The 57671-nt window shown below is 75.0% G+C and carries 34 protein-coding genes (1 of these 34 running past the window's edge); 19 read left to right on the top strand and 15 right to left on the bottom strand.

Annotated features, from left to right (window positions below):
- Both pip and ACFU9E_RS23500 read left to right on the top strand, forming a co-directional pair.
- On the top strand, nucleotides 1-604 hold the 3' portion of the coding sequence (gene pip, locus ACFU9E_RS23505; protein ID WP_380686182.1) for a prolyl aminopeptidase. It extends 356 nt beyond the left edge of the window; the window shows 604 of its 960 coding nt (coding positions 357-960); the start codon falls outside the window, past its left edge; its stop codon occupies nucleotides 602-604.
- Nucleotides 601-1326, top strand: a complete 726-nt coding sequence (locus tag ACFU9E_RS23500; protein WP_380686184.1) for a hypothetical protein — start codon at nucleotides 601-603, stop codon at nucleotides 1324-1326. Before pip ends, ACFU9E_RS23500 begins: the two co-directional genes overlap by 4 nt.
- Nucleotides 1327-1367: 41 nt before the next feature.
- Here ACFU9E_RS23500 and ACFU9E_RS23495 read toward each other — a convergent pair whose 3' ends face one another.
- Nucleotides 1368-2252 carry a hypothetical protein gene (locus ACFU9E_RS23495; RefSeq protein WP_380715305.1) on the bottom strand — a complete coding sequence of 295 codons (885 nt, stop codon included), beginning with the start codon at nucleotides 2250-2252 and terminating at the stop codon, nucleotides 1368-1370.
- 157 nt (nucleotides 2253-2409) lie between these two features.
- Nucleotides 2410-3513 carry an NADH:flavin oxidoreductase/NADH oxidase gene (locus tag ACFU9E_RS23490; RefSeq protein WP_380690055.1) on the bottom strand — a complete coding sequence of 368 codons (1104 nt, stop codon included), beginning with the start codon at nucleotides 3511-3513 and terminating at the stop codon, nucleotides 2410-2412.
- Nucleotides 3514-3818: 305 nt separating this feature from the next.
- Here ACFU9E_RS23490 and ACFU9E_RS23485 point away from each other — a divergent pair, with 305 nt between their 5' ends.
- Nucleotides 3819-4565, top strand: coding sequence for an SAM-dependent methyltransferase (locus ACFU9E_RS23485; RefSeq protein WP_380690057.1), 747 nt, complete (start codon nucleotides 3819-3821; stop codon nucleotides 4563-4565).
- A gap of 85 nt (nucleotides 4566-4650) precedes the next feature.
- Here the strand turns inward: ACFU9E_RS23485 and ACFU9E_RS23480 are convergent, their stop codons facing one another.
- From ACFU9E_RS23480 to ACFU9E_RS23470, 3 genes are read right to left on the bottom strand one after another with little or no spacing between them, the layout of a single operon-like run.
- The gene (locus ACFU9E_RS23480) at nucleotides 4651-5505 is read right to left on the bottom strand and encodes a fumarylacetoacetate hydrolase family protein (protein ID WP_380688098.1); all 855 of its coding nucleotides are present in this window, start codon (nucleotides 5503-5505) and stop codon (nucleotides 4651-4653) included.
- Entirely contained in the window at nucleotides 5498-6472 is a 975-nt protein-coding gene (locus ACFU9E_RS23475) for a 3,4-dihydroxyphenylacetate 2,3-dioxygenase (RefSeq protein ID WP_380688100.1), read from the bottom strand. Before ACFU9E_RS23475 ends, ACFU9E_RS23480 begins: the two co-directional genes overlap by 8 nt.
- On the bottom strand, nucleotides 6465-7970 hold the full coding sequence (locus tag ACFU9E_RS23470) for an aldehyde dehydrogenase (protein ID WP_380688103.1): 1506 nt from the start codon (nucleotides 7968-7970) through the stop codon (nucleotides 6465-6467). The genes ACFU9E_RS23475 and ACFU9E_RS23470 overlap by 8 nt, the downstream gene beginning before the upstream one ends.
- Before the next feature lie 154 nt (nucleotides 7971-8124).
- On the opposite strand from ACFU9E_RS23470, the gene ACFU9E_RS23465 reads away from it, so the two are divergent.
- Nucleotides 8125-9630: an aldehyde dehydrogenase gene (locus tag ACFU9E_RS23465; RefSeq protein ID WP_380688105.1), complete on the top strand. Its 1506-nt coding sequence runs from the start codon at nucleotides 8125-8127 to the stop codon at nucleotides 9628-9630.
- Nucleotides 9627-10370 carry a gamma-glutamyl-gamma-aminobutyrate hydrolase family protein gene (locus ACFU9E_RS23460; protein WP_380688107.1) on the top strand — a complete coding sequence of 248 codons (744 nt, stop codon included), beginning with the start codon at nucleotides 9627-9629 and terminating at the stop codon, nucleotides 10368-10370. Before ACFU9E_RS23465 ends, ACFU9E_RS23460 begins: the two co-directional genes overlap by 4 nt.
- Nucleotides 10371-10428: 58 nt before the next feature.
- Here ACFU9E_RS23460 and ACFU9E_RS23455 read toward each other — a convergent pair whose 3' ends face one another.
- Nucleotides 10429-11001: a MarR family winged helix-turn-helix transcriptional regulator gene (locus ACFU9E_RS23455; RefSeq protein WP_380715302.1), complete on the bottom strand. Its 573-nt coding sequence runs from the start codon at nucleotides 10999-11001 to the stop codon at nucleotides 10429-10431.
- Nucleotides 11002-11146: 145 nt separating this feature from the next.
- Nucleotides 11147-11947, bottom strand: coding sequence for an acetoacetate decarboxylase family protein (locus tag ACFU9E_RS23450; RefSeq protein WP_380715300.1), 801 nt, complete (start codon nucleotides 11945-11947; stop codon nucleotides 11147-11149).
- A 392-nt stretch (nucleotides 11948-12339) separates the two neighbouring features.
- Here ACFU9E_RS23450 and ACFU9E_RS23445 point away from each other — a divergent pair, with 392 nt between their 5' ends.
- Complete coding sequence (locus ACFU9E_RS23445) at nucleotides 12340-13602, top strand: glutamine synthetase family protein (protein WP_380689972.1); 1263 nt, start codon at nucleotides 12340-12342, stop codon at nucleotides 13600-13602.
- A gap of 148 nt (nucleotides 13603-13750) precedes the next feature.
- Here the strand turns inward: ACFU9E_RS23445 and hpaD are convergent, their stop codons facing one another.
- From hpaD to ACFU9E_RS23425, 4 genes are read right to left on the bottom strand one after another with little or no spacing between them, the layout of a single operon-like run.
- The gene (gene hpaD / locus ACFU9E_RS23440; protein WP_380685631.1) at nucleotides 13751-14818 is read right to left on the bottom strand and encodes a 3,4-dihydroxyphenylacetate 2,3-dioxygenase; all 1068 of its coding nucleotides are present in this window, start codon (nucleotides 14816-14818) and stop codon (nucleotides 13751-13753) included.
- A gap of 8 nt (nucleotides 14819-14826) precedes the next feature.
- The gene (hpaE, locus tag ACFU9E_RS23435; protein ID WP_380685629.1) at nucleotides 14827-16371 is read right to left on the bottom strand and encodes a 5-carboxymethyl-2-hydroxymuconate semialdehyde dehydrogenase; all 1545 of its coding nucleotides are present in this window, start codon (nucleotides 16369-16371) and stop codon (nucleotides 14827-14829) included.
- Between the two features lie 44 nt (nucleotides 16372-16415).
- The gene (gene dapA / locus ACFU9E_RS23430) at nucleotides 16416-17336 is read right to left on the bottom strand and encodes a 4-hydroxy-tetrahydrodipicolinate synthase (protein ID WP_380685627.1); all 921 of its coding nucleotides are present in this window, start codon (nucleotides 17334-17336) and stop codon (nucleotides 16416-16418) included.
- 45 nt (nucleotides 17337-17381) lie between these two features.
- Nucleotides 17382-18821 (bottom strand): fumarylacetoacetate hydrolase family protein, encoded by a 1440-nt coding sequence (locus ACFU9E_RS23425; RefSeq protein ID WP_380685625.1) that lies wholly within the window; start codon nucleotides 18819-18821, stop codon nucleotides 17382-17384.
- Nucleotides 18822-19012: 191 nt separating this feature from the next.
- Between ACFU9E_RS23425 and ACFU9E_RS23420 the strand changes: the two genes are divergently transcribed.
- The gene (locus tag ACFU9E_RS23420; protein ID WP_380685623.1) at nucleotides 19013-19768 is read left to right on the top strand and encodes an alpha/beta fold hydrolase; all 756 of its coding nucleotides are present in this window, start codon (nucleotides 19013-19015) and stop codon (nucleotides 19766-19768) included.
- A 77-nt stretch (nucleotides 19769-19845) separates the two neighbouring features.
- Nucleotides 19846-20520 carry a GntR family transcriptional regulator gene (locus tag ACFU9E_RS23415; RefSeq protein WP_380685621.1) on the top strand — a complete coding sequence of 225 codons (675 nt, stop codon included), beginning with the start codon at nucleotides 19846-19848 and terminating at the stop codon, nucleotides 20518-20520.
- An 80-nt stretch (nucleotides 20521-20600) separates the two neighbouring features.
- Here ACFU9E_RS23415 and ACFU9E_RS23410 read toward each other — a convergent pair whose 3' ends face one another.
- Together ACFU9E_RS23410 and ACFU9E_RS23405 are read right to left on the bottom strand one after the other, a co-directional pair.
- Nucleotides 20601-21365: an SDR family NAD(P)-dependent oxidoreductase gene (locus ACFU9E_RS23410; RefSeq protein ID WP_380685619.1), complete on the bottom strand. Its 765-nt coding sequence runs from the start codon at nucleotides 21363-21365 to the stop codon at nucleotides 20601-20603.
- Entirely contained in the window at nucleotides 21362-22363 is a 1002-nt protein-coding gene (locus ACFU9E_RS23405) for a methyltransferase (RefSeq protein ID WP_380685617.1), read from the bottom strand. Before ACFU9E_RS23405 ends, ACFU9E_RS23410 begins: the two co-directional genes overlap by 4 nt.
- Before the next feature lie 95 nt (nucleotides 22364-22458).
- Here ACFU9E_RS23405 and ACFU9E_RS23400 point away from each other — a divergent pair, with 95 nt between their 5' ends.
- The gene (locus tag ACFU9E_RS23400; protein ID WP_380685615.1) at nucleotides 22459-23475 is read left to right on the top strand and encodes an aldo/keto reductase; all 1017 of its coding nucleotides are present in this window, start codon (nucleotides 22459-22461) and stop codon (nucleotides 23473-23475) included.
- Between the two features lie 47 nt (nucleotides 23476-23522).
- Here ACFU9E_RS23400 and ACFU9E_RS23395 read toward each other — a convergent pair whose 3' ends face one another.
- Nucleotides 23523-24944 (bottom strand): amidohydrolase, encoded by a 1422-nt coding sequence (locus tag ACFU9E_RS23395; protein WP_380715298.1) that lies wholly within the window; start codon nucleotides 24942-24944, stop codon nucleotides 23523-23525.
- 111 nt (nucleotides 24945-25055) lie between these two features.
- Here ACFU9E_RS23395 and ACFU9E_RS23390 point away from each other — a divergent pair, with 111 nt between their 5' ends.
- From ACFU9E_RS23390 to ACFU9E_RS23350, 9 genes are all read left to right on the top strand, one after another.
- Complete coding sequence (locus tag ACFU9E_RS23390) at nucleotides 25056-26003, top strand: alpha/beta hydrolase (protein WP_380686465.1); 948 nt, start codon at nucleotides 25056-25058, stop codon at nucleotides 26001-26003.
- Nucleotides 26000-26767: an ABC transporter ATP-binding protein gene (locus tag ACFU9E_RS23385; RefSeq protein ID WP_380686464.1), complete on the top strand. Its 768-nt coding sequence runs from the start codon at nucleotides 26000-26002 to the stop codon at nucleotides 26765-26767. The genes ACFU9E_RS23390 and ACFU9E_RS23385 overlap by 4 nt, the downstream gene beginning before the upstream one ends.
- On the top strand, nucleotides 26764-28518 hold the full coding sequence (locus tag ACFU9E_RS23380) for an ATP-binding cassette domain-containing protein (protein WP_380686462.1): 1755 nt from the start codon (nucleotides 26764-26766) through the stop codon (nucleotides 28516-28518). The genes ACFU9E_RS23385 and ACFU9E_RS23380 overlap by 4 nt, the downstream gene beginning before the upstream one ends.
- Nucleotides 28519-28627: 109 nt before the next feature.
- The gene (locus ACFU9E_RS23375) at nucleotides 28628-29791 is read left to right on the top strand and encodes an ABC transporter substrate-binding protein (protein ID WP_380686460.1); all 1164 of its coding nucleotides are present in this window, start codon (nucleotides 28628-28630) and stop codon (nucleotides 29789-29791) included.
- 43 nt (nucleotides 29792-29834) lie between these two features.
- Nucleotides 29835-30707 carry a branched-chain amino acid ABC transporter permease gene (locus ACFU9E_RS23370; RefSeq protein ID WP_355363347.1) on the top strand — a complete coding sequence of 291 codons (873 nt, stop codon included), beginning with the start codon at nucleotides 29835-29837 and terminating at the stop codon, nucleotides 30705-30707.
- A gap of 56 nt (nucleotides 30708-30763) precedes the next feature.
- Entirely contained in the window at nucleotides 30764-31873 is a 1110-nt protein-coding gene (locus ACFU9E_RS23365; protein WP_380686458.1) for a zinc-binding dehydrogenase, read from the top strand.
- 168 nt (nucleotides 31874-32041) lie between these two features.
- On the top strand, nucleotides 32042-32998 hold the full coding sequence (locus tag ACFU9E_RS23360; RefSeq protein ID WP_380689827.1) for an aldo/keto reductase: 957 nt from the start codon (nucleotides 32042-32044) through the stop codon (nucleotides 32996-32998).
- 26 nt (nucleotides 32999-33024) lie between these two features.
- Entirely contained in the window at nucleotides 33025-34752 is a 1728-nt protein-coding gene (locus ACFU9E_RS23355) for an amidohydrolase (protein WP_380715296.1), read from the top strand.
- A 140-nt stretch (nucleotides 34753-34892) separates the two neighbouring features.
- Entirely contained in the window at nucleotides 34893-35270 is a 378-nt protein-coding gene (locus ACFU9E_RS23350) for a hypothetical protein (RefSeq protein WP_380683959.1), read from the top strand.
- Between the two features lie 49 nt (nucleotides 35271-35319).
- On the opposite strand, the gene ACFU9E_RS23345 is transcribed toward ACFU9E_RS23350, so the two are convergent.
- Entirely contained in the window at nucleotides 35320-35631 is a 312-nt protein-coding gene (locus ACFU9E_RS23345; protein WP_380683958.1) for a hypothetical protein, read from the bottom strand.
- A gap of 400 nt (nucleotides 35632-36031) precedes the next feature.
- Here ACFU9E_RS23345 and ACFU9E_RS23340 point away from each other — a divergent pair.
- The coding region (locus ACFU9E_RS23340; protein WP_380715294.1) for an SDR family NAD(P)-dependent oxidoreductase at nucleotides 36032-57671 on the top strand (21640 nt) is incomplete at its 3' end.

Genomic DNA, 57671 nt, shown 5'->3' with positions numbered 1-57671 from the left:
GCTCTCCGTCGCCTACGCGCAGCAACACCCCGAGCGGGTGACCGAGGTGGTGATCGCGGCCGTGTTCACCGCCCGCCGCTCGGAAATCGACTGGCTCTACCGGGGCGCCGGGCAGTTCCACCCGGAGGCCTGGGACCGCTTCCGCGACGGCGTCCCCGAGGACGAGCGTGACGGCGACCTGCTCGCCGCCTACGCCCGGCTGATGGAGCATCCGGACCGGGCCGTCCGCGAACGCGCCGCCGCGCAGTGGCTGGCCTGGGAGGACGCCGTCGTCTCCGACGAGCCCAACGGCGTGCCCGGCATGTACAGCCGCCAGGAGACCGACGCCCGGATCGCCTTCGTGCGGATCTGCGCCCATGTCTTCGGCCACGGCGCGTGGCTGGAGGAAGGGCAGCTCATCCGCGATGCCCCCAAGCTGGCCGGCATCCCGGCGGTGCTGGTGCACGGCCGGCACGACATGGGCTGCCCGGTGCAGACGGCCTGGGAGCTGGCCAAGGCCTGGCCGGGAGCCCGCCTGCACATCATCGAGGACTCCGGCCACGCCGGCAGCGAACTCATGGGCCGCACCATTCGCGAGGCCATCGAGGAGTTCAAGACCCGGTGAACGCCACCCGTGCCACCGTGACCCGGACGGCGACCGTGCTCGCCACCCTGGCGCTCCTGGTCTCCGTCTCCGAGTGCTCGCTGCTCAAACGCGAGGGGGTGGAGCGGGCGGGCGGCCCCGTGGGTGCCGAGGGTCCGGCCGAACCGCCGCCGGCCCCCTCGCCGCCGGTGGTCGACACCCGAACGGTGGCGGACTGGCCGGACCGTCCGGTGACCGGGGAGTCCGCGCTGCCGCCGCTCAGGGCCCGGGTGATCGAGCCCGGCTACACCGGCGAGACCTTCCTGAAGCGTCTCGCCGCAGGCCGGGGCATCACGCTGAAGGAACGGGAGAAGGTCGACTTCCCGGGGCCGCCCGTCTGGCATGCGGCGGGGGAGAAGGCGGACGGCGGGGTGGTGGAGTGGATCGCCGCCGTGTGGTCCTTCGACGGCGAGTTGGAGAGGGTGACCTGCTCCGTGACGGCCACGGCGGTCGACCGCATCGCGTTCCTGCGGCAATGCGCGGGTGCGGACCGTCCGGCTGGGACCCCGGCGGAGGTCCGGGCCTGGCTGGACGGCATGGTGCCCCGGGTGGACGAGCTCTTCGCGACGGGACCGGGTCTCACCGTCACCAGTCCGCTGCTGCGGCGCGGCGCGACGGCGGCCTTCCTGCGGAAGTGGCACAGAGAGGACCGGGGCGGCGACACCTACGAACTGCACCTGTTCGGCACCGGGGCCGGCAACTGACCGGGCGGGCGGCCGCGTCGTTGGCGCGGCCGCCCACCCGCTCAGCGCGCCGGCGGCTGCTCCGGCAGTCGCACGACGGCGGTTCCGGCCTGGGACTCGCCGAAGCCCCAGCCCGCCACCAGGGAGCAGCCGACCGCCTCCAGGATGTCGCTCCACGGCCAGCCGTCGGCGCCGGAGTAGAAGCCGCCCTCGCTGCGCGCGTCGTTCGGGGAGAGGCAGAGCATCCGCAGGTGGTCACGGAGCGCGGGGTGGGTGAGCGTGCTGAGCCGCTCCTCCCAGGGCTCGGCGGCGGAGCGGGCGCGGCTCATGTCGCCGACCGACACCAGGTGTTCGGGGCCGCGCTCGGTGAACGTGGCGGCCCGCAGGGCGTCGGTGAGCGTGCCGTCGGTGGCGACGCGCAGCAGCACGGTCAGCCAGGTGTTCAGCTTCTCGGCGTTCCTGCCGGTCAGATCGACCTCGTGGCGGGCCAGGAGCGGGCCCAGGTCGGCGCCGTGCACCAGCGCCTCGTCGAACTCGTCGACGACGGCGACGGTCCGCAGGTCGGCGACGAAGGCGTCGTCGAACGGCCGGGGGCCCTTGTGGCCGTCCTCGCCCCACGGTCCCGTTCCCGCCAGGAGGTCGGCGTCGAAGCGGAACAGCGATCCGCCCAGGTCGAACCGCCAGGTCCAGGGGGAGAAGGGGTACTCGCCGTCCGGATCCGGCAGCTGCCTCGGTTCCCGGCCCGACAGTGCGTCAGAAGTCGTCCAGGGGCTCGGGAACAGGAACTCGTCGAGGGAGTCCGAGGCGTAGTAGACCCCGTACCCGGTGGCGGGTCCGACGGCCGGATCGACGGCCGGGCTTCCGTCGAGCAGGATCGCGAAGGCACTGGCCAGCGCGGCGTCCCACGCGCCGGGGTCGGTCGCCGGAGCCGTCTCGGGCGTCGTCATGGGCACTCCTTCATGTCGCGTCGCACGGGCGGACACAAGGTACCGGCCGCCGCTGACAGGACGGATGGCATGGGCGGCGGGCGGCGCCCGGGAACGCCGCAGCGCCCCGGCCGCCGTCCCTGTTCAGCGGGACGGCGGCCGGGGCGCTGCGGGCTCGTCAGGCCCGGTGGTACGGCGACGGGGTGGCGACCTCGCCGCCGAGCGCGGTGGCCGCGTGGCGGGCCCAGTACGGGTTGCGCAGCAGCTCGCGGCCGATCAGGACGGCGTCGGCGCGGCCGTCGGTGAGGATCTGCTGGGCCTGGGCCGGCTCGGTGATCAGGCCGACGGTCGCCACCGGCAGGTCGGTCTCCTGGCGGACCGCTTCGGCGAACGGGACCTGGAAGCCGGGGGCGGCCTCGATCCGGGCGTCGGGCACCAGGCCGCCGGTGGAGACGTCGAGCAGGTCGACGCCGTGCGAGAGCAGTTCCTTGGCGAGGCGGACGGTCTCCGCCGAGGTCCAGCCCTCGCGCCCGTCCTCGGGGTTCTCGGTGAGCCAGTCGGTCGCGGAGATGCGGAAGAAGACCGGCAGGTCCTCGGGCCACACCGCGCGGACGGCGTCCACGACCTCCAGCGCGAAGCGGGTCCGGCCCTCGAAGGAGCCGCCGTACGCGTCGGTGCGGCGGTTGCTGAACGGGGAGAGGAACTCGTGGACGAGGTAGCCGTGCGCGCCGTGGATCTCGACGACCTGGAAGCCGGCGTCGAGCGCGCGCCGGGCGGCGTCGGCGAACTGGCCGACGATCTCCGCGATCTGCTCGACGGTCAGCTCCTCCGGCGTGACCCGGGCGTCGTCGAACGGGAGGGCGCTGGGGGCGAGCGGCGTCCAGCCGTGCGCCTCGTCCGGGTGGATCGCGCGGCCGCGGTCGACCCAGGTCCGCTCGGTGGACGCCTTGCGCCCGGCATGGCCGAGCTGGATCGCGGGCACGGTGCCCTGCGCCTTGAGGAAGGCGGTGATCCGGCGGAAGGCCTCGGTCTGGGTGTCGTTCCACAGGCCGAGGTCGTAGGGCGAGATCCGGCCCTCGGGGCTGACGGCGGTGGCCTCGGTGATGATCAGCCCGGTGCCGCCGGCGGCGCGTGCGGCCTGGTGGGTGAAGTGCCAGTCGTGCGGAACGCCCGCCAGCTCGCCGTCCGGCGCGGCGCTGTACTGGCACATCGGCGGCATCCAGATCCGGTTCGGGATGGTGAGCGACCGCAGGGTGAAGGGGCTGAAGAGGCTGGTGCTCATGTCGGACTCTCCTGGTCAGGACGGAGGGCGGAGCGCAGACGGAACCCGCGAGTGATTGCAGCCGCAATCTCTGCTGGAACAATAATTGCATGCGCGCCCTAAATGCAAGCGGTGTCCGCCGCCCCCGGTAGGGCGCGCGCTCGGAAAACCGGTGGACAGTCGCAGGCCGTCGGCCTAGCTTGGCGACCATCGGCAACGGTGATGACTGCGGGGGTGTTGCGGGATGAGCGTTCGGACCGGCGCGGCGGACTGGCGGAAGCCGCGAACAGTTGCCATGACCTCATCCAGCCGAAGGGCCCCCCGAAGTGGATCTTCCACGTAGTTTCGTCATCCGCGAGAGCAGTCACCGCATCCACGACCCGTTCACCAGCGAGAAGCTGGCCATGCTCGGGCAGGCGCTCCGGCTGTCGCCCGGCGCGAGCGTGCTCGACCTGGCCTGCGGGTCGGGGGAGCTGTTGTGCACCTGGGCCCGGGACCACCGGATCACCGGGGCCGGAGTGGACATCAGTACGGCGTTCATCGACCGGGCGCGGACCCGCGCCGCCGAAGTCGGTGTCACCGATCGCGTGCGCTTCGTCCACGGGGACGCCTCCGGCCATGTGGCCGACGAGCCCGTGGACGTCGCCGCCTGCGTCGGTGCCACCTGGATCGGCGGTGGCGTCCCCGGCACGGTCCGGCTCCTGCGGCAGAGCCTCAAGCCGGACGGGATCATGCTCATCGGCGAGCCGTTCTGGCGGCGCCGGCCGGCTGACCAGGCCATCGTGACTGGCTGCCACGTCGAGCGCGTCGACGACTTGCTTCCGCTGCCCGGGCTCGTCGAACAGTTCGGCGCGCTCGGCTACGACGTCGTGGAGATGGTCCTCGCCGACCAGGACAGCTGGGACCGCTACCGGGCCGCGCAGTGGCTGAACGTCCGCCGCTGGCTCGACGCCCACCCCGAGGACGAACTCGCCGCCGAACTGCGTGCGGAGCTCCACGCCGGTCCGGCGCGTTACGTGCGCTACGAACGCGAGTACGTCGGCTGGGGCGTCTTCGCGCTCATGCGTCGCTGACCGACGGCCGAGGACGACGGCCGGGGCGGGGGTCCGGCCCGTACGGCGCGGGGCGGGCCGCCGTCCGCCCCGCGCCGGTCCGTGCTCAGGAGGCGGTCCGCACCGGGGGCCGGATGCCGCGGAACTCCCAGTCGCCGCCGAGGGCGGTGGAGAGGACCTCCTCGCTGGCCGTCACCTGGGCCCCGACGTCGGTGCGGATCGGGGTGGGGCCGGTGACCACGTGGTTGCGCAGCCGGCCGAGGCCCTCGGCCTCGACCTCGACGATGTCCCCGGGCCGGACCGGCCGGGAGTTGGCGGGGGTGCCGGAGAGCAGGACGTCGCCGGGGTGCAGGGTGATGGTGCGGGCGATGTCGGCGACCAGGTAGTGCATGTCCCACTCCATCTCGTCCGTGGAACCGTCCTGGACGAGCACGCCGTTGACGTAGGTGCGCAGGTACTTGCCGCGGAAGTCCCAGTCGGTGACCAGGCCCGGTCCGAGCGGGCCGAGGGTGTCGGAGCCCTTGACCCGGAGCATCGAGCCGGCGTCGGTGTCCCGGAAGTCGTGCAGGCCGAAGTCGTTGGCGACGGTGTAGCCGGCGATGTATGCGCCGGCCTCTGCGGGGGCGATGTTGCGGCAGGTGCGGCCGATCACGATCGCCACCTCGCCCTCGTAGTTGAGGTAGTGGCAGCCCTCGGGGCGCACGACCGCTCCGCCGTGGGCGTTGAGGGCGGAGACCGGCTTGTGGAAGTAGGTCGGGGCCGGGGTGAGCCGGATCCCGAACTCCTCGACGCGGCTGCGGTGGTTGAGGTGGACGGCGACGATCTTGCCCGGGACGACCGGCGGCAGGTGCCGGGCGGCGTCGGCGGCGACGCGGCGGCCGTCGCCGGCCACCAGCTCCTCGCCCTCGCGGCGCACCTCGACGGCCGCGCCGTCGAGGAGGATCCGGCGGTACTCAGGCATGGGCGGTCTCCTCGTACGGGTCGGCCTCGTGCGGGTCGACGTGGTGGTGCGGGTCGTGCCGGTGGGCGGCGGCGCCGGCGGGCGGCGCGGTCCAGCCCGCTGTCGGGCGGTCGAACCAGAGCAGCGCCTGCCCGGTGCCGACCGAGTTCTCGTACTCCCCGTACTGCCGCGCGGGCGCGGTGCAGCGCTGCTCGCCGAGGGCGCCGGCCAGCATCAGGTAGTGGCCGAAGCGGGCCTCGGGCTTGAACCGCTGGAAGTCGTCCATGGTGTCGAGCACCCGGTCGTGCCGGCCCTCGCGGAACCAGGTGATCCGCTGCTCGTCGGCGGCCCTCGCCTCGGGGGTGAAGATGTGCGCGGGGTCGCCGGACTCGTGGTCGCGCAGTTGGCGCAGCGGCCAGAAGGTGTGCGAGAGCGCCCCCGAGGCGATCACCAGGACCCTGCGGTCGACGGCCGCGATGCCGTCGGCGAGCGCCCGGCCGAGCCGCAGGTGGTCCTCGGCGTCGCCGGTCTGGCAGACGCCGATGCTCAGCCAGCGCTTGTCGGCCAGCCCCTCGCCGAGGTACTTCCAGAGGTTGATCGTGGCGTAGTGGACGGGCAGGCAGGGGTCGTCGATCGGGGTGATCCAGGTGCCGTGGCGGTCGGCGAACCGGGCGACCGCGTGGGCGAGTTCCTGGTCCCCGGGGTAGTCGTAGAGCATCCGCCGCATGCCGCGCGGCAGCTCCTCGGAGGTGAACAGCCCGGCCCGGCGCTGCTGGGCGGCGATCACGAACTCGACGGTGGTGGCCCAGTGCGAGTCGAGGACGACGACGGTGTCGTAGTCCAGCGTCTCGAAGACGTCCCGGCGCAGCTCGCGCAGGCCGGTGACCAGGGTGAAATCCCGGCCCTCGTTGAGCTCGCGCCGGGTGGCCTCGGGCAGCACGATGGTGGGCACGTGGGCGAGCAGCCCGGCGCCGACGATCTCACCCACGGTCCGCCCACCCCCTCGGCGCGGTGACGGTGTTGCGGACGTCGGCGTAGAAGTCGAAGCTCCAGTCGCCGCCCTCGCGGCCGATCCCGGACTCGCGCGAGCCGCCGAACGGGGCGCGCAGGTCGCGGACGAAGAAGCAGTTCACCCAGACGGTGCCGGCCACCAGCCGGTCGGCGACCCGGTCGGCGCGCTCCCGGTCACCGGTGGCGAGGGTGGCGGCGAGGCCGAAGCGGGTGCCGTTGGCCAGGGCCACCGCCTCCTCCTCGGTGTCGAAGGTCTGCAGGGTGAGCACCGGGCCGAACACCTCCTCCTGGACGATCTCGGAGTCCTGGTGGACGTCGGTCAGCAGGGTGGGCCGGTAGTGGAGGCCGCCCAGCTCCTCGTTGGGCCCGCCGCCGAACACCGCGCGGGCGCCGGTGGCCAGGGCCCGCCGTACGAAGCCGTCGATCCGCTCCAGCTGGCGCGGGTGGATGTTGGGGCCGAGGTCGGTGGACTCCGCGCGCGGGTCGCCCTGGCGCAGCGCGGCGGCGCGGGCGGTGAGCCGGGCGGTGAACTCCTCGGCCACCGAGGCCTCGACGAGCAGCCGGGTGGCGGCCAGGCAGACCTGTCCGGCGTTGTCGAACTGCTCGACGGCGAGCTCCGCGGCGAGGTCGAGGTCGGCGTCGGCGAAGACCAGCAGCGGGGACTTGCCGCCGAGTTCCAGGCTGACCGGGGTGAGGTTGCGTCCGGCGGCCTCGGCGATCCGCCGGGCGGTGGGGACGGAGCCGGTGAAGCTGATCCGCCGTACGCCGGGGTGGGCGGTGAGCGGAGCGCCGACCTCGGCGCCCAGGCCCTGGACGACGTTGAGGACGCCGTCGGGCAGTCCGGCCGAGGCAGCGATGTCGGCGAGCAGCGAGGCGGTGAGCGGGGACCACTCGGCGGGCTTGAGGACGACGGTGTTGCCGGCCGCGAGGGCGGGGGCGACCTTCCAGGTGGCGAGCATCAGCGGGGCGTTCCAGGGCGTGATCAGGACGCTCGGTCCGGCCGGGTCCCAACTGACCCGGTTGGCGTGGCCGCGGGTGTCCAGTCCGGGGTGGCCGAGGGCGAGCAGCCGGTCGGCGAAGAACCGGAAGTTGTGGGCGACCCGGGGCATCACGCCGCGCCGGTGGGAGCGGAGCAGGGCGCCGTTGTCGGCGGTCTCGACGGCGGCGAGGTCCTCCAGCCGGGCCTCGACGCCGTCGGCGATCGCGTGCAGCAGCCGGGCGCGTTCGGCGGGGGCGGTGGCGGCCCAGCCGGGGAAGGCGGCGGTGGCGGCGGCGACCGCGGCGTCGGCCTCGGCGGCGGTGCCCCGGGCGATCCGGGCCAGTTCGGCGCCGTCGATCGGGGAGTGGTCGGCGAAGGTGTCGGCGGAGGCGACGCGGCGTCCGCCGATCCAGTGGCGGGTGTCCACGGGGACCCCGGCCACCGTCGCGAGGTGGGGCGGCGGCGCGTCGGCGGCGGCCGCAGGGTGGACGGACATGCGCGCCCTCCTGATTCTCGTTTGGCTCCAAACAACGTAGGGCCCGGGATCCGTGGAGGTCAACCCTTGGAAGCGGCCGGGTCCTTGGTTATCGTTTGCCTCCAAATGACACCTGGGTGGCCTTCGCGCCACCGCGAGTTCGACCGGAGGCACCGTGACGGGCGCACCCCACGACGACGACACCCACGAAGGATGGCGGCGGCGCGCCCGCGCACTCGCCCTCCCGACCGCCCACCTCATCGGCGGCGCCCCGGAACCGGGCGGCGGCGCCACCTTCCCGGTGGTCTCCCCGCGTGACGGCCGCCTGCTGGCCGAGGTCGCCGCCGGCGGGCGGGCCGAGGCGGACGCTGCCGTCGCCGCCGCCCGGCGGGCCTTCGACCACGGCCCCTGGCCCCGGCTCGCCCCCGTCGAACGCGGCCGCGCGCTCCAACGGCTCGCCGACCTGGTCGAGCGGCACCGCGACGAACTCGCCCTGCTGATCAGCCTGGAGATGGGCAAGCCGGTCACCGAGGCGCGCGACATCGAACTGCGCGCCGTCGCCGCCACCTTCCGCTGGTACGGCGAACTCGCCGGCAAGCTCACCGACGAGGCCCCGCACACCCCCGGCGACGCCCTGGCACTGGTCACCCGGGAGCCGGTCGGCGTCGTGGCGGCCGTGGTGCCCTGGAACTTCCCGCTCACCATGGCCGCCTGGAAGGCCGCGCCCGCCCTCGCCGCCGGCTGCACCGTCGTCCTCAAGCCCGCCGAGCAGTCCCCGTTGTCCGCGCTGCGCCTGGGCGCGCTGGCCGTCGAGGCCGGACTGCCCGACGGCGTGCTCAACGTGCTGGCCGGACAGGGCCCGGAGGCCGGGCGCGCGCTCGGGCGCCACCCGGACGTCGACGCGCTCGCCTTCACCGGCTCCACCGAGGTCGGGCGGCACTTCCTGCGTTACGCCGCCGACTCCAACCTCAAGCGGGTCTGGCTCGAACTCGGCGGCAAGTCCCCGAACATCGTGCTGCCCGACGCCCCCGACCTGGACCGGGCGGCGGCCACCGCCGCCTGGGGCATCTTCTTCAACCAGGGCGAGATGTGCACCGCTCCGTCCCGGCTGCTGGTCCACCGGGGGGTCGCCGACCGGGTGGTGGACGCCGTGGTCGAGCGCGCCCGCACCCTGCGGATCGGCGACCCGCTGGACCCGGCCACCGAGATGGGCCCGCTGGTGACCGCCGCCCACCGCGAGCGCGTCCTCGGACACATCGAGGCCGCCCACCGGGACGGCGCCCGGCTGCGGGCCGGCGGCCGGGCGGTGCTCCCCGACAGCGGCGGGTCCTACCTGGAGCCGACGGTCTTCGACCGGGTCGGCCCGCGGATGCGGCTCGCCCACGAGGAGGTGTTCGGCCCGGTGCTCGCCGTCCAGGTCTTCGACACCCCCGAGGAGGCCGTCCGGATCGCCAACGACAGCGTCTACGGGCTGGCCGCCGGCCTGTGGACGGCCGACCTGTCCACCGCGCACCGGATGTCGCGGGCGCTGCGGGCGGGTACCGTCTGGGTCAACTGCTACGAGGAGGGCGGACTCGAAGTGCCCTTCGGCGGCGTCCGGCAGTCCGGGCACGGGCGCGACAAGTCCGCGCACGCGCTGGACAAGTACACCGACCTCAAGACCACCTGGATCCGGCTGTGAGCGCGCCCAGGCCGCTGATCGCGCTGCCCGCCCGCTTCTCGGCCTCCGTCTCGGCGCTGCGGTACGCCGCCGTGGTGGCCGCCGAGGCGCTTGCCGAGGCCGTCTACCGGGCCGGCGGCGAGCCGTTCGTGATGCTGCCCGCCGGACCGGGCGCGCCCGGGGCCGCCGGCGCCGAGGAGGTCGCCGAACGGCTCGCGCGCTGCTCCGGACTGCTGCTGCCCGGCGGCGGGGACCTCGATCCGGTGCACTACGGCGAGGACTCCCGGCACCCCGACGTCTACGACCTGCACGCCGGTCAGGACGCCTTCGACCTCGCGCTCGCCGGGTACGCCCTGCTCGCCGGACTGCCGACGCTCGCGGTCTGCCGGGGTCTGCAGGTCGTCAACACCGTGCTCGGGGGCACCCTGGAGCAGGACATGGGCGGCCCCGGGCTCGACCACCGGCACGTGGTGCACCCGCTGACGCCGCTCGACGGCAGCCTGCTGGCACGGTTGGCCGGCCCGGGGGACCGGGTGGTCTCCTGCTACCACCACCAGCGGGTGGCCCGGCTCGGTCACGGCCTGCGGGTGACGGCGCGGGCCGCCGACGGCACCGTGGAGGCGGTCGAACTCGTCGAACCGGCCGGCTGGTTCCTCGGTGTGCAGTGGCACCCGGAGGACACGGCGGCCACCGACCCGGCCCAGCAGGCGGTGTTCGACGCCCTGGTGGAGGCCGCGGCCGCCGAGGGCCGCCGGGGCTGAGCGCACGACGTGAGGGCCCCGTCCACCGGTGGACGGGGCCCTCACGCCTTCCGGAGCGTCAGGCGTCGCGCCGGCGGCGGCCGCCGGGGCGCGGCGGCGGGGGAGCGTCGGCGGTCAGCTCGGCGCGGCGGGCCTCGCCGTCCTGCTCCAGGGTGCCGACGACCCGGCGCAGCAGACCGGCCAGCTGCTCGCACTCCTCGTCGGAGAGCGCGCCGGCCACGAAGGCCTCCTCATGGTTGAACCGCGGGAACAGCCCGGCCATCAGCTCCTCGCCGGCCGCGGTGAGCCGCAGCAGCACCATCCGGCCGTCCGAGGGGTGGCCGACCCGCTCGACGAGTCCGCGCGATTCGAGGGTCCGGGCGACGCCGGTCAGCGTGCCCTTGGAGATGCCCGCCTCCTCGGCGACGTAGCGGGTCTCCATCTCGCCCCAGATCCAGACCACCCAGAGCACCACGAAGGATGTCCAGGTCAGCTGGGCGCCGCGCAGGACGGAGTTCTCCAGGTGCTGGCGGACGGCCGCCGCCGCGCGGTGGATGTTGCCGACGGCGGCCATCTGCGCGCGCAGCAGCGGTACCTGCCCCAGCTTGGCCTGGACGGCGAGCTCGGTCTCCTCGATGGTGCGGTTGGTCACCGGTGGTCCCCTCCCCGCGGCCGGGCCGCGGTCGTGTCGTGGGGCCGAATCTAGCGCGCCGGGCACTCCATTTGCACCCGTACGATTCCTCGGCGCCCGCGCGCGGGCCCGCGGCCGAACCCCGGTCCCGGGCCCGCGCGGGGGCTCAGCCGCCGGTGGGTGACTCCAGTACCCGCCCGCCGTTCCAGACCACCCCGACCTGCCGGTAGTAGGCGCCGATCGGCTCCTCGATCCGCAGCGCGGCCAGCTCCTCGGTGGGCGCCTCGAACAGCTCCAGCTCGGCCGTGCCGCGCCAGGCCGGCCCGGCCTCGAAGGCGGCGGCGCCGCTCTCCACCAGCTCGTCCAGGGTCAGGGTGCCGGGCCGGTCGATGGCGGGCAGCTGCCGGTGGTGGGCCATCGGGTGCCCGTTGACGAAGCCGTTGGTCGCGGACTCCTCCCGCAGCGTCACCACCGCCTGGGCGAGCCGGCGGTCGGCCGCCGCCAGGGTGGCGCCGAACCGGGCGCCGGGGGCGAGCCGGGGCGCCGGGCCGTAGGGGTGCGGGCGGGTCTGGTGGATCGAGCCGAGCTTCTTCGGGTAGCCCTGGTGCAGTCCGCGCGCGATCGCGAAGTCCTTGTCCACCCAGATGTAGACGCAGCGCGAGTAGGTGCGGCCCCGGTAGGAGCAGCGCACCACGGCGAAGCACTCCTTGTACTGGGCGCGGACCGGGTCGAGCAGCTCGGCGCGGTCGGCGGCGCAGGACTGCCAGTCGGCCCAGATCAGCGCGACGGCGCCGGGGTCCTCCTCGGCGGGTTCCAGTGGGGCGGGCAGCAGTTCGGCGACCCGGGCGGGGTCGGTGCGGTACTCGACCGTCAGCAGGTCGCCCGAGTAGTGCCAGGGCGGGGCGGGGACGAGCGAGGAGCGGCCGGTGGCCGTCCTGGGGTGAAAGAAGCCGTGCACGGTGGCCACGGCACCTCCTGGATCGCGGGGGCCGGGGAGAGCGGCGGGCGGCGGTCCGGAGCGGCGCCGCGCGGTCTCTCGTTTGGGGCCATACGATATGCCCTGGCGGGCGGACTGTCACCCCGTCCGGCCGGATCGCGCGGATCGGCCCGAGGGGCTTGTTCCGCGGTGCCGGTCGGGCCTATTGTTTGATCCCAAACGAGAGTCCCGGGCCGGAGCCGACCGTTCGCCCGCCCGGACCGCGGTGAACTCCCCACCCCCACGCCCGCCTCACGAGGAGGCCCGTCGTGACCGACCCGGTCGCCACCCCCCAAGCACCCGCCACGCAGGACCCCGAGGCGGTCGCCGCCGCGCTGAGGGCCCGCGGCATCGACGTCGTCCGGGTCGGCTACCCGGACCTCATGGGCACCGACCGGGGCCGCGACGTCCTGGTCGACGCGCTGCCCGCCGCCGTCCGCCACGGACTCACCTTCTGCCGCGCGATCTACCACACCGGACCGCTCGGCGAGGTCGTCCCGGTCGAGGGCGGCCTCGACGCCGGCCTGCCCGACATCACCGTCCACCCCGACCTCGCCACGCTCGTCGAACTCCCCTGGGAGCCCGGCGTCGCCTGGTGCCTCGCCCGCATCACCGACCCGAGCACCGGCCGCCCGTGCCCCGAGTCCCCCCGCGAGGTCCTGCACGCCGTCACCGAGCGCCTCGCCGGACTCGGCCTGACCGCCGTCGTCGGACCGGAACTGGAGTACTTCCTCTGCGAGCCCGACCCGGCCGCCCCCAGCGGCTGGCGCCCGTACGCGGGCGCGCCCGGCAACGTCTACGTGGCCGGCCGCCGTGGCGACCCGGACGGCCACCTGCTGCGCACCCTGCGCCTGCTCGCCGCGCTCGGCATCGGCACCACCATGGGCAACCACGAGTTCTCCGGCGGCCAGTTCGAGATCAACCTCACCCACTCCGAGGCCCTCGACGCCGCCGACCGGGCCTTCCGCTTCAAGGCCGCGGTCAAGGAGATCGCCCGCACCGAGGGCCGGCTGGCCACCTTCATGGCCAAGCCGTTCAACGCCGAGGGCGGCTCCGGCTTCCACCTGCACGTCTCCTGCCTCGACGCCGACGGGCACAACACCTTCGCCGACCCCGGCGCGCCCGACGGTCTGTCCGCCACCGCCCGGCACGCCATCGGCGGCGTCCTGCGGCACGCCCCGGCGCTCGCCGCGCTGCTCAACCCCACGGTCAACTCCTACAAGCGGTTCGGGCCGGACACCCTGGCGCCCTGGCTGATCGACTGGGGCCTGGACAACCGCAGCGCGATGGTGCGCATCCCTCCGGAGCGCGGCGGGTCGACCCGGCTGGAGGTCCGCCTGGGCGACGCCGGCGCCAACCCCTACCTCGCCGTGGCCGGCCTGGTCGCCGCCCTCGCGCTCGGCGTCGAGGAGGCCGTCGAGCCGCCCGCGCCGCTGGAGGGCTACGGCTACGACGCCGCCAAGGCGCCGGTGCTGCCCGGCTCGCTGGGCGCGGCGCTGGACGCGCTGGAGGCGGACACGGCGCTCTGCGAGGCGCTGGGCAAGGGCTTCACCTCGGCCTTCCTCGCCTTCAAGCGCGCCGAGTTGGAGCGCTTCGCCCGCCACGTCACCGACTGGGAGTTCCGCGAGTACGGCTACCACCTCTGAGCACCCGCCCACCGGCCCCGCCACCCCGACCCGGGCGGCGGGGCCTTCCCGCTGCCGGGCCCCTTGCCGGGCCCTTTGCCCGGGGCCGGGGACGACGACGCCGCCCCGGGCCGGCGGGCCCGGGGCGGCGCGAGGAGGTCAGGAGGGATCAGCGCTCCGCGGCGGGCACCGGCGCGGGCGCCGGGATGATGCCCAGCCCGTCCGCGCCGACCTGCACCGCCGACTCGTCCAGCGTCGCCGAGACCACCGGCTGCGCCTTGCCGTCGAGGTCCAGCACCGGCACCGCCTCCTTGTACCAGGACTCGATGACCGCGTTGCCCCAGAAGTCCCGGCGCCGGTCGTCGTGCACGTTCCAGCGGTAGGTCTCGTGGTCCGGGTCCCCGGTGTAGTAGTCGGAGGTGTAGATCTCCACCCGGTGGCCGTCCGGGTCGCGCAGGTACAGGTAGAAGGCGTTGGACACGCCGTGCCGCCCGGGCCCGCGCTCGATGTGGTGCTCGGCGCGCAGCGAGCCGAAGATGTCGGCCGTCCGCAGCACCTGGTGCGCCTCGGGGGCGAACACCCCGACGTGGTGCAGCCGCGGCCCGGCGCCGCTGGTGAAGGCGACGTCGTGCACGGTCTGCTTGCGGAACATCCAGGCCGCGTACAGCTCGTGCTCGTCGCCCTCGATGGTCTCCGAGCAGCCGAAGCCGAGCGAGCGGTAGTGCTCGTAGGCGGCCGGGATGTCCGGCACCACGATGTTGAAGTGGTCCATCCGCGCCACCTCGGCGCCGCGCCGCAGGTCGTAGCGCTGGATGAGGCGTTCGGCCCGGTCGATCGCGTGGAAGAACTCGACCGGGAAGCCGAGCGGGTCCACCACCCGCACCGCGTCGCCGACGCCGCGCGTGCCGGTGCCGGCCGGCACCCGGCGCACCGGGCAGCCGAGCGCGGTGAAGAACTCCTCGGCGCGGTCCACGTCCTCGGGGGTGCGCACCCGGTAGGCGAGGTGGTCCAGGGCGGGCGCGTCGCCCACCCGCAGCACCAGGCTGTGGTGGGTCAGCTCGTCGGTGCCGCGCAGGTACAGCGCGCGCTCGTCCTCGTACTGGACGTGGAAGCCCAGCATGTCGACCCAGAACCAGCGGGCCCGGGGCAGGTCGGTGACGACCAGCTGGGCGTAGGCGGACCGTACGACGTCCGGCGGGGTGGGCATCGGCGTGACCTCCATCTGCGTGACTCCCATGGGCGGGTTCAGTGCTGCTCGTCGGCGCCGAAGCGCGGCGTGTGGACGTCCCCGAGCATCACGTGGACGATCTTGGACTCGGTGTAGAAGTCGATGCTGTGCGCACCGCCCTCGCGGCCGAGGCCGCTGGCCTTCACCCCGCCGAACGGCGTGCGCAGGTCGCGGACGTTGTGCGAGTTGATCCAGACCATGCCGGACTCCACCGCGTGGGCGACCCGGTGACCCCGCTTGAGGTCGGATGTCCACACGTATGCGGCCAGACCGTATGCGGTGGCATTGGCCAGGTCAATGGCCTCCCGCTCGTCGTCGAACGGCGCGACGGCCACCACCGGGCCGAAGATCTCCTCCTGGAAGATCCGGGCGTCGCGCGGCACGTCCGCGAAGACGGTCGGCTGAAGGTAGTTGCCCTCCGGCAGGTGCGCCGGGCGGTCGCCGCCGGCCACCAGCCGCGCCTCGGCCTTCCCGGCCTCGACGTAGTCCAGCACCCGCCGGTAGTGCACGGGGTGGACCAGCGCGCCGACCTCGGTCGCCGGGTCGCCCGGCAGTCCGACCCGGACCCGCTCGGCCCGCTCGGCCAGCCGGCGGGTGAACTCCTCGTACAGCGGCCGCTCCACCAGCACCCGGGAGCCGGCCGTGCAGCGCTCGCCGTTGAGCGAGAAGACGCCGAACACCACCGAGTCCAGCGCCGCCTCGACGTCGGCGTCCGCGAAGACCACCACCGGGGACTTGCCGCCCAGCTCCATGGAGACCGTCTTCAGCCGGTCCGCCGAGCAGCGCACGATGTGCCGCCCGGTGGCGGTGGAGCCGGTGAAGGAGAGGATCGGCACCTCCGGGTGGTCCACCAGCGCCTGCCCGGCCTCGGTGCCCAGGCCGTGCACGATGTTGACCACGCCGGCCGGCAGGCCCGCGTCGGTGAGGATGGCCGGCCACAGGCTCGCCGAGAGCGGCGTCCACTCGGCGGGCTTGAGCACCAGGGTGCAGCCGGAGGCGATGGCCGGCGCCAGCTTCCAGCTCTCCAGCATGAACGGGGTGTTCCACGGGGTGATCAGCCCGGCCACGCCGACGGGGGTGCGCACCACGTAGTTGAGCTGCTGGGTGCCGACCCGGAACGCCTCCTCGCCGAGGGCGACGACGACGTCGGCGAAGTAGCGGAAGTTCTCGGCGGCGCGCCGGGCCTGGCCGCGGGCCTGGGTGATCGGCAGGCCGGTGTCGAAGGACTCGAACGCGGCCAGCTCCTCCTCGCGGGCCTCGACCGCGTCGGCGATCCGGTTGAGCACGGTGGCCCGCTCCCGGTTGCCGAGCGCCGACCAGGCGGGGAAGGCGGCCCGGGCGGCGGCCACCGCCCGGTCGACGTCCGCCGCGCCGCCCGCCGCGAGGGTGGCGTAGGCGGTGTTGGAGACCGGGTCGGCGACGTCGAGGACGCGGCCGTCGGCGGACGGCACGCGCTCGCCGCCGATCCAGTGCGGGATCTCGCCGGGCAGCCCGGCCGGACGGGCCGGGGCGCCGGCCGGGTCGGCGGCGGCCTGCGGGGCCGCCTCGGTGGTGGTGGTCATCTCGTCTCCTGCTCTCGTGGGGGGCGGGGCGGTGGAGCCCGCGGTCACAGCTGCTGGGTGAGGTCGCCGCCGGCGGCGAGCAGCGCGCGGATCCGCTCCAGGCCGGCGTCGGTCGGCGCGGTGAGCGGCGGTCGGACGTGGTCGGAGGCGATCCGGCCCTGCCGGGCCAGCACCCACTTCGCGGGGGCCGGGTTGGTCTCCACGAACAGCAGGTCGACCAGCGGGTGGAGGCGGTAGTGCAGTTCACGGGCGCCGGCGTGGTCGCCCTGCTCCCACAGCTCGTACATCCGGGCCACGGCGGTGGGCGCCAGGTTGGCGACGGCGCTGATGAAGCCGGCCCCGCCGAGGGCCATCAGCGGCAGGCAGAGCAGCTCGATGCCGGACCAGACGAGCAGTTCGGAGCCGCAGGCGTGGATCACCCGGGAGAAGTGCTCGAAGTCCTTGGTGGTCTCCTTGACGCCGACGACGTTGTCGAAGTCGGTGAACAGCCGGCGCACGGTCTCCGGCTCGATGTCCACGGCGGTGCGCGAGGGCACGTTGTAGACGACCAGCGGCAGGTCCGGGAACTCCCGGGCCACCGTGGCGTACCAGCGGTACAGCGCCTCCTGGGTGGGCCGGGCGTAGTAGGGGGTGATCACCAGGGCCGCGTCGGCGCCGAGTTCGGCCGCGGCGGCGGTGAGTTCGAGGGTCTCGTCGAGCTTGGCGGAGCCGGTGCCGGGCAGGAAGGGCACCCGGTCGGCGATCTCCTCGGCGGCGGTGCGCATCGCGGCGATCCGCTCGGCGACGCTCTGCGCGCTCGGCTCGCCGGTGGAGCCGCCCAGCGAGATGCCGTGCGAGCCGGAGTCGAGCTGCCAGCGCACCAGGGCGCGCAGCGAGTCGTGGTCGACGGCGCCGTCGTCGGCGAAGGGGGTGACCACGGGGGCGAGGGAGCCGCGGATCACGGACGGGTCGCTTCGGAACTTCATCGGGTCTCCGTGGGGGAGTGGGGGGAGGGGAGGAAGGGCGGAGGGTCAGTCGCCCTGGCGCTCGCGCTCGTAGCGGGCGCGCCAGTGCGCGTTCATCGGGTAGAGGCCGTCGATGCCGGCGCCGCCGTCCACCTGCCGCAGCACGAAGCGCTCCTCGTCCTCCTGGGCGGCGGCGTCCCGGGCGACCTCGGCGGCCAGCGCGGGCGGGATCACCACGACGCCCTCGGCGTCGCCGACCAGCACGTCGCCGGGCATCACCAGCACCCCGCCGCAGTCCACCGGCACCTGGGAGTCCATCGGAACGTGCCGGCGGCCGAGCACGGCGGCGTGCGGCCCGGCGTAGTAGGAGGGCAGGTCGAGGCCGGCGAAGGAGGGGCTGTCGCGCAGGCAGCCGTCGGTGACCACGCCGGCCGCACCGCGGCGCAGCGCGCGCAGTGCCAGGATGTCGCCGAGGGTGCCGGAGCCGTGCTCGCCGCGCGCGCCGATCACCAGCACCTCGCCGGGCAGCAGCTCCTCGACGGTGCGCTTCTGGGCGTTCATCCCGCCGCCGATCTCGGCGAAGACGTCCTCGCGCAGCGGCAGGTAGCGCAGGGTGCGGGCGGTGCCGACCATCCGCAGGTCGGGGCGGGCCGGGCGGACGCCCTCGATGAAGTGGTGGTCGATGCCGCGCTTGCGCAGCTGGGCGGAGAGGGTGGCGGTGGAGACGGTGCGCAGCAGGGCGGCGGTCCGCTCGTCCAGCCCGGCGGTGGCGGCTGCGGCCTGCCCGGCGGCGGGTGCGGACGGCCGGACGGAGCCGTACGCGGCCTGCCGGGCCTCCTCGGTGGCCCGGGGCAGTGCGCCGTACTCGATGACGCCGCTCTCCTCGGCGACCACCTCGCTGCGCAGCCGGCCGCTCTCCTCCAGTTCGACCTCGACCACGTCGCCGGGCTGGACCACGGTGGAGCCGGCCGGGGTGCCGATCAGCAGCACGTCGCCCGGCTCCAGGGTGGTCGAGCGGGACAGGTCGGCGATCAACAGGTCGACGGGGAAGAGGAGTTCCTCGGTGGAGGCGTCCTGGACGAGCCGGCCGTTGACCCAGCTGCGCAGCCGCAGCCGGGTGGGGTCGACGCCGGTCAGCAGTGCCGGGCCGACGGGGGTGTAGCCGTCGCGGCCCTTGGCCCGCAGATTGGCGCCGAGGTCGGCGTGCTTGAGGTCGTAGACGCCGAAGTCGTTGGCGGCGGCGTAGCCGGCCACGTGCTCCAGGGCCTGTTCGCGGGTGACCCGGTGCGCCCGCTTGCCGATGACCACCGCGATCTCGCCCTCGAAGGCGAGCAGTTCGCACCCGGCCGGGCGGACGACGGGCCGGCCGCTCCAGGAGAGCGAGGAGGGGGGCTTCAGGAAGTAGGAGGGGGCGTCGGGGGTCCGCCCGCGCTCGGCCGCTCGGCTGCGGTAGTTGAGGTGCACCGCGATGATCTTTCCCGGCGACAGTCCGAGGGGGTGTGCCACATTGCCCTCCTAGAATCGTATACGGCATCATGCACGATAGCGGACGTGATCGACGCTGGCCATGGTTGATCGGATGTGAATTCGCACATGATCCGCAGGCGCGACCGACCCGGTCGAAGCGATGGCAGGGCGGGTGGGCGTGCAGTACTATCAAAAATCGTATGCGAAAACAGGGGAGAGGTGCAGTGCTCATGAACCGGAGCGACGACCTGGCGGTGCGGATCATCACGCCGGAGGAGGGCGACGGAGGTGGCGTCGGAGGCGAGCCGCCCGTCGTCCTGCTGCACGGCTTCGCCTCCGACGGCGAGACCGACTGGATCGCACCCGGCACCGCCGCCGCGATCGCCGCCACCGGCCGCACCGTGCTGGTGCCGGACCTGCCCGGCCACGGCGCCTCGCCGGACCCGGCCGACGCCGCCGGGGCCGGCGCGGACGCCCTGACCGCCCGGCTGCTGGCGGCCCTGGACGCCGCCGGGGTGGGGGAGTTCGACCTCGTCGGCTACTCCCTCGGTGCCCGGCTCGCCTGGGAGTTCCCGGCGGCCGCACCCGGGCGGGTGGGCCGGGTGGTGCTCGGCGGGCTCAGCCCCTTCGAGCCGTTCGCCGGAGTCGACGTCGAGGCGCTGCACCGCGCGGTGGCCGACGGCACGGAGCCCGCCGACCCCCTCACCGGCATGATCGCCGGCCTGGTCCGCTCCCGCGGCGAACGCGCCGCCGCCCTCGTCCGCTGCGTCGAGGGCCTGCGCAACACCCCCTTCACACCCGGGCGTTGGGCCGGACGGACCGCCCCGGTGGTGGTCGTCGGCGCGGACGATGTGATGACGCGGGGCATCGAGAGTATCGTTGCTCCCCTTGACGGGGCGGAGCTGGTGACCGTTCCCGGCGACCACCTGGGGGCCTTGGCCGGTGCGGAGTTCCGCGGCGTCGTGCTGAAGGCCCTCGCCCGGTGACCGCCGGGGGCGCGCGGACCGCCCGGCGGTCCGCCACGGGGGCGAAGGCCGTGCTGAGGAAGGATGAGGGAACGGCGTTGGGTTCCGCGAAGGACCGAACCAGCGGTGGCGGGTCGAAGGCCGAGCAGAGCTACGAGTTGCTCCGCTCGCGCATCCTCGACGGCACGTACGGCCCGGGCTACCGCCTGGTGATGAACCAGCTCGCGCAGGAGACCGGGGTCAGCACCATCCCGCTGCGCGAGGCGCTGCGCCGGCTGCAGTCGGACGGCCTGGTCGAGGTGGTGCGCAACATCGGTGCCCGGGTGGCGGTCTTCGAGGCCGTCCAGGTCGAGCACTCGCTGCAGATCCTGGCCCGGCTGGAGGGGTACGCGACGGCCGTCTGCGCACCGCTGCTGACGCCGGACCAGATCGCCGCCTCACGGGAGATCAACGCCCGGATGGTGGCCGCGCTGGACGAGTTCGACCCGGCCGCGTTCACCGCGCTCAACCGCACCTTCCACTTCTCGATCTACCAGCACTGCCCGGACGCGCACCTGCGCTCCCTGCTGGAGGAGGAGTGGGCCCGGCTGGACCACATGCGCCGCTCCACCTTCACCTATGTGCCGGGCCGGGCCCGGCGCTCGGTGGTGGAGCACGAGCAGATCCTCGACCTGATCGAGCAGGGCGCCGACGCGGCCGAGATCGAGCGGGTGGCCTGCGCCCACAAGGCGGCCACCGCCGACGCGCTGCACCAGGCCAAGCCGTCCGGTTGAGCCGTCCGACCGAGCCCTTCCGTACGGCCCGAAGGGGCGGGAGTCCACGAGGACTCCCGCCCCTTCCGGGTTCCCGGGGGTCAGACCAGCAGCTGGCCGCCGTCCACCTGCACCACCGCGCCGGTGATGTGCCGGGCCTGTGCCGAGGCGAGGAACAGCACCAGCGGCGTCAGGTCGCCGGTGTCGGCGATCCGGCCGAGCGGGATCCGCGCCTCCCAGGCGCCGCGCGCCGCCGCGTCGTCCATCAGCGGCGCCGTCATCGGCGTGTGCACCGGCCCGGGGGCCACCCCGTTGACCCGGATGCCGTGCCCGGCCAGCTCCAGGGCGGCGGTGCGGGTGAGCGCGTCCACCGCGGCCTTGGTGGCCTCGTAGTGGCCGAGCCCCGGGGTGGGCTGGCGGGCGCCGATCGAGCTGATGTTGACGATCGCCCCGCCCCGGCCGCTGTCCACCATCTGCCGGCCGACGACCTGGGTGACGGTGAAGGTGCCGCGCAGGTTCACCGAGACGACCAGGTCGAAGACCTCGGCCGGCAGGTCGATCAGCGCACCGCCGCCGCCCGCCAGGCCCGCGTTGTTGACCAGCACCTCGACGGGGCCGAACCGCTCGGTGGCCTCGGCCAGCGCCGCGCTCACGCTCGCCCGGTCGGTGACGTCCATGGTGACGGCCAGCGCGCGGGCGCCGATCTCCCCGGCCACGGCGTCGGCCGCCGCCCGGTTGAGGTCGGCGACCACCACCCGGTCCCCGGCCGCCGCGAAGGCCTCGGCGACCGCCCGGCCGATGCCGCTGGCCGCCCCGGTGACCAGGACGACCCGGCCCCCGGTGCCCGTGCTCTCCTCGGTGCTCATCGGGCCTCCGCGATGATGATGCGCGGGCTGCCGGGCAGTGCGCGGGTCTCGACGGGCTCCCAGCCCGCCTCGCGCAGCCAGCCGCGGACCTCGTCCTCCGGGTAGACGGTGGTGCCGTCGATCACCAGGTACTCGCCGGCGTGCAGGGCGTCGATGGCGCGCTGCTTGTCGTCGGAGTCCAGGAAGAAGTCCAGCAGCACCAGCCTGGCCCCCTCGGCGGCCGCCGCGCGTGCCCGGCGGGCGATGGCGAGGTTCTGCCCGGCGTCGAAGCGGTGCGCCACGTGCTCCAGCAGCACCAGGTCGAAGCCGCCGGGGACGTCCCCGGCGACCGCGTCGCCCTCGACGATGTCCACCCGGTCGGCGACCCCGGCCGCCGCCAGCACGTCGCGGGCGTGGCCGACCAGCTCGCCGGCCGAGAAGAAGGTGCCCTTGAGGCCGGGGGCGGCGGTGAGCGCCTCGGCCAGGAAGGAGCCGGACAGGCCGCCGAGGTCCAGCACCCGCTCGTGCGCGGTGAAGTCGTAGTGCTCGGCCAGCTGGCGGGCGTGCAGCGCGTTGTAGGTCATCACGCCGCCGAGGAAGGTGGTCATCCGCTCGCCGCCGAAGTCGAGCTGCTGGGGCTCGGCGGTGCGGCTGGTGTCGCCGAAGCCCAGCCAGTGGCCGTAGCTGATCTCGTCGAGGAAGGTGAGGAACGGCCGCAGGTCGATCTGGCCCTCGGCGCCGGTGAGGTACGTGGCGGTGCCGGGCGAGTTGGCGTAGCGTCCGTCGGTGCGCTCCAGCAGGCCGAGGCCGGCCATCGCGTCGGCCAGGATGCGGCTGGTGCGCTCGGGCAGGCCGGTGCGCTCGGCGATCTGCGGCACGTCCAGCGGGCCGTCGGCCAGTGCGGCGAACAGGTTCGCGTCGGCGGCGGCGAACAGCTGCTTGGCGGCCATGTAGCCGACGGCCACCTCGACGATCGGGGCCGGGTCCGCGGAACGGGGGGATTCCGGGCGAAGGGACATCGCGTCCTCCTTGACGGTCAAAGAATATGCCGGATGCTATACGATCGCCTTCCCGGCGGCCAGAGCCGGACCACTCGGATCCTCAGGAGGTTGGCGTGGAGTTCTCGGAAAGCGTGTCCCCGGACGGCGGCCCGCAGGCGGTGCCCCGGCGCAGGCTCGGCGCGGGCGGCCCCGAGGTGCCGGTGTTCGGCCTCGGCTCGTGGAACACCTGGGACCGGATGACCACCGACGAGGCGGCCGACCTGGTCGCCCGCGCCGTCGCGCGCGGGGTGAACCTGTTCGACGTCGCCCACTACGACTTCGGCCCGCACGCGGAGAACGCGGTCACCGACATCCTCTTCGGAGAGGCCGTGCGCAATGCGGGCCTGTCCCGCGCGGACTACCTGCTCTGCGGCAAGCTGTGGCTCTGGGACTACCCGAAGGCCTCCTTCGCCGAGCAGCTGGAGGTCTCGCTGGCCCGGGTCGGCACCGACCGCGCCGACTTCGTGGTGGTCGGCGACTACCTCGGCAGGCTGGACGTCCCGGCGGTGGTCACCGACGTCGCCGAGCAGGTGCGGGCCGGGCGCTTCACCGCCTGGGGCGTCAACAACTGGTCGGCGGACGACCTGGCCGAGGCCTTCCGGTTCGCCCGGGCCGAGGGGCTGGTCGCGCCGTCCTTCGCCCAGCTCAAGTACAGCCTGGCCCGCCGCTCGGTGCCCGAGGGCGAGCCCTACGGGCGGCTGTTCGAGGAGTTCGGGCTCGGCCTCCAGGCCTCGGACGTCTTCGAGGGCGGCATCCTGGCCGGCAAGCTGCACCCCCAGCGCAAGATCGGGGCCGACCCGGGCGGCATCCGCGAGCGGATCCGGGAGTCCTACCCGCAGGTGCGACGCATCGCCGAGGGCTTCGACGCCACCCCCGCCCAGCTCGCCCTCGCCTTCACCCTCACCCACCGGGCCGCCGCGAGCGTGCTGTTCGGCGCCAGCAGCCTGCAGCAGTTCGAGGCCAACCTCGGCGCGCTGGAGCTGCTGGAGCGTCACGGGGAGGAACTGCGCGCGGCGGTCGCCGGCCTCTGGCTGGACCGCGACGTCGTGCACCCCGGGGCCTCCTGGGGCACCGACGCGCCGACGGGCTGAGCGTGGACCGGCCCGGACCTCCCGCGCGGGAGGTCCGGGCCGCCGGGTCAGAGCTCGTGCACCACCCGGCCGTCCAGCACGGTCATCGCCACCGGCACCTCGGGCAGCGCGGCCGGGGCGACCTCCCGCAGGTCCGCGTCCAGCAGGCACAGGTCGGCCGCCATCCCGGCCTCCAGCGTGCCCTTCCAGTGTTCGGCGCCGTCCTGCCGCGCCGGGGCCGCGGTGTACGCGTACAGCGCCTCTGTCAGGGCGATCCGCTGGTCGCGGCCGGTGGCCTCCACTGTCCGGGTGGCGGCCGCGGCAGCGCCGGCCCGCCAGTCCGGGGCGAGCACCGGCGCGTCCGAGCTGAGGCAGAGCGGCACGCCCGCCGCCAGCGCGTCGCGCACCGGCCAGGCGTGCGCCAGCGCGTCGGTGCCGAGCGCCCCGGCGAGCATCGCGGCGGTCGCGGCGGCGATGCCCGGCTGGGTGTTCAGGCCCACCCCGGCGGCGGCCATCGCGGCGAGCGTCGCCGGGTGCAGCACGTCGCCGTGGATGAGGTAGTGCCGCCCGTCCCGGCCGTCCGCCGCGCGGGCCTCGGCGAAGGCCTCGGTGACCACCCGGGTGGTGCGGCTGCCGGTGGCGTGCACCCCGACCTGGTGGCCGGCCGCGTGCGCGGCCCGGATCATCGCGCGCAGGTTCGCCTCCCGCTCGCCCGCGTCCGCGCCGTCCACCAGCAGGTCGCCGTGGCCGCCGTCGGCGTACGGCTCCTCGCTCCAGGCGCTGCCCATCGGCGGGATGCCGTCGGCGAAGATCTTCACCCCGGCCACCCGGAACCAGCCGGGCACCTCGGCGGGCGCGGCGAACCCGGTCAGTCCGCGGTGCAGGTCGGCGGCGCTGCTCGCGCCGTCCAGCAGGCCGAACAGTAGCAGTGCGGTGACCCGCGCCCGCAGTCGTCCCTCGGCGGCCAGTTCGGCGTACTCGGCCAGCACGGCGGAGGAGAAGCAGCCGGTCGGCCCGCCGTCCTCGCCGGGTCCGAGGCCGGGCTCGGTGTAGCTGGTGATGCCGAGCGAGGAGAGCAGCTCGCCGGTGCGCAGGATCGCCCGGCGCCGCTCGGCGGAGCTGGTCAGCGCGGCCAGCGCCGGTCCCTCGCCCGCGTGGTCGTGGCGGTGCCCGTCGTCGCCGAAGCCGCCGTCCGGCGCCGCCGCCAGCTGCGCCATCAGCGTGTCCGGCCACATCGTGCCCAGCCATGCGCCGTGCAGGTGCGAGTCGTTGATCCCGGGCAGCAGGGAGCGCCCGCGCAGCTCCACCACCCTGGTGCCGGGCCCGATCAGCGGGGCCACCTCGGCGTCGGTGCCGACCCGGACGACGGTGCCCCCGCGCACCGCCAGCGCCTCGCCGACCGTGCGGGCGCCGTCCATCGTGTGCACGCGGCCACCCTGCATGACCAGGTCAGCTGTGGTGATTCCGGCCTGGAATCCGTTGCGCATCATCTTGCTCCCAGCTCTGGACACCGTGGATTGTGACTGCTTAACGTACATGGAATCAGATACGATTTTCGAGTGCCGAACCCCCAGCGGCACCCGGGCAATCGGAGGTAAACGATGCCCCTGCACCCCGAGGCACAGCTGATCATCGACCGGGCCGGTGCGGCGGAGCAGCCCGCCCAGCCCGTCGAACTCGATGCAGCGACCATGCGCGAGCAGTTCCGCACCACCTGGATCATGCCGGAGACCCTGCCCGCCGTCGGTTCGGTGGCCGACACCACCGTCCCCGGCCCGGCCGGCGACATCCCCGTGCGGATCTACACCCCCGACGGCGAGGGCCCCTTCGCCGCCTTCATCTGGCTGCACGGCGGCGGCTGGACCATCGGCTGTCTCGACGAGAACGAGTACTCCTGCCGAGCCGTGTGCGCCGCCGCGGGCGCGGTGGTCGTCTCCGTCGACTACCGGCTCGCCCCCGAGCACCGCTACCCGGCCGCCGCCGACGACTGCTACGCCGTCCTCACCTGGCTGCACGAGAACGCCGCCACGATCGGCGTCGACCCGCAGCGCCTCGCCATCGGCGGCGAGAGCGCCGGCGGCAACCTCGCCGCCGTCACCAGCCTGCGCGCCCGCGACCAGGCCGGACCCCGGATATCCCTCCAGGTACTGGTCTCCCCGGTGGTCGCCCACCCCGACGAGGGCCGGGTCTCCTACCGCGACTACGCCGAGGGCTACTTCCTGTCCAAGGACAGCATGGACTGGTTCTTCACCCAGTACCCGCGCGAGGCCGCCGACCTCGCCGACCCCTACCTGCTCCCGCTGCGCGCCCGCGACCTGTCCGGACTGCCCCGCGCGCTGGTCCTGGAGGCCGAGTACGACGTGCTGCGCGACGAGGGCGAGGAGTACGCCCGCGCGCTCGCCGCCGCCGGCGTGGAGACCTCGCTGGTGCGGTTCGACGGCCTCATCCACGGCTTCTTCGGCCTGCTCGCCACCGACCTCACCGACGCCCCCCGGGCCCACGCCCTGGTCGCCGACGCCATCCGCGCCGCCTGCGGAGCCGAACGATGACACCCGCGCTCGCCCTGCGCGACGTCCGCATCAGCCGCGCCGAGGCCCCCGTGGTCCACGGGGTGAGCCTGGACGTCGCCCCCGCCTCGGTCACCGTCCTGCTCGGGGCCAACGGCGCCGGCAAGACCACCCTGATGGACGGCATCGCCGGCCTGGTGCGCTGCACCTCCGGCACCGTCACCCTCGACGGCACGCCCCTGGACAAGCTGTCCACCTATCGCCGCGCCACCGCCGGCCTCGCCTACGTCGAACAGTCCCGCAGCGTCTTCCGCACCCTGACGGTCGAACAGAACCTGCTGGTCGCCCAGCGGGACGGCGCCGACCTCGACACCGCCTACCGGCTCTTCCCCGAGCTGGACAAGCGCCGCGGCCTCCAGGCCGGCCACCTCTCCGGCGGCGAGCAGCAGATGCTCGTCCTCGGCCGCGCCCTGGTCTCCCGGCCGAAGACCGTCCTGATCGACGAGATGTCCTCCGGCCTCGCGCCGGTGGTCGTCCACCGGCTGATGAAGGCCGTCGCCGACCTCGTCGACCTCGGCATCGCGGTGCTCCTCATCGAGCAGTTCGCCCACCTCGCGCTGGAGATCGGCGAGCGGGCCTACGTCCTCAGCAAGGGCCGGCTCGCCTACGACGGCCCCTGCGCCGAACTGCGCGGCGACGCCGACCGGCTGCACGACTTCTACTTCGGCGCGACCCCGCAGCCCGTCGGCGCGGCGGTCGCGGACCACGGCCCGGGCAGCGGCCCGGCGGAGAGCGGGGGAGCATGAGCCTCACCGAAAGACTCGCCGGCGACCGGCGGGCGCTGCTCACCGGCCTCGGCGCCGCCGTCGCCGCCTGCGTCCTGGTCCCGACCCTGCTCCCGGCCTACTGGGTCTACCTGGCGATCACCGCCGTTGTCAGCGCCGTGATCATGCAGAGCTACGGTGTGATCGTCGGCCGGGTCGGCGTGATGTCGCTGTGCCAGATGTCCTTCGCCTCGATCGGCGCCTGGGTGGTACTGCGGCTCAACGTCGCCGACGCCCCCGGCGGCTTCCTGGTCTGGCTGGTGCTCGGCGGCCTGGCCGCCGTCCCGGTCGGTGTCGCGATCGGCCTGCCCGCGCTGCGCATCCGGGGCGTCAACCTGGCCGTGGTCACCTTCGGCTTCGCGGTCTCCGCCGACATCGTGCTGAACGCCAACCAGATGCCGGGCATGGCCGAGCTCAGGACCCTGGAGCGGCCCGCCCTGTTCGAGGAGGACGGCGCCTACTTCGTCCTGGTCGTCATCGTCTTCACGCTGATCGCGCTGGGCCTCGCCCTGCTCAACCGCACCCGGCTCGGGATGTCCTGGACCGAACTGCGGCACTCCGAGCGGGCCGCCGCCGCGCACGGCGTCTCGGTCGCCCGCAGCAAGCTCGCCGCGTTCGCGATCAGCGCCTTCGTCGCGGGCGTCGGCGGCGGCCTGATGGCCGGCCAGCTGGGCCTGGTCGTCCCCGGCAACTTCGCCATGATGCAGTCGCTCGCGCTGTTCGCGGTCGCCATCATGATCGGCCCGCACAACCCCGAGGGCGCCGTGATGGGCGGCATCTTCGGCGCGGTGATGGCGACCGTCCTGGAGAAGCTGGACCTGCCGCAGGACCTCGGCGGCATGCTGTTCGGCGTCGGCGCCGTGTTCGCGCTGCGCAGCGGCGTCAGCCAGACCGACTTCACCCGCTCCCGCAAGCGCGAGCGCGCCGCCCGCGCCTTCCTGAAGGAGCACGAGGCCACCGCCGCCGACCGCCCGGCCGTGCCCGAACCGCCCGCCGCCCCCGCCACCGTCGCCACCGGCGAGCCGGCCCTGACCGTCAGCGGACTGACCGTCCGCTACGGCCCGGTGACCGCGCTCGACGGCGTCGACCTCACCGTCCCCCGGGGCGCGGTGGTCGGCCTGATCGGCCCCAACGGCGCCGGCAAGTCCACCTTCATCGCCGCCGTCACCGGCTTCGTCGGCGGGTACCAGGGAAGCGTGGCGCTCGCCGGCACCCCGCTCGACAGGCTCAGCCCCAGCGCCCGCGCCACCCGCGGCCTGCGCCGCACCTTCCAGACCACCACCATCGCCCCGGAGCTCACCCAGTACGAGTACCTCACGATCGGCGCCGGCCGCCACCTGTCCACCGAGGAGGCCGACGAACTGCTCGACTTCTTCGGCTGCCCGCCCGGCCGCCTGCCGGTCTCCCTGGTCGACGCCGGCGCCCGCCGCCTGCTGGACGTCGCCGCCGCCGTCGCGGCCCGCCCCGCCGTCGCGCTGCTCGACGAGCCCGCCGCCGGCCAGTCCGCCGCCGAATCGCTCGCCCTCGGCCGCCGGCTCGCCCAGGTGCCCGCCCGCTACGGCGTCTCCGTCCTGCTCGTCGAGCACGACATGGACCTCGTCCAGGCCGCCTGCTCCGAGGTCACCGTCCTGGACTTCGGCCACGTCATCGCCGGCGGCCCGACCGCCGAGGTGCTCGCCGACCCCACCGTGATGGCCGCCTACCTCGGCACCGCGGACGTCCCGGTCGGCTGACCGGCCCCGCACGGCCCCGCCCCTCCCGCACACCCCCACACCCACCCTCGCGCGGGACCGCGTTGTACCCCTGTTCCGGCGCGCCCCCACAGAACGGAATGAGTGCACCATGACGCACGCCCGGCCGCTCGCCGCCCTCGCCGCCGCCACCGCACTGGCCCTCGGCGCCACCGCCTGCGACGGCTCCGGCTCCGGCTCGGAGTCCGGCCCGATCAAGGTCGGCTCGATCAACGGCATCACCGGACTCTTCCAGACCCCCGAGGTCCCCCAGGCCGTCAAGGCCGTCTTCGACGAGGTCAACGCCGCCGGCGGCATCAACGGCCGCAAGCTGGAACTCGTCAGCATGGACGACGCGATGAACCCGCAGCGCTCCACCGAGGCCGCCGTCGACCTGGTCAAGTCCAAGAAGGTGGTGGCCCTGGTCGGCTCCTCCAGCGCCGTCGACTGCGGCCTCAACCGCGCCGCCTACGGCAAGGAGAAGATCGTCTCGATCCCGGCCGTCGGCGTCGACCCGGCCTGCTTCACCAGCCCCAACATCGCCCCGGTCAACCCCGGCCCGTTCAACCTGCTCACCGCCAACCTCTACTACGCCTCCGAGGTGCTCAAGCACGACAAGGTCTGCCTGGACTACACCGTGCTGCCCGGCAGCGGCGGCGGCATCGAGGACGCGATCAAGAAGTGGACCGAGCTGACCGGCAAGCAGCTCGCCCACAAGGAGCTCGCCATCGCTGAGGGCGATCCGACCAAGTACCTGGTCGCCGACAAGGGCGCCGGCTGTCAGGCCGTGCTCTACAACGGCATCGTCGGGCCCTACTTCGCGCAGGCGAAGACGCAGGGCATGGACGACGTCGACTTCATCGTCGGCGCCAACAGCTACACCGACGCCAACGCCCAGGCCATCCCGGCCGGCCTCAAGGTCTACGCCGGCACCGAGTGGCAGCCGTACACCGACACCACCCTGCCCGGCAACGAGCGCTGGTCCCGGCTGGTCGACAAGAACAAGATCCAGAAGACCGCCTTCAGCCAGGGCGGCGTGATGGCCGCCGACCTCTTCGTGCAGGTCCTCAAGGGCATCTCCGGGACGATCGACCGGGAGTCCGTCACCAAGGCCTTCAAGACCATGCAGCCCGTCGACTACCCGATGGTCGGCACCCCCTGGGTGTTCGGCGAGGGCGACGCCCACAACCCCGTCCAGGGCAGCCGCTTCGTCCAGGCCGTCGACGGCACCTGGAAGGTCCTGCCCGAGGGCTTCGTCGTCCCCGGCAAGAAGTGACCCCGACCCCGCAGGACCCCCGGCGGACCCCAGGAGGCGTCCCATGCTCAACTCCACGCTCGCCGGCCTGACCGGTGGCGGCGTCTACGCCCTGCTCGGCCTGTGCGTCGTCCTGACCTACCGGCTCGTCGCCACCGTCAACTTCGCGATGGCCGCCGTCGGCGCGATCGGTGCCTTCGTCATGGTCAGCCTCACCGACGAGGGCGTGAGCCTCTGGCTGGCCCTGCCCGCCGGGGTGCTCGCCGGGGCGGCGCTGTCCGCCCTGCTCGGCACCGTGCTGGTGCGCTGGTTCGCCGGCCACTCGCAGAACACCAAGGCGGCCGTCACCGTCGCCGTCTACGTCGCCGTGATGGCCGCCGGACTGCGGCTGTTCGGCTCCACCACCACCGGCGCGCACACCTTCCCGAGCCCCTTCGAGAAGCCGGTGCTCACCCTCGGCGGGGTGGTGATCCCGCAGTCCGTGCTGGTCACCATCGCCTTCGCCGCGCTGATCACCGTCGGCGTCGGCCTGCTGCTCGGCCGCACCCGGCTCGGTCTGCGCCTGCAGGCGCTCTCCGAGCAGCCCGCCACCGCCGAGGTGGTCGGGATCCCGGTGGCGAAGCTGGCGGTCGCGGTGTGGGCCGCCATCGGCGCCGTCACCACGCTGGTGGTGGTGCTGGCCGCCCCGCGCCTGGGCGGGGACTTCTCCACCCTCGGAAAGCTCATCAACACCGCGCTGGCGGTCGCCATGCTCGGCGCCTTCCGCAGCCTGCCGCTGACCCTGCTCGGCGGCCTCGTCCTCGGCTGCCTGGAGGGCCTGTCCGCCTCCGTCGAGGCGATCCAGAAGTACCAGGGCGTGGTGCCCTTCCTGGTCATCGTGGTGCTGCTCTGGTGGCGCAGCCGCAACGAGGTCTGGGACACCGCCCACAGCAGATGACCGGACCGGGCACCCGCCCGGACCGTGGACCAGGGGAACGAAGGAGACGAAGGACCATGACGCTTCCGACCGGCACCAGGGCCGCCGTGCTGCACGCCCACGGCGAGCCGCTGGTGATCGAGGAGCTGCCGCTGCCCCGGCGGATCGAACCGGGCGCCGCCCTGGTGCGCGTCGACTGCGCCACGCTGTGCGCCACCGACGTCCACCTGTGGAGCGGGGCGATGTCGCTGCCCGGGATGCTGCCGCTGGTCCTCGGCCACGAGACGGCCGGCACCGTGGTCGCGGTGGGGGAGGGCACCGTGGACGCGCTCGGCCGCCCGGTCGCGGTCGGCCGCCGGATCGGCTGGTCGGAGTCCACCTGCGGGTACTGCTACGGCTGCACCGTGCTGCGCACCCCGGTGGCCTGCGAGGACCGCGGCTACGGCTTCCGCCAGCGCGCCGACCGCCACCCCTATGCCACCGCCGGGCTCGCCGAGTACAACTACGTCGTCCCGAACGCGCAGAAGTACCTGCTGCCCGACGAGGTCGAGTCCACCTGGGCCGCCGCGGCCGGCTGCGCCGTCAAGACCGTGCTGCACGCCTTCGACCGGGCCGGCGGCACCCGCCCCGGCTCCTCGGTGGTGATCCAGGGCGCGGGCGCGCTCGGCATCGTCGCCACCGCCGTCGCCAAGGCGGGCGGCGCCGGTCCGGTGATCACCATCGGTGCGCCGGACAGCCGCCTGGAACTCGCCGCCGAGTTCGGCGCCGACCTGACGCTGGGTCTGGCCGACGGCCCCGAGGCCCGCCGCGAGGCGGTGCTCGCCGCCACCGGCGGACGCGGCGCCGACCTGGTGATCGACCTCGCGGGCGCGCCCGGCGTCGGCGCCGAGGCGGTGGACCTGGCCGCCTGGGGCGGGCGGTTCGTGGTCGTCGGCACCACCGGCCCGGCCCTCCAGGAGCTGCCGCTGGGCACCGTCATGGGCAAGGAGCTGACCGTGCTCGGCTCGCTCAACGGCGACGTCGGCGACTACCACCGGGCCGTGGAGTTCCTGGCCGCCTTCCGCTCGCACTTCGACTGGGACGCGCTGTTCAGCGACCCGGTCGGGCTGAGCGGCGCGAGCGGGGCCATCGAGGCGATGGCCCGCCTGGAGCAGACCAAGGCCGTCGTGCACCCCTGGCTGCCCTGACCCAGGCCCGCTCCGCGCCGGCGGCCCTCCGCCGCCGGCGCCCCGATCCGCCCGGCGCCCCGGGGCGTCCCCTCATGTCCCTGTGTCCCGCCCCGGGGCGCCGGGTGCCACCTTCGAGCACCCGACCGCCCGCCCCCTCCGTCATCCCCCGACCCCGTGAGGACCATCATGACCGTCGTCCCCCGCCGCCGGCTCGGCACCGCCGGACCCGAGGTGTCCGCGCTGTCCCTCGGCTCCTGGCACACCTACGACCGGATGGACTTCGGCGACGCCGTCGCCATGGTCCGCCACGCCGTGGACCTCGGCATCAACCTGTTCGACGTGGCCGTCTACGGCATCCCCGGCCACCCGCCGGTCTTCACCGACGTGCTGTTCTCCGCCATCGTGCGGGCCGGCGGCCTCGCCCGCGAGGACTACCTGCTCTCCGCCAAGCTCTGGCTGGAGCCCTACCCGCAGCTCTCGCTGCGCGACCAACTGGCCAACGCCCTGTTCCGGGCCGGCGTCGAGCACGCCGACCTCGCCGTGCTCGGCGACATCCGTCGCGAGGACCTCGACCTGCGCGCGATCGCCGAGGAGCTGGCGGAGCTGGAGAAGGAGGGCCTGATCGGCTGCTGGGGCGTCAACAACTGGTCCGCCACAGCGATCCGTACCATCCGCGAGCACGCCCGCGCCGCCGGCTCGCCCGGCCCGCAGCTCGCCCAGCTCAAGTACAGCCCCTGCCGCCGCGCCGTCCCCGACGGCGAGCCCTTCGCCGAGCTGTTCGCCGAGGGCCTCTCGCTCCAGGCCTCGGACATCCTGGAGGGCGGCATCCTGGCCGGGCGCACCAGCCCCGCACGCGAGATCGGCCGTGACCCGGGCGGCATCCGCGACCGGATCACCGAGGCCGCCGGCGGGCTGGCCGCCGTCGCCGCCGACCTCGGCGCGACCCCCGCGCAGTTGTGCGTGGCCTTCGCGCTCACCCATCCCGCCACCGCCACCGTGCTGTTCGGCGCCAGCCGGATGCGGCAGCTGACCGACAACGTCGGCGCCTTGGAGCTGCTGGAGCGGGTCGGCGCCGAGCAGGTGCGCGAACTGGTCGAGCCGTACTGGGCGGACCGCGGCGTGGTCTCCCCCGAGGGGCCCTGACACCCGTGAACCCTCCCGCCGACCCCATGCCCGTTCGAACGCGCCCCGCCGAATCCCGTCCCGCCGACCTCGTGCTCGTCGACGGCGATGTGCTCACCGTCGACGCCGGCTTCAGCACCGCCCAGGCGCTGGCCGTGCGCGACGGCGTCATCACCGCCGTGGGCAGCACCGCCGCCGTGCTCGGCCACGCCGGGCCCGCCACCCGGGTGGTGGACCTGCGCGGCCGCACCGTCCTGCCCGGCATCAACGACTCGCACCTGCACGGCCACGCCTGGGGCCTCAACCGCCCGCCGCTCGCCCTCGACCTCAACTTCCCCGCCGTCCGCTCGATCGCCGACATCGTGGCGGCCGTCGCCGCGGCGGCCCGCGCCGCCGCGCCGGGGGAGTGGATCGTCGGCCGCGGCTGGGACGTCGGCTACCTCGCCGAGTGCCGCGACGGCAGCCGGACCCTGCCCGACCGTGCCGACCTGGACGCCGCCGCCCCGGACAACCCGGTCTGCCTGACCGACTTCTCCGACCACATGGCCTGGGTCAATTCGGCGGCCCTGCGCGCGGCCGGCATCGGCCCCGCCACCCAGCCCCCGCCCGGCGGCACCATCGACGCCGACCCGGCCGGCCACCCCACCGGCATCCTCCGCGAGGCCGCCCAGCGCGCCGTCCACGCGCACATCCCGCGCGCCGACGAGCACCGCCGCCGCGCGGCGATCACCGGCGCGATCAGCGCCCTGCACGCCCTCGGCACCACCAGCTACACCGAACCCGGCCTGGGGCCGGGCGGCGAGGGCATCATGGCCGGCGCCATGGGCACCGGCGCCCTGCGCAGCTACCTGGACCTCGCCCGCGGCGGCGAACTGCACGCCCGGGTCAGCCTGTTGCTGCTGCCCTCCCCGATGGGCGGCGGCCTGCCGGACGTCCGGGCCGGGCTCGCCGAACTGGCCGCACTGCCGCTGGACGACATCGACCCGCGCCGGCTCGCGGTCCTCGGCGTCAAGCTCTTCGCCGACGGCGTGCCGCCCAACCGGACCGCCTGGATGCACGACGCCTACCGGGGAGGCGGCCACGGCGCGCTGTGCGTGCACGGCGCCGCGCCCGCGCTCCAGGCCGCCGAACTCACCGCGATGATCGCCGCCGTGCACGCCGCCGGCCACCAGATCGGCGTCCACGTCACCGGTGACCGGGCGATCGACACGGTCGCCGACGCCTTTGCCGCCGCCCAGCGTGCCCACCCGCGTTCCGACGCCCGGCACTACCTCATCCACGGCGACTTCGCGACCGGACGCAGCCTCGCCCTGCTCGCCGAGCACGGCTACGGCGTCAACATGAACCCGGCGATCAAATGGACGATCTCCGACCTGATGGACGAGGTCGTCGGCACCGAACGCTCCGGGCGGATGTGGCCGGTGCGCTCCGCCCTCACGGCCGGCGTACGGCTGTGCGCCAGCTCCGACGCGCCGATCACCGAACCGGACTGGCGCCGCGGCGTCGCCTCCATGCTGCTGCGCGAGTCCAAGGCGACCGGCCGCACCAGCGGACCGCAGGAGCGCGTCGGCCTCCCCGAGGCGGTGCGCGCCTACACCTCCGCCCCGGCCGTCCAGGACTTCGCCGAGCACTGGAAGGGCACCCTCGAACCCGGCAAGGTCGCCGACCTCTGCGTCCTCGGCGGACGCCTCGCCGACACCTCCCCGCACGACCTGCCCGACCTCCCGGTCGACCTCACCCTCTTCGACGGCCGGGCGGTGCACGGCACCCTGTGACCCCGCCGGCCACCTCGGCACGCGCCGAGGTGGCCGGCGGTCGGCTGATGATCGGCTGATGACAACGGGACCGACTTTTCCGGATTACCCGCGTGCAAGCGGACTTTGTGGGACATGATCGGCCTGTGCCGAGTAACAACGTGAGTCCGAGGACCGCGATCCTGCCCGCCTCGTGGACCACCTGGTGGTTCCGCCGCTGCGAGCTGCACCTGCGCGCGGTCACCGTCGAACTGTCGTGGTGGGGCCATGAGTTCCCGGACGGCCCGCCGGACGCCGAGGACGCGCTCATCCTGCTGCGCCGCACCGCCGCCGGCCTGAAGGCGGCCGCCGGCGCCGGTCCACAGGGGCCGGAGACCGCCGAGCTGCTGCTCCGCGCCACCGCCCCGCTGGAGGCGGCCGAGGCCTTCACCCGAAGGCCGGAACCGCAGGTCCTCCCGCTGGTCTCCCACCACTTCGCCGCCGCCGCCCGCCACCTGGCGGCCGCCCGCGAACACCTCGCCACGGTCGGCCCGAACTGAGCAGGACCGGTCCGGTGCGGCGGGAGCACGGGCCGGCCGGCGGGCGGAGTCAGCCGTGTTCCGCCGAGCCGGTGAGCCGGAGTTTGCGCTGGGCCCGCTGGTAGAAGGTGGTGTGGCCGAGCCGTACGACGCGGGCGGCGGCGGGCGGCATGGTGACCGCGACGCTGTCGCCCGGTACGACGTGGCCGACGAGGAGGCCGTCGGCCTCGATGGCGAGGTCGCCGCTGTGCGGCAGGACGTCCAGGTCGGGCCGCTCGCCGCTGGAGAGGAACACGGAGCGGTTGAACGCGGCGTGCGGGGCCACGGGGGTGACCAGCAGGCCCTCCGCGTCGGGGGAGGTCCCCGAGGGATCGGAATTCACCGGAGGGTCGGAAAGCCGTCGCTTTCAATAATCCGTCAAACGTTCGAATGATAAGGAATTCGGGCTTCCGGTCGGCGCGCGGCCGGGTGGCGGGTGTGACGCCAGTGAATTTCTCTCGAATGACGGTCCGCCGTCCGACGACTTTTTCGGATCGGAATCGGACGTACGGATTCGACGTGTGCAATGACGGGTCTGGACCGGTGTGCTCGTCGGGTGATCGCATTTAGGCAGTTCCAGGCCTTGGGGCAGGAGGGCGCCCAGGGGCTCGGGGTGACTTCGATGTCCTTCGACGGCCTCCGGCTGGCCGAAACCGGGTGCTTGCGGATCATCGATCGTCCGATTCAGAGTTCTGCTGCCTGCGCTCGCCCGTGCTAATCGACTCTGGACGTGATGGAACGGTATGGCCGATTCGGATGCTGTCGCGATCGTCGGTTTCGCCTGCCGGGTGGCGGGAGCCGACACCCCGGACGGGTTCTGGCAACTCCTGCGCGCCGGCGGCGACTCCGTCCGCGAACTCCCTGACGGCCGCCGGGCTTTGACACCGCCGGAACGCCCCGGCGGCACGGTCGCCGCCGGCGGGCCGGACCGGCCCCGGCGCGGCGGCTACCTGGACGAGGTCAGCGGCTTCGACCCGGAGTTCTTCGGCATCGGTCCGGGCGAGGCGGCGCTCATGGACCCGCAGCAGCGGCTCATGCTCGAATTGTGCTGGGAGGCCCTGGAACACGCGGGCATCCCGCCGCACGGGCTCAGCGGCGGCCCGGTCGGCGTGTTCGCCGGGGCGATCTGGGACGACTACGCCGTGCTGCTGCGCCGCGCGGGCATCGCGGCCGGGGCGCGCCAGGTGACCGGCCTGCATCGCAGCATGATCGCCAACCGGGTCTCCTACACGCTCGGCCTGCGCGGTCCCAGCATGACGGTCGACGCGGCCCAGGCGTCCTCGCTGGTCGCGGTGCACACGGCCTGTGAGAGCCTGCGGCGCGGCGAGTCCGAACTCGCCCTGGCCGGCGGCGTCAACCTCGACCTCGTCCCCGACGCCCCGGGCGAGGCGGGCAAGCTGGGCGGCCTCTCCCCGGACGGCCGGTGCTTCACCTTCGACGCCCGCGCCAACGGCTACGTGCGCGGCGAGGGCGGCGCGGTCGTCGTGCTCAAGCCGCTGGCCCGCGCGCTCGCCGACGGCGACACCGTGCACTGCGTGGTGGCGGGCAGCGCGATGAACCACGACGGCGGCGGCGCGGCGCTGACCTCGCCCGAGGCCGCGGCGCAGGAGCAGGTGATCCGCGCGGCCCACCGCCGGGCCGGGTTCCGTCCCGCCGACGTGCAGTACGTCGAACTGCACGGCACCGGAACCCCCGTGGGCGACCCGGTGGAGGCGGCGGCCCTGGGCGCCGCGCTCGGCACCGGCCGCCCGGCCGGCGCGCCGCTTCGGGTCGGCTCGGTGAAGACCAACCTCGGGCACCTGGAGGGCGCGGCGGGCATCGTCGGGCTGGTCAAGACGGTCCTCGCCATCCGGCACCGCGAGCTGCCGCGCAGCCTCAACTACGAGACCCCGAACCCCCGCATCCCGCTGGGGGAGCTCGGCCTGCGCGTCCAGGACGCGACGGGTGCCTGGCCACGGCCCGAGCGTCGGCTGGTCGCCGGGGTGAGCTCCTTCGGCATGGGCGGCACCAACTGCCACGTGGTTCTGGCGGAACGGCTCCCTGACGGGAGCGGGCCGGCCTCGGCGGCGCCCGCCGCCGGTCACGCCGAGCCGGTCGCGGGCCCCCGGCTCCCGGTCCTCACCCCGCTGTCCGGCACCACCCCCGAGGCGGTGCGCGCCCAGGCGGACCGCCTGCACGACCACCTGCTGAGGCACCCCGGGGTCGAGCCGACGCACGTCGGCTGGTCGGCCGCGACCACCCGCAGCCACCTGCCCTCCCGCGCCGTCGTCCTCGCGCCCGACCGCGCGGGGCTCCTGGCCGGCCTCGACGCGCTCCGCACCGCGGGCGCCACCGCCGGCGTGGTGAGCGGTGAGGTCAGGCCCGGCCGCACCGCCTTCCTGTTCACCGGCCAGGGCAGCCAGCGCCCCGGCACCGGCCGCGAACTGTACGACCGGTTCCCGGCGTTCGCCGCCGCCTTCGAGGAGGTCTGCCGCCACCTCGATCCGCTCCTGCCGCGCCCGCTGCGAGAGGTGCTGTTCGCTCCCGAGGGCAGCCCGGAGGCGGAGTCGGTCCACCGCACCGAGTTCACCCAGCCCGCCCTGTTCGCCGTCGGGGTGGCGCTGCACCGGCTGCTGGCGCACTGGGGCGTCGTCCCCGACCTGCTGCTCGGCCACTCGATCGGCGAACTCACGGCCGCGCACCTGGCCGGCGTCCTCGACCTGCCCGACGCCTGCGCCCTGGTGGCCGCCCGCGGCCGGCTGATGCAGCAACTGCCCGCCGGTGGCGCGATGGCGGCGGTCCGCCTGGGCGAGGCCGAGGTCGCGGAGGCACTCGCCGACCTCGGCGACCGGGTCGCGATCGCGGCCGTGAACGGGCCGGCGGCCACCGTCGTCTCCGGCGACGAGGAGGCCGTCCTCGCCCTCGCGGAGCAGTGGCGGGCCCAGGGCCACAAGGTCCGGCGCCTGCGGGTCGGCCACGCCTTCCACTCGCCGCGGATGGAGCCGATGCTCGACGCCTTCGCGGAGGTCGCGCGGGGGCTGGTCTACCGTCCGCCGACGACGCCCGTGGTGTCGAACCTGACCGGCCGCACGGCGTCCGCCGAGGAGCTGTGCTCGCCCGACCACTGGGTGCGGCAGGTGCGCGGGACGGTGCGCTTCGGGGACGGCGTCGAGCGGCTGCGCGAGGCCGGTGCGACCGTCCTGGTCGAACTGGGGCCGGACGGCAGCCTGTCCGCGCTGGCCCGGGGATGCCCGGTGCCCGAGGGCGGCGAGGCCTTCGCCACCGTCGCCACCCTGCGGGCAGGCCGGCCGGAGGCGGACGCGCTGGCCGAGACCGCCGCCCGGCTGCACACCCTGGGCGCCGCGCTCGACTGGACCGCGCTGTTCGAGGCACCGGCGCGGCGCCGGGTCGAGCTGCCCGGCTACGCGTTCCAGCGCTCCCGGCACTGGCTGCGCGCCGCCGCCCCCGAGGACGTCGTGTCCGAGGACGTCGCGTCCGAGGTCCTCGCCGCCGGGGAGTCCGCGCCCAAGACGTCCGGACCGGCTCGCGCGGCCCAGGCATCGCCGCTGGCCCGCCGGATCGCCGGGCTGCCGACGGCCGACCAGGCGCGCGTGGTGCTGGACCTGGTCCGCTCGCACGCTGCCGCCGTGCTGGGCCGCGCCACCAGGGACGCCGTCCGCGCGGACCTCGCCTACCGCGAGTCGGGACTCGACTCGCTCGCCACCGTCGAACTCCTCCAGCGGCTGTCCGCCGCGACCGGCCTCGACCTACCCGCGAGCGCCGGCTACGACCACCCGACGCCTGCCGACCTCGCCCGCCACCTGCGCTCCCGGGCCCTCGCGCTGCCCGTGCCGGAGCGGAGGGCCGGGCGGGCCGAGCCGTCCCCGGCGGCCGACCGGGACGGAGACCCGATCGCCGTCGTCGCCATGGGGTGCCGCTTCCCCGGCGGCGCCCACACCCCCGAGCAGCTGTGGCGCCTGGCCGCCGAGGGCGTGGACGCCATCGGACCGTTTCCCCGGGACCGCGGCTGGGACCTCGGGCGGCTGCACCACCCCTCCCCGGAGCGGCTCGGCAGCACCTATGTGCGCGAGGGCGGGTTCCTCGACGGCGCGGGCGAGTTCGACGCCGAGTTCTTCGGCATCAGCCCGCGCGAGGCCCTCGCGATGGACCCGCAGCAGCGGCTGCTGCTGGAGACGTCCTGGGAGGCCCTGGAGCGCGCCGGACTCGACCCCGCCGGGCTGCGCGGCGACCGCGTCGGAGTATTCGTCGGCGCCACCGCGCAGGACTACGGCCCGCGCATGCACCAGCCCGCCGACGGCCTGGACGGCTACCTGCTCACCGGCACCACCCCGAGCGTCGCCTCCGGCCGGATCGCCTACGAGCTCGGCCTCGAAGGCCCCGCCGTCACCGTCGACACCGCCTGCTCCTCCTCGCTCGTCGCCGTGCACCTGGCCGCCCAGGCCCTGCGCAACGGCGAGTGCACGCTGGCCCTCGCGGGCGGCGCCACCGTGATGGCCGAGCCCGGGATGTTCGTCGAGTTCGCGCGGCAGCGCGGCCTCGCCCCGGACGGCCGCTGCAAGCCGTTCTCCGCCGATGCCGACGGCACGGCGTGGGCCGAGGGCGTCGGCGTCGTCCTGCTGGAGCGGCTGTCGGACGCCCGGCGCCACGGCCACCCGGTGCTCGCCCTGGTCGTCGGCTCCGCCGTCAACCAGGACGGTGCCAGCAACGGCCTCAGCGCCCCCAACGGGGCCGCCCAGCAGCGGGTGATCCGGCAGGCGCTGGGCTCCGCCGGGCTGGTGCCCGGAGACGTCGACGTGGTCGAGGCCCACGGCACCGGCACCGCCCTCGGCGACCCGGTCGAGGCGCACGCGCTGCTCGCCGTCTACGGCGCCGACCGCGCCCCCGAACACCCCCTGCTGCTCGGCTCGGTGAAGTCCAACATCGGCCACACCCAGGCCGCGGCCGGGGTCGCCGGGCTGATCAAGACCGTCCTCGCGCTGCGGCACGGGCTGGTGCCCGGTGTCCTGCACCTGCGCGAGCCCTCGCCGGAGGTGCGCTGGGCGGACGGCGCGGTCACCGTGCCGACGGCCGCGACCCCGTGGCCCGCGCCCGCCGGTCCCGAACGCCCCCGAAGGGCCGGCGTCTCCTCGTTCGGCATCAGCGGCACCAACGCGCACGTCATCGTCGAGCAGGCGCCGGCCGACACCTGGCGGGCGCCGGAGGCCGAGGACGGCGGGGACCCGGACCTGCCCGTGCCGCTCACCGTCTCCGGCCGCACCGAGGCCGCGCTGCGCGCCCAGGCCGCCCGGCTGGCCCGGCACCTGGCCACCGGCGGGGCGGACGCGCCCGCCGACCGGCACGCGCTCGCCCACGCCCTGCTGCACGGCCGGACCAGGTTCGACCACACCGCCGTCGTCCTCGCCCGCACGCACGCCGAGGCGCTGAGCGGGCTGACCGCGCTCGCCCAGGGCGAGCCGGCCGACAACCTCGTCCGGGCCCAGTCCACCGCCCGCGGCGGGACCGTCCTGGTGTTCCCCGGCCAGGGCTCGCAGTGGGCCGACATGGCCGTCGAACTCCTCGACGCCTCACCCGCGTTCGCGGCCGAGCTGGACGCCTGCGCGGCGGCGCTGGCCCGCTGGACCGACTGGTCGCTGCACGACGTCCTGCGGGGCCGGCCGGGCGCGCCAGACCTGTCCCGGGTCGATGTCGTCCAGCCCGTGCTGTTCGCCGTCATGGTCGCGCTGGCCGGGCTGTGGCGGTCCGTCGGCGTCGAACCGGGGGCCGTCGTCGGCCACTCGCAGGGGGAGATCGCCGCCGCGTACGTCGCGGGCGCGCTCACCCTGGACGACGCCGCCAAGGTGGTCGCGCTGCGCAGCCGCGCCCTGCTCGGCCTGGCCGGCACCGGCGGCATGGTCTCGGTGCCACTGTCCGCCGAGGAGACCGGCGAACTGCTCGCACCCTGGGGCGGAAGCCTCGGCATCGCCGCCCGCAACGGCCCCGCCACCACCGTCGTCTCCGGGGGCGCCGACGCCCTGGACGCCTTCCTCGCCCACTGCGAGCGGGCCGACGTGCGCGCCCGCCGGATCCCGGTGGACTACGCCTCGCACTCGGCGCACGTCGAGTCGCTGCGCGAGCCGCTGCTCGCCGCGCTCGCCGACCTCGCGCCCCGCGCCCCGCGGATCGCCTTCTACTCGACCGTCACCGGAGGGCTGCTGACCGACAGCACGACGCTCGACGCCGACTACTGGTACCGCAACCTGCGCCAGGAGGTCCGCTTCGAGCCCGCCGTGCGCGCCCTGAGCGCGGACGGCCACCGGCTCTTCGTCGAGGCGAGCCCGCACCCCGTGTTGAAGATCGGAACCCAGGAGACCCTGGACGCCTGCGGCACCGGCGGCCCCGGGGGCACGGCCATCGGCACCCTGCGGCGCGACCACGGCGGCCTCGGACAGTTCCTCGCCTCCGTCGCCGAGGCGATCGTCCACGGGGCGGAGCCCGCCCCCGACGCGCTGCTCCCCGGGGGCCACCTCGGCCGACACGTCGACCTGCCCACCTACGCCTTCCAGCGCCGCCGCTACTGGCTGGCCGCCGGGTCCGAGCGGACCCGCCCCGCCGACCTCGGCCTGGACGCCGTCGACCACCCGCTGCTCGGCGCCGTCACGACGGCCCCGGACGGCACCACCCTGGTCACCGGCCGACTCTCCGCGGACGCCCAGCCCTGGCTGCCCGATCACGCGGTCACCGGCACCGTCGTGCTGCCCGGAACGGCCTTCCTCGACCTCGTGCTCCGGGCGGGCGCGCTGGCCGGCTGCCCGGGCGTCGAGGAGCTCACCCTGGAGTCCCCGCTCGTGCTGCCCGACACCGGGTGGACGCAACTGCGGGTGGCCGTCGCCCCCGCCGGCTCGGCGGGCCGGCGCGCCGTCACCGTGGACTCCCGGCCGTCCGCCCCCGAGGGCGAGCCGGACGACGAGCCCGTGGAGCGGCCCTGGACCCGGCACGCCTCCGGCGTGCTGACGGCCGCCGAGGAGCCCGTCACCGCCGGGGAACACGGAACCTGGCCGCCGGCGGGCAGCGAACCGATGGACCTCGCCGACGCCTACCACCGCCTCGACCGCCTCGGCTACGGCTACGGCCCGTGGTTCCAGGGCCTCGCCGCCGCCTGGCGCGCGGGAGACCGCCTGTACGCCGACGTCCGCCTGCCCGCCGAACCCGGCCGGGGCGACGCCGCGCACAGCGTCCATCCCGCCCTGCTCGACGCCGCGCTCCACCCGCTGCTGCTGGCGGACACCGACGCCGGGAGCGCCCACGGAGCGGCCCCACGCATCCCGTTCTCCTTCACCGACGTGCGTCTTCACGCCACCGGCGCCACCGCGCTGCGCGTCCGGCTCTCGCCCGGGCCGGACGGCACCACCGCACTCGCCGTCGAGGACCCCACCGGAGCGCCGGTCCTCACGGTCGGCGGCCTCGGCCTGCGCGAACTGCCCGCCGACCGGCTCGGTCCGGCCGGGCCCGCCCCGCGCGACGCGCTGTTCGAACTGCGGTGGACGGAACTGCCCGCCCCCGCCACCGGCGCGGACCCGGACTGCGTGGTCCTCGGCACCGACGACCTCGGCCTCGACCCGCGCGCCGCGTTCCCGGGCCTCGCCGAACTCGACGCCCGCACCGCCGCCGGGCACCCGGCGCCCGCCGTGGTGGCCGCCGCCGTGCCCGGCGCGCCCGCGGCCCCCGGCGACAACACGGCCGAGGCCGCGCACGCCGCCGCCCGCTGGGCCCTCGACACCGTCCGGGCCTGGCTGGCCGGCGACCGCCCGGACGGCGCCAGGCTGGTCGTCGTCACCCGGGGCGCCGTCGCCGTCCGACCGGGGGACGCCGTGCCGGGCGTCGGCCAGTCCCCGGTGTGGGGCCTGCTGCGCACCGCGCAGTCCGAGCACCCGGGCCGCGTCACCCTGATCGACGTCGACGACCCCGCGCGCTCCGGCCGCGCCCTGCGGGCCGCCCTCACCGCCGACGAACCCCAGCTCGCCCTGCGCGACGGGATCCCGTACGGCCCCCGGCTCGTCCCGGCCGCGGTCCCGGGCGGTGGGCGCCCGCTGGACCCGGACCGCACGGCACTGATCACGGGCGGTACCGGCACCCTCGGCGCGCTGATCGCCCGACGGCTGGTCACCGAGCACGGCCTGCGCCACCTGCTGCTGGTCAGCCGGTCCGGGCAGCGGACGGACGGCGGCGAACGGCTGCGGGCCGAACTCGCGGCGCTCGGCGCACGGGTGACGATCGCCGCGTGCGACGTCGCCCGCCGCGAGGAGCTCGCGGAGCTGATCGCGGGCATCCCGGCCGCGCACCCGCTGGGCGTCGTCGTGCACGCCGCCGGCGTCCTCGACGACGGCACGGTGGAGACCCTCGCCCCCGAACGCCTCGCCGCCGTCCTGCGCCCCAAGGTGGACGCCGCCTGGCACCTGCACGAGCTGACCCGGGACCAGGAGCTCGACGCGTTCGTCCTGTTCTCCTCCGTCACCTCCGTCACCGGCAACGCCGGGCAGGGCGCCTACACGGCCGCGAACGCCTTCCTCGATGCCCTGGCCGAGCACCGCCGCGCGGCCGGACTGCCCGGCAACGCGCTCGCCTGGGGCCTGTGGGCCGAGGGCAGCGGGATGACCCGCCACCTCGCGGCCGCCGACCTCGCCCGACTCGCGCGCGGCGGCATCGGCCTGCTGTCCACCGAGGACGGGCTCGCGCTGTTCGACGCCGCACTGCGGTGCGACCTGCCGTACGCCGTCACCGCCCGCCTCGACCGGGCGGCGCTGCGCGGCCTCGCGGCGGCCGGCACAGTGCCGCCCGTTCTCCGCGGACTGGTCCGCGCCCCGCTGCGGCACGCGGCCGCGGCGGCGAGCACGGCGGAGGCGGGCGGCGCCGGGGACGCGTCCTCCTGGGCGCGCCGGATGGCCGGGCTGCCCGAGGACCGCCGTGCCCAGGCGGTACTCGACCTCGTCCGCGGCCAGACCGCCACCGTGCTCGGCCTCGGCGAGTCGGACACCGTCGACGTTCGACGGGCCTTCCGCGAACTGGGCTTCGACTCGCTCACCGCGCTGGAACTGCGCAACCGGCTGAACACGCTCACCGGCCTGCGGCTGCCCGCCACCGTGGTGTTCGACCACCCCAGCGCCACCGCCCTCGCGGCACGGCTGACCAGGGAGGCGGTGGGCGCCCCGGCGACGGCCGCCCCGGCACCCGCGGCCGTCCCGGCGGACGACGATCCGGTCGTGATCGTCGGCATGGGCTGCCGCTACCCCGGCGGCGTCGCCGGGCCCGAGGACCTCTGGCGCCTCGTCGCCCAGGAGACCGACGCGGTCGGCGGCTTCCCGACCGACCGCGGCTGGGACGCCGACGCCCTGTACGACCCGGACCCGTCCCGCCCCGGCACGGTGTACACCCGGCACGGCGCCTTCCTCTACGACTCCGGCGACTTCGACGCCGAGTTCTTCGGGATGTCACCGCGGGAGACCCGCGCGACGGACCCGCAGCAGCGCCTGCTGCTGGAGACCTCCTGGGAGGCACTGGAGCACGCGGGCATCGACCCGAGCACCCTGCGCGGCTCCCGGACCGGCGTCTTCACCGGCGTCATGCACCACGACTACGCCTCCCGCCTCCACCGGGCCCCGGACGGCTACGAGGGCCTGCTGCTCGCCGGCAGCGTCGGGAGCGTCGTCTCGGGCCGGGTGGCGTACTCGCTGGGGCTGGAGGGTCCGGCGGTCAGTATCGACACGGCGTGCTCGTCGTCGCTGGTCGCGCTGCATCTGGCGGCGAACGCGCTGCGCGCCGGTGAGTGCGACCTGGCGCTCGCGGGCGGGGTGACCGTGATGTCGACGCCGCACGTGTTCGTGGAGTTCGCCCGCCAGCGCGGTTTGGCGGCGGACGGCCGGTGCAAGCCGTTCGCGGCGGGCGCGGACGGGACCGGCTGGGGCGAGGGCGTGGGCCTGCTGGTGGTCGAGCGGTTGTCGGACGCGGTGCGCAACGGGCATCGGGTGCTGGCGGTGGTGCGGGGCAGTGCGGTGAACCAGGACGGTGCGTCGAACGGGTTGACGGCGCCGAACGGTCCTTCGCAGGAGCGGGTGATCCGGCAGGCGCTGGCCAATGCGGGTCTGACCACGGCGGACGTGGACGTGGTGGAGGCGCACGGGACGGGGACGACGCTGGGTGACCCGATCGAGGCGCAGGCGCTGCTGGCGACGTACGGTCAGGACCGTCCCGGGGACCGGCCGCTGCGGCTGGGGTCGGTGAAGTCGAACATCGGTCACACGCAGGCGGCGGCGGGTGTGGCGGGTGTGATCAAGATGGTGATGGCGTTGCGGCACGGTGTGCTGCCGAAGTCGCTCCACGTGGACGCGCCGTCGCCGCACGTGGACTGGTCGGCGGGTGCGGTCGAGTTGTTGACGGACGAGGTGGAGTGGCCGGAGACGGGGCGGCCGCGCCGGGCGGGGGTGTCCTCGTTCGGGATCAGCGGCACCAACGCCCACGTGATCATCGAGCAGCCGGTTCCCGTCGACCGCGAGGACGTTCCGGCGGAGCCGGTGACGGCCGCGGGGGCGGGCGAGGTGGTGCCGTGGGCACTGTCGGCGCGATCGGCCGCGGCCCTGCGTGCGCAGGCGGAGCGGCTGCTCGGTTGGGTGGCCGACCGTCCGGAGGCCGATCCGGTGGTGGTGGCGCGGACGCTCGCTTCGGGTCGGGCGGCGCTGGAGCACCGGGCGGTGGTCGCCGGTCGGTCGGTGGCGGAGCTGGTGGATCGGCTGGGCGGGGTGGCCGACGGTGAGTCGGTTGCGGCGTCGGAGTCGGGCGCGGTGTTCGTGTTCCCGGGGCAGGGGTCGCAGTGGGCCGGGATGGCCGTCGAACTCCTCGACGCCTCACCGGTGTTCGCGGCCGCTGTGGAGGAGTGTGCGGGGGTGATGGACCCGCTGACGGACTGGTCGTTGCTGGAGGTGTTGCGGGACGGTTCGGGCGGGTTGCTGGAGCGGGTCGATGTGGTGCAGCCGGTGTTGTTCGCGGTGATGGTGGGTTTGGCGCGGTGGTGGGAGTCGTGCGGGGTGCGGCCGGCGGCGGTGATCGGGCATTCGCAGGGGGAGATCGCCGCCGCGCACGTGGCCGGGCTGCTGTCCTTGGAGGACGCGGTCCAGCTCGTGGTGTCGCGCAGCCGGGTGCTGCGAGGGGTGACGGGTGGCGGGATGGTGTCCGTCGGCGTCGGTGCGGAGCGTGCCGCTGAACTCGTCGCCGAGGACGGCCGGTTGTCGCTGGCGGCGGTCAACGGGCCGTCGAGTGTCGTGCTGTCCGGGGAGATCGAGGCGCTGTCGGCGGTCGTGGCCGACTGCGAGCGCCAGGACGTCCGGGCGCGTTGGATCCCGGTGGATTACGCCTCGCATTCGGCGTACATGGACGCGGTGCGCGAGGAGGTCGTCGAACTGTCGTCGGGTGTGCGGCCGTTGGCGGGCCGGGTGGCGATGTTCTCGACGGTGACCGGCGAAGTGGTCGAGGAGCCGGACCGGTTGGCGGGTTCGTACTGGTTCGACAACCTGCGCGGCACCGTCCGCCTGGACGCGGCGGTGCGCGCGGCCCTCGCAGAAGGACACACCACGTTCGTCGAGTGCAGTCCGCACCCCGGGCTGGTCGTCCCGGTCGCGGACCAGCTGGAAGAGGTCCCCGGCGCCGTGGTCCTGGAGACCCTGCGCCGCCATGAGGGCGGTCCCGAGCGGCTGGTGACGGCGCTGTCCGCCGCCTTCGTCGCCGGCCTGCCCGTCGACTGGTCCACCCAGCTCCCCACCGGTCCCCGGGCCGATCTGCCGACCTACGCCTTCCAGCACCGCCGCTACTGGCTCGACGCCCCACCCGTCGCGGGCGCCGCGCACGACCTCGGTCTCGTGGCGGCCGGCCACCCGCTGCTGGGCGCCGCCGTGCGCTCGCCGGAAAACGGAGGCATCTCGTTCACCGGGCGGTTGTCCGTGCCCGCCCACCCCTGGCTCGCCGACCACGCCGTGCACGGCACGGCCCTCGTGCCGGGCACCGCCTTCCTCGACCTCGCGGCCTGGGCCGGCGCCGAGGCCGACTGCCCGGTGGTCGACGAACTCACCCTGCACGAGCCGCTCGTGCTGCCCGAACAGGCCGGAGTGCGGCTGCACGTGGCTCTCGCCGCGCCCGACGCGACCGGTGTCCGGGCCCTTGCCGTCCACTCCCGGCCCGAGGGCGCCCCCGAGGACGAGCCGTGGACCCGGCACGCCACCGGCAGTCTCTCCTCCACTCCGCCGCAGGTCGTCGCCGACGTCCTCCTGCCGTGGCCGCCTCCGCACACGGAGGCCGTCGACACCACCACGCTCTACGAGCGCCTGGCCGAGTCCGGCTACGACTACGGCCCCGTCTTCCAGGGCCTGCGGGCCGCCTGGCGGCACGGCGACGACCTGTTCGCCGAGATCGAGCTCCCGCACGGCCCGGACGAGCCGACCCAGCAGGAGCACGGCTACCACCTGCACCCCGCGCTCCTGGACGCCGCCCTGCACCTCACCGCGCTGGACGCGGTGGAGACCTCGGGCAGCACCCTGCTGCCCTTCGCCTGGGCGGGAACGACCAGGGAACCGACCGCCGAGCCCGTCACCGCCCTGCGGGTGCGGCTGCGGCGCACCGGCGGCGAGTCGGTGTCGCTGCTGGCCACCGACCGCAGTGGCTCGCCGGTGGTGCGCGCCGAGTCGCTCGTACTGCGGCCGCTGGCCCCCGGGGGGATCGCCGGCCGGGCCGCCGCCGAGCCGGCCTGGCTGCACCGGGTGGACTGGACGGAGACGTCCCTGCCGGAGGCGGAGCCCGACCCGCGGCAGCGCTGGGCGCTGCTCGGCGCGCCGTCACCTGGCCGGCCGGCCCACCCTGACCACGGCCTGCCCGCCCACCCCGACCCGGCTGCGGCCGCCGAGGCCGGGACCGACGTCGCCGTCCTTCCCTGCCCGCCTGCGGACGGCACCGGGCCCGCCGCCGTCCCGGCCGCCGTTCACACCGTCCTCGGTGTCCTCCGCGGCTGGCTCGCCGAGGAGCGCCTCGCCGCCGCCCGCCTGGTGGTCGTCACCCGGGGCGCCATCGCCTCCGACCCGTCCGAGGACGTCCCCGAACCGGCGCACGCAGCGGTCTGGGGCCTCCTGCGCAGTGCCCAGACCGAGCATCCGGGCCGCTTCGTCCTTGTCGACCTCGACCACGACCCGCACCGGGCCGCCCCCTCGTTCCCCGTGGACCTGCTGCGCGCCGTCCTGGCGTCCGGTGAGGCCCAGGCGATCGTCCGCGACGGCACCGTGCTGACCCCGCGCCTGGTCCGCGCCGACGCCGGACCGGCCCTGGTGCTCCCGGACGGGCCCGCACCCTGGCGCGTCGAGTCCGGCCCGCGGCACACCATCGACGCCCTCGCCGTCGTCGATCACCCGGCCGCGGCCGAACCGCTCGCCGCCGGGCAGGTCAGGGTCGCGGTGCGCGCGGCCGGCGTGAACTTCCGCGACGCGCTGATCGCACTCGGCATGTACCCCGGCCGGGCCGTCGTCGGCGCCGAGGCGGCGGGCGTCGTGACCGAGGTCGGACCGGGCGTCACCGCGCTCACGCCGGGCGACCGGGTGATGGGCCTGTTCGACGGCGCCTTCGGTCCGCTGGCCGTCACCGACCACCGCCTGCTGGCCCGGGTACCCGCCGGCTGGTCGTACGCCCGGGCGGCCTCCGTGCCGGTGGTCTTCCTGACCGCCCTGTACGGGCTGCGCGACCTCGGCGGACTGCGGCCCGGCGAGACCGTCCTCGTCCACGCGGCGGCCGGCGGCGTGGGCATGGCCGCCGTCCAGCTCGCCCGGCACTGGGGCGCCACGGTCCTCGCCACCGCGAGCAGCGCGAAGTGGCCGGTGGTGCGTGGGCTCGGCGTGCCCGAGGACCGGATCGCCTCCTCCCGCGACACCGGCTTCGAACGGCGCTTCGCCGGGGCCACCGACGGCCGGGGCGTCGACGTCGTCCTGAACTCGCTGGCCGGGGAGTTCGTGGACGCCTCGCTGCGCCTGCTCGCGGACGGCGGCCGGTTCGTCGAGATGGGCAAGACGGACGTGCGCGGCCGGGAGGCCGTCGCGGCCGACCGCCCGGACGTCCGGTACCGGGCGTTCGACCTCATCGACGCGGGGCCGGACCGGATCGCCGAACTGTTCGCCGAACTCGTGGAGCTCTTCGAGGCGGGCGCCCTGGACCCGTTGCCCGTCCGCACCTTCGACCTGCGCCATGCCCGCGAGGCGGTGCGTTTCGTCAGCCGCGCCCGGCACATCGGCAAGGTCGTGCTGACCCTGCCCCAACCGCTCGCCGACGACGGGACCGTCCTGATCACCGGCGGTACCGGCACCCTCGGCCGCCACCTCGCCCAGCACCTGGTCACCCGGCACGGCGTCCGGCACCTCCTGCTGCTCGGCCGGCGCGGTGCGGACGCCCCCGGTGCGGCCGCCCTGGCCGCCGAACTCGCCGAGCTGGGCGCCGAGGTGCGCATCGAGGCCTGCGACGCGGCCGACCGCGAGGCCCTCGCCCGGGTGCTCGCCGCGATCCCCGCCGAGCACCCGCTCACCGCCGTCGTCCACGCCGCCGGCGTGCTCGACGACGGCCTGGTCGACGCGCTGACGCCGGAGCAGGTCGACCGTGTCCTGCGCGCCAAGGCCGAGACCGCCGCCCACCTGCACGACCTCACGCGGGACACCGAGCTGTCCGCCTTCGTGCTGTACTCCTCGGCCGCCGGCGTCCTCGGCACCCCCGGCCAGGCCGCCTACGCCGCGGCCAACGGCTACCTCGACGGCCTCGCGCAGCACCGCCGCGCCCGCGGCCTGCCGGCCACCTCCCTGGCCTGGGGCCTGTGGGCCGAGCGCACCGGACTGACCGGCCACCTCGGCGCGGCGGACCTGAAGCGGCTCGCCCGCGGCGGGCTGCTGCCCTTCTCGACGCCGCAGGGGCTCGCCCTGTTCGACGCCGCGTGGCAGCGCCCCGAGGCGGCACTCGTCCCGGCAAGGCTGGACCTCGCCGCGCTGCGGGCCACCACCGGCCCCGTGCCGCCACTGCTGCGGGCGCTCGCCGGTCCGGCGTCCCCGCGCCGCACGGCGGCCGCCGACGGCGCCCTGCCGTGGGCCCGGCGACTGGCCGGTGCCTCGCCCGAGGAGCGCGTCGACCTGGCGCTGCGCCTGGTGCGGACCGAGGCGGCCGTGGTGCTCGGCCACGACTCGGCGGAGACCGTGCGCCCCGGGACGGCCTTCAAGGAGCTGGGCTTCGACTCGCTGACCGGTGTCGAGCTGCGCAACCGGCTCAACGGCGCCACCGGTCTGCGGCTGCCGTCCACCCTGGTCTTCGACCACCCGACGCCGCTGCGGCTCGCGGGCTTCCTCGCCGCGGCCGCCCAGGGCGGGACGGCGTCCGCCGAGGCGCCGGCCGCCGCGAGCACGGCGGTCCGCGCCGACGAACCGGTGGCGATCGTCGCGATGGGCTGCCGCTTCCCGGGCGGTGTCGCGTCGCCCGAGGACCTCTGGGAGCTGGTGGTCGCCGGGGGCGATGCGATCGGTGACTTCCCGGGCGACCGGGGGTGGGACGTGGCGGGGCTCTTCGACCCCGATCCGGAGGCGTCCGGGAAGAGCTATGTGCGCCGGGGTGGATTCCTGTCCGGTGTGGCCGACTTCGACGCCGAGTTCTTCGGGATCTCGCCGCGCGAGGCGCTGGCGATGGACCCGCAGCAGCGCCTGCTGCTGGAGACGGCGTGGGAGACCTTCGAGCGGGCCGGGATCGACCCGCGGTCGCTGCGCGGCAGCCGGACCGGCGTCTTCGCGGGGATGGCCGGGCACGACTACGCGACGGGTGGGATGCCGTCCAGCGTCGAAGGGCACGTGCTGACCGGCAACGCCACGAGCGTCGCGTCGGGCCGCGTCGCCTACACGTTTGGGCTGGAAGGCCCGGCGCTGACGGTGGACACGGCGTGCTCGTCGTCGCTGGTCGCGCTGCATCTGGCGGCGAACGCGCTGCGCGCGGGGGAGTGCGACCTCGCCCTGGCCGGCGGGGTGACGGCGATGTCCACGCCGGACTTCTTCGTCGAGTTCTCCCGCCAGCGCGGTCTGGCACCGGACGGGCGGAGCAAGGCCTTCGCCGCGACGGCCGACGGCATGGGCGCGGCGGAGGGCGTGGGTCTGCTGCTGGTGGAGCGGTTGTCGGACGCGGTGCGCAACGGGCATCGGGTGCTGGCGGTGGTGCGGGGCAGTGCGGTGAACCAGGACGGTGCGTCGAACGGGTTGACGGCGCCGAACGGTCCGTCGCAGGAGCGGGTGATCCGGGCGGCTCTGGCGAGCGGGGGGCTGGCTCCGGCGGACGTGGATGTGGTGGAGGCGCACGGGACGGGGACGACGCTGGGTGACCCGATCGAGGCGCAGGCGCTTCAGGCGGCGTACGGGCGTGAGCGGGCCGGTGAGCCGCTGTGGCTGGGGTCGGTGAAGTCGAACATCGGGCACACGCAGGCGGCTGCGGGTGTGGCGGGTGTGATCAAGATGGTGATGGCGTTGCGGCACGGTGTGCTGCCGAGGACGCTGCACGTGGACGCGCCCTCGTCGCACGTGGACTGGTCGGCGGGTGCGGTCGAGTTGTTGACGGACGAGGTGCCGTGGCCGGAGACCGGTCGGCGGCGTCGGGCCGGGGTGTCCTCGTTCGGGATCAGTGGCACCAATGCCCACGTGATCCTGGAGGAGGCGCCGGAGGCGGAGGCCCCGGCACCGGCGGAGGCGGTCGGCGGGGTGGTGCCGTGGGTGCTGTCGGCGGGCTCCGAGGCCGCGCTGCGTGCGCAGGTGGAGCGGTTGCGCGGTTGGGTGGCCGATCGTCCTGAGGTCGATCCGGTGGCGGTGGCGCGGACGCTCGCCTCGGGCCGGGCGGCGCTGGAGCACCGGGTGGTGGTGGCGGGCGGGTCGGTGGCGGAGCTGGTGGACCGGCTGGGTGAGCCGGCCGGGGGCGGGTCGGTTGCCGCGTCGGGGTCGGGTGCGGTGTTCGTGTTCCCGGGTCAGGGGTCGCAGTGGGCGGGGATGGCGGCTGAACTGCTGGTCTCCAGTCCGGTGTTCGCGGCTGCTGTGGAGGAGTGTGCGGGGGTGATGGACGCGCTGACGGACTGGTCGCTGTTGGAGGTGTTGCGGGACGGTTCGGGGGCGCTGCTGGAGCGGGTCGATGTGGTGCAGCCGGTGTTGTTCGCGGTGATGGTGGGGCTTGCGCGGTGGTGGGAGTCGTGCGGGGTTCGGCCTGTGGCGGTGATCGGGCATTCGCAGGGGGAGATCGCCGCCGCGCACGTGGCCGGGTTGCTCACTCTTGAGGATGCGGTGCGGGTGGTGGTGCTGCGGAGCCGGGCGCTGCGTGGGGTGACGGGTGGCGGGATGCTGTCCGTCGGTCTTGGTGCGGAGCGTGCTGCTGAACTGGTGGCCGGGGATGGGCGGTTGTCGTTGGCGGCGGTGAACGGGCCGTCGAGTGTGGTGCTGTCCGGGGAGATCGAGGCGCTGACCTCGGTGGCCGAACAGTGTGAGCGTGACGGGGTGCGGGCGCGGTGGATTCCGGTGGATTACGCCTCGCATTCGGCGTACATGGACGCGGTGCGTGAGGAGGTCGTCGAACTCTCCTCGGGTGTGCGTCCGTTGGCGGGTCGGGTGGCGATGTTCTCGACGGTGACCGGCGAAGTGGTCGACGAGCCGGACCGGTTGGCGGGTTCGTACTGGTTCGACAATCTGCGGGGCACTGTCCGCCTGGACGCGGCGGTGCGGGCCGCGGTGGCTGCCGGGCACACCACGTTCGTGGAGTGCAGTCCGCACCCCGGGCTGGTCGTTCCGGTCGCGGACCAGTTGGAGGAGACTCCGGGGGCCGTGGTCCTGGAGACTCTGCGCCGTCATGAGGGTGGTCCCGAGCGGCTGGTGACGGCGTTGTCGGCGGCCTTCGTCGCGGGCCTGCCCGTCGACTGGACCACCCTGCTCCCCGCCGGTCCCCAGGCAGACCTGCCGACCTACCCGTTCCAGCGCGAGCGCTACTGGGTGACGGCTGCCGACGCGGGGTCCTCCGGTGCCGGCCGTGGCCAACTCGCCGTCGACCACCCGGTCCTGGGAGCCGCCGTCGAGTTGGCGGACGGTTCCGGGACGGTCCTGACCGGTCGGCTCTCCACCGTCACCCACCCGTGGCTCGCCGACCACGCCGTACTCGGCACCGTCATCGTCCCCGGCACGGTGTTCGTGGAGCTCGCACTGCGCGCCGGAGACCGGGTCGGCCACGGCGAGATCGAGGAACTCACCCTGCCCGCACCGCTGGTGCTGCCCGAGACGGGCGGCGTTCAGCTCCAGGTCTCCGTCGGTGCGCCGGACGAGTCCGGAGCCCGTGCCATCGGCATCCACTCCCGGCCCGAGCACGCGCCCGCCGACCAGCCCTGGACCAGGCACGCCACCGGCACGCTGGTCGCCCCGGACGAGAGGGCCGAGATCGGCGCACCGGACCTCACCGCCTGGCCGCCGCCGGGTGCCGCACCCGTCGCGACCGACGGCACGTACGAGCGGCTGGGCGCTGCCGGCTTCGACTACGGACCGGTGTTCCAGGGCCTGCGAGCCGCCTGGCGGCGCGGCGACGAACTCTTCGCCGAGGTCGAACTCCCGGCGGAGGCCGACGCGCAGACCGGCCGTTTCGAGCTGCACCCCGCCCTGCTGGACGCCGCCCTCCACGCGCTGGCGGCAGCCCGCGAGCCGGGTGGGCCGGAGGATCCCGACCCGACGGTCGGGGCGCGGGTGGCCTTCGCCTGGCGCGGCGTCCGGTCGGCCGCCGGGCCGAGGCCGGCCGCAGGGACCTCCCGCCTGCGCGTCCGGCTGTTGCCCACCGGGGCCGACGCGGTGTCGCTGCACTTGGCGGACGAGACGGGCACGGGTGTCGCGTCGGTGGCGGAGCTCACCGTCCGCCCGGTCACGGCGGAGCAGCTGCGCCCGGCCGGTCCGTCGCACCGCGACGCGCTGTTCCGGGTGGAGTGGCGGGCGGTCGAGCCCGGCCCGGCGGAGCTGCCGCCGTGGGCCCTGCTCGGCCCGGTCGGTGCGGATGCGCCCGGCGTGGCCGCGCGCCTGGCCGAGCAGCACCATCCGGCTGCCCTCTTCGAGGACCTGGCCGCGGCCGCGGCGGCCGACGGGCCGGTGCCCGCCACGGTCGTGCTGCCCCTCCCGTTGGCGCCCGAGGCCGGGGAGGACGTCCCCGCCCGGACCCGCAGGCTGCTGGGCTCGGTGCTCGGCCTGCTCCAGGCCTGGCTGGCGCACGACCGCTTCGACGGCGCCCGCTTGGTCGTCGCGACGACCGGTGCGCTCGCCGCCCGTGCGGACGAGCCGGTCGCCGATGTCGCGGCCGCCGCCGTCTGGGGCCTGGTGCGCTCGGCGCAGTCGGAGCACCCCGGCCGCTTCACCCTGCTCGACCTCGACGGCGACGAGGCCTCGCTCACCCGGTGGCCGCTGGCACTCGCCGTGTCGGAACCGCAACTGGCCCTCCGCGAGGGGACCTTGCTGGTGCCCCGGCTGGTCCGCGCGACCCCGCCGCCGGCCACCGACCGCGTGTTCGACCCGGAGGGAACCGTCTTGGTCACCGGCGCCACCGGCGGTCTGGGCGCGCTCGTGGCACGGCACCTGGTGACCGGCCACGGCGTGCGCCGGCTCCTGCTGCTGTCGCGCCGCGGCACCGCCGCGCCGGACGCCGCCGCGCTCCTCGCCGACCTCGCCGAGCTGGGCGCCGAGGCCACCCTGCTGGCCTGCGACCTGGCCGACCGCGACGCTCTGACGGAGGCGCTGGCGCGGGTGCCCGACGCGCACCCGCTGACCGGGGTGGTCCACACCGCGGGCATCGTCGACGACGGACTGGTCGAGGCCCTGACAGCCGGCCACCTGGACCGGTCGCTCCGCCCGAAGGCCGACGGGGCGTACCACCTGCACGAGCTCACCCGGGACGCCAAGCTCGCCGCCTTCGTGCTCTTCTCCTCCGGAGCGACCACCTTCGGCGGCCCGGGCCAGGGCAACTACGCCGCCGCCAACGCCTTCCTGGACGGCCTCGCGCAGCACCGCCGGGCGCTCGGCCTGCCGGCGATCTCGCTCGCCTGGGGCCTGTGGGCCGGCACACGGGGCATGGGCGGGCGGCTGAGCGAGGCCGACCTCGCCCGGTGGGCGCGGACCGGCGCGGTCGCGATGCCGGCCGAGGAGGCGCTGAGCCTGTTCGACCTCGCGCTCGCCGAGCCCGGCGCGACCCTGGTGCCCGCGCACCTGGACCTCCGGGCGATCCGCGCGCGTGCGGCGGCCGCACCCGCGCTGTTCGGCGAGCTGCTGGGTGTGGCGACCCGCCGCACCGACCGGCAGTCCGGCGCGGCCCCGCTGGCCGCCCGGATCACCGCCATGGCGGCGGGCGAGCGCGAGCGGGCGCTGTTGGAGATCGTCCGGACCGAGGCCGCGGGAGCGCTGGGCCACCGGTCGGCCGACGGCGTGCACGCGACCCGGGCCTTCAAGGAGCTGGGCTTCGACTCGCTGACCGGTGTCGAGCTGCGCAACCGGCTCAACGGCGCCACTGGTCTGCGGCTGCCGTCCACCCTGGTCTTCGACCACCCGACCCCGGCCCGGCTCGCCGGCCATCTCCTGGAGCGGCTGGTCGGCGCCGCGGGACCGGACGATTCGGCGGTGGTGCCCGTGCGCACGCCGGCCGCCGGAGCGGGCACCGACGGCGATCCGGTCGTGATCGTCGGCATGGGCTGCCGCTTCCCCGGCGGGGTGGGCTCGCCCCAGGAGCTCTGGGAGCTGGTCGCCTCCGGCCGCGACGCGGTCGGCGACTTCCCGGGCGACCGGGGGTGGGACGTGGCGGGGCTCTTCGACCCCGATCCGGAGGCGTCCGGGAAGAGCTATGTGCGCCGGGGTGGATTCCTGTCCGGTGTGGCCGACTTCGACGCCGAGTTCTTCGGGATCTCGCCGCGGGAGGCGCTGGCGATGGACCCGCAGCAGCGGCTGCTGCTGGAGGCCTCCTGGGAGGCGGTCGAGCGGGCCGGCATCGACCCCGGTTCGCTGCGCGGCAGCCGGACCGGGATCTTCGCCGGCGTCATCGACAACGACTACGGCTCGCGTCTCGACCGCGTCCCGGAAGAGGTCGAGGGCTACGTCGGTTACGGCAGCGCGAGCAGCATCGCCTCCGGCCGGGTGGCGTACTCGCTGGGGCTGGAGGGTCCGGCGGTCAGTATCGACACGGCGTGCTCGTCGTCGCTGGTCGCGCTGCATCTGGCGGCGAACGCGCTGCGCTCGGGGGAGTGCGACCTGGCGCTCGCGGGCGGGGTGACCGTGATGTCGACGCCCGAGTTCTTCGTCGAGTTCTCGCGGCAGCGCGGGCTGTCCGCGGACGGCCGTTGCAAGGCGTTCTCGGAGGCGGCCGACGGCATGGGCGCCGGCGAGGGGGTCGGCCTGGTCCTGCTGGAGCGACTCTCGGACGCACGCCGCCACGGCCACCGGGTGCTGGCGGTGGTGCGGAGCAGTGCGGTGAACCAGGACGGTGCCTCCAACGGGCTGTCCGCCCCCAACGGGCCGTCCCAGCAGCGGGTGATCCGGCAGGCGCTGGCCAACGGGGGTCTGACCACGGCGGACGTGGACGTGGTGGAGGCGCACGGGACGGGGACGACGCTGGGTGACCCGATCGAGGCGCAGGCGCTGCTGGCCACCTACGGTCAGGGTCGGCCGGCCGACCGGCCGCTGTGGCTGGGGTCGGTGAAGTCGAACATCGGCCATGCCCAGGCGGCGGCGGGTGTGGCGGGTGTGATCAAGATGGTGATGGCGTTGCGGCACGGTGTGCTGCCGAGGACGCTGCACGTGGACGCGCCCTCGTCGCACGTGGACTGGTCGGCGGGTGCGGTCGAGCTGCTGGCGGAGTCGGTGGAGTGGCCGGAGACGGGGCGGCCGCGTCGGGCGGGGGTGTCCTCGTTCGGGATCAGCGGCACCAACGCCCACGTGATTCTGGAGGCGCCGGAGGCGGAGGCTCCGATCGCGGTTGAGCCGGTCGGCGGGGTGGTGCCGTGGGTGGTGTCGGCGCGGTCGGACGCGGCGCTGCGTGTGCAGGTGGAGCGGTTGCGGGAGTGGGCGGTGGCGCACCCCGGAGTGGACCCGGTGGATGTCGGCCGGTCGTTGGTGGCGGGTCGCGCGGTGTTCGAGCACCGGGCAGTGGTCGCCGGTCATTCGGTGGCCCAACTCGTGGACCGGCTCGGAGAGTGGGGGACGGATTCCCTGCTGTCGGCGGGACGCGCCGAAGAGTCGGGTGCGGTGTTCGTGTTCCCGGGTCAGGGGTCGCAGTGGGCGGGGATGGCGGTTGAGCTCCTCGACGCATCACCGGTGTTCGCCGCTGCCG

This window comes from Kitasatospora sp. NPDC057595 (genome assembly GCF_042800875.1).
GTDB lineage: Bacteria > Actinomycetota > Actinomycetes > Streptomycetales > Streptomycetaceae > Kitasatospora.
The sequence above is the reverse complement of the archived record's forward strand: the minus strand, read 5'-3'. Positions and strand labels throughout refer to the sequence as shown.

What these genes read in the sequence shown, in the direction of transcription:
- ACFU9E_RS23495 (WP_380715305.1), bottom strand. Translation starts at nt 2,252, where the DNA reads ATGACGACGCCCGAGACGGCTCCGGCGACCGACCCCGGCGCGTGGGAC.
- ACFU9E_RS23490 (WP_380690055.1), bottom strand. Translation starts at nt 3,513, where the DNA reads ATGAGCACCAGCCTCTTCAGCCCCTTCACCCTGCGGTCGCTCACCATC.
- ACFU9E_RS23480 (WP_380688098.1), bottom strand. Translation starts at nt 5,505, where the DNA reads ATGCCTGAGTACCGCCGGATCCTCCTCGACGGCGCGGCCGTCGAGGTG.
- ACFU9E_RS23470 (WP_380688103.1), bottom strand. Translation starts at nt 7,970, where the DNA reads ATGTCCGTCCACCCTGCGGCCGCCGCCGACGCGCCGCCGCCCCACCTC.
- ACFU9E_RS23445 (WP_380689972.1), top strand. Translation starts at nt 12,340, where the DNA reads ATGGGCACCGACCGGGGCCGCGACGTCCTGGTCGACGCGCTGCCCGCC.
- hpaD (WP_380685631.1), bottom strand. Translation starts at nt 14,818, where the DNA reads ATGGGAGTCACGCAGATGGAGGTCACGCCGATGCCCACCCCGCCGGAC.
- hpaE (WP_380685629.1), bottom strand. Translation starts at nt 16,371, where the DNA reads ATGACCACCACCACCGAGGCGGCCCCGCAGGCCGCCGCCGACCCGGCC.
- dapA (WP_380685627.1), bottom strand. Translation starts at nt 17,336, where the DNA reads ATGAAGTTCCGAAGCGACCCGTCCGTGATCCGCGGCTCCCTCGCCCCC.
- ACFU9E_RS23420 (WP_380685623.1), top strand. Translation starts at nt 19,013, where the DNA reads ATGAACCGGAGCGACGACCTGGCGGTGCGGATCATCACGCCGGAGGAG.
- ACFU9E_RS23410 (WP_380685619.1), bottom strand. Translation starts at nt 21,365, where the DNA reads ATGAGCACCGAGGAGAGCACGGGCACCGGGGGCCGGGTCGTCCTGGTC.
- ACFU9E_RS23405 (WP_380685617.1), bottom strand. Translation starts at nt 22,363, where the DNA reads ATGTCCCTTCGCCCGGAATCCCCCCGTTCCGCGGACCCGGCCCCGATC.
- ACFU9E_RS23395 (WP_380715298.1), bottom strand. Translation starts at nt 24,944, where the DNA reads ATGATGCGCAACGGATTCCAGGCCGGAATCACCACAGCTGACCTGGTC.
- ACFU9E_RS23390 (WP_380686465.1), top strand. Translation starts at nt 25,056, where the DNA reads ATGCCCCTGCACCCCGAGGCACAGCTGATCATCGACCGGGCCGGTGCG.
- ACFU9E_RS23385 (WP_380686464.1), top strand. Translation starts at nt 26,000, where the DNA reads ATGACACCCGCGCTCGCCCTGCGCGACGTCCGCATCAGCCGCGCCGAG.
- ACFU9E_RS23380 (WP_380686462.1), top strand. Translation starts at nt 26,764, where the DNA reads ATGAGCCTCACCGAAAGACTCGCCGGCGACCGGCGGGCGCTGCTCACC.
- ACFU9E_RS23375 (WP_380686460.1), top strand. Translation starts at nt 28,628, where the DNA reads ATGACGCACGCCCGGCCGCTCGCCGCCCTCGCCGCCGCCACCGCACTG.
- ACFU9E_RS23370 (WP_355363347.1), top strand. Translation starts at nt 29,835, where the DNA reads ATGCTCAACTCCACGCTCGCCGGCCTGACCGGTGGCGGCGTCTACGCC.
- ACFU9E_RS23365 (WP_380686458.1), top strand. Translation starts at nt 30,764, where the DNA reads ATGACGCTTCCGACCGGCACCAGGGCCGCCGTGCTGCACGCCCACGGC.
- ACFU9E_RS23360 (WP_380689827.1), top strand. Translation starts at nt 32,042, where the DNA reads ATGACCGTCGTCCCCCGCCGCCGGCTCGGCACCGCCGGACCCGAGGTG.
- ACFU9E_RS23355 (WP_380715296.1), top strand. Translation starts at nt 33,025, where the DNA reads ATGCCCGTTCGAACGCGCCCCGCCGAATCCCGTCCCGCCGACCTCGTG.